The 57,671-nt window shown below is 38.0% G+C and carries 48 protein-coding genes and 1 pseudogene; 35 read left to right on the forward strand and 14 right to left on the reverse strand.

Features of this window, described 5'->3' with window-relative positions:
- Positions 1-184: 184 nt before the first annotated feature.
- Positions 185-289 (forward strand): hypothetical protein, encoded by a 105-nt coding sequence (locus BLS89_RS10845; RefSeq protein ID WP_245688771.1) that lies wholly within the window; start codon positions 185-187, stop codon positions 287-289.
- Between the two features lie 748 nt (positions 290-1,037).
- On the opposite strand, the gene BLS89_RS00010 is transcribed toward BLS89_RS10845, so the two are convergent.
- From BLS89_RS00010 to BLS89_RS00045, 8 genes are all read right to left on the reverse strand, one after another.
- Positions 1,038-2,747, reverse strand: a complete 1,710-nt coding sequence (locus tag BLS89_RS00010; protein WP_092735465.1) for a BatD family protein — start codon at positions 2,745-2,747, stop codon at positions 1,038-1,040.
- Complete coding sequence (locus BLS89_RS00015; RefSeq protein WP_092735466.1) at positions 2,747-3,496, reverse strand: tetratricopeptide repeat protein; 750 nt, start codon at positions 3,494-3,496, stop codon at positions 2,747-2,749. Before BLS89_RS00015 ends, BLS89_RS00010 begins: the two co-directional genes overlap by 1 nt.
- 22 nt (positions 3,497-3,518) lie before the next feature.
- Positions 3,519-4,523 carry a vWA domain-containing protein gene (locus tag BLS89_RS00020; protein WP_092735467.1) on the reverse strand — a complete coding sequence of 335 codons (1,005 nt, stop codon included), beginning with the start codon at positions 4,521-4,523 and terminating at the stop codon, positions 3,519-3,521.
- Positions 4,524-4,538: 15 nt separating this feature from the next.
- Positions 4,539-5,531, reverse strand: coding sequence for a VWA domain-containing protein (locus BLS89_RS00025; RefSeq protein ID WP_092735468.1), 993 nt, complete (start codon positions 5,529-5,531; stop codon positions 4,539-4,541).
- Complete coding sequence (locus BLS89_RS00030; RefSeq protein WP_092735729.1) at positions 5,524-6,435, reverse strand: BatD family protein; 912 nt, start codon at positions 6,433-6,435, stop codon at positions 5,524-5,526. The genes BLS89_RS00025 and BLS89_RS00030 overlap by 8 nt, the downstream gene beginning before the upstream one ends.
- A gap of 19 nt (positions 6,436-6,454) precedes the next feature.
- Positions 6,455-7,318, reverse strand: a complete 864-nt coding sequence (locus tag BLS89_RS00035) for a DUF58 domain-containing protein (protein ID WP_092735469.1) — start codon at positions 7,316-7,318, stop codon at positions 6,455-6,457.
- Between the two features lie 11 nt (positions 7,319-7,329).
- Positions 7,330-8,334, reverse strand: a complete 1,005-nt coding sequence (locus BLS89_RS00040; RefSeq protein WP_092735470.1) for an AAA family ATPase — start codon at positions 8,332-8,334, stop codon at positions 7,330-7,332.
- A 238-nt stretch (positions 8,335-8,572) separates the two neighbouring features.
- Positions 8,573-9,352: a hypothetical protein gene (locus BLS89_RS00045; RefSeq protein WP_092735471.1), complete on the reverse strand. Its 780-nt coding sequence runs from the start codon at positions 9,350-9,352 to the stop codon at positions 8,573-8,575.
- A 175-nt stretch (positions 9,353-9,527) separates the two neighbouring features.
- On the opposite strand from BLS89_RS00045, the gene BLS89_RS00050 reads away from it, so the two are divergent.
- The 7 genes from BLS89_RS00050 (at position 9,528) to BLS89_RS00080 (ending at position 16,456) form a co-directional block, all read left to right on the forward strand.
- The gene (locus BLS89_RS00050) at positions 9,528-9,896 is read left to right on the forward strand and encodes a helix-turn-helix domain-containing protein (RefSeq protein WP_092735472.1); all 369 of its coding nucleotides are present in this window, start codon (positions 9,528-9,530) and stop codon (positions 9,894-9,896) included.
- Between the two features lie 105 nt (positions 9,897-10,001).
- Positions 10,002-10,478: a DinB family protein gene (locus BLS89_RS00055; protein ID WP_092735730.1), complete on the forward strand. Its 477-nt coding sequence runs from the start codon at positions 10,002-10,004 to the stop codon at positions 10,476-10,478.
- Between the two features lie 6 nt (positions 10,479-10,484).
- A complete protein-coding gene (gene rlmB / locus BLS89_RS00060; RefSeq protein ID WP_092735473.1) occupies positions 10,485-11,273 on the forward strand; it encodes a 23S rRNA (guanosine(2251)-2'-O)-methyltransferase RlmB in 789 nt (262 codons plus the stop codon).
- Positions 11,274-11,321: 48 nt separating this feature from the next.
- The gene (locus tag BLS89_RS00065; RefSeq protein ID WP_092735474.1) at positions 11,322-12,362 is read left to right on the forward strand and encodes a DUF6263 family protein; all 1,041 of its coding nucleotides are present in this window, start codon (positions 11,322-11,324) and stop codon (positions 12,360-12,362) included.
- A gap of 54 nt (positions 12,363-12,416) precedes the next feature.
- Positions 12,417-12,641 carry a hypothetical protein gene (locus BLS89_RS00070; RefSeq protein WP_092735475.1) on the forward strand — a complete coding sequence of 75 codons (225 nt, stop codon included), beginning with the start codon at positions 12,417-12,419 and terminating at the stop codon, positions 12,639-12,641.
- On the forward strand, positions 12,634-15,162 hold the full coding sequence (locus BLS89_RS00075; RefSeq protein ID WP_092735476.1) for a glycosyltransferase family protein: 2,529 nt from the start codon (positions 12,634-12,636) through the stop codon (positions 15,160-15,162). The genes BLS89_RS00070 and BLS89_RS00075 overlap by 8 nt, the downstream gene beginning before the upstream one ends.
- Positions 15,149-16,456: a glycosyltransferase family protein gene (locus BLS89_RS00080; RefSeq protein ID WP_092735477.1), complete on the forward strand. Its 1,308-nt coding sequence runs from the start codon at positions 15,149-15,151 to the stop codon at positions 16,454-16,456. Before BLS89_RS00075 ends, BLS89_RS00080 begins: the two co-directional genes overlap by 14 nt.
- A gap of 20 nt (positions 16,457-16,476) precedes the next feature.
- Here the strand turns inward: BLS89_RS00080 and BLS89_RS00085 are convergent, their stop codons facing one another.
- Together BLS89_RS00085 and BLS89_RS00090 are read right to left on the reverse strand one after the other, a co-directional pair.
- Positions 16,477-17,196: a lysophospholipid acyltransferase family protein gene (locus BLS89_RS00085; protein WP_092735478.1), complete on the reverse strand. Its 720-nt coding sequence runs from the start codon at positions 17,194-17,196 to the stop codon at positions 16,477-16,479.
- A 23-nt stretch (positions 17,197-17,219) separates the two neighbouring features.
- Entirely contained in the window at positions 17,220-17,678 is a 459-nt protein-coding gene (locus BLS89_RS00090) for a GtrA family protein (protein WP_092735479.1), read from the reverse strand.
- Between the two features lie 325 nt (positions 17,679-18,003).
- Between BLS89_RS00090 and lon the strand changes: the two genes are divergently transcribed.
- From lon to mgtE, 3 genes are all read left to right on the forward strand, one after another.
- Positions 18,004-20,406, forward strand: a complete 2,403-nt coding sequence (gene lon / locus BLS89_RS00095) for an endopeptidase La (RefSeq protein WP_092735480.1) — start codon at positions 18,004-18,006, stop codon at positions 20,404-20,406.
- Positions 20,407-20,560: 154 nt separating this feature from the next.
- Positions 20,561-21,127, forward strand: coding sequence for a pyruvate decarboxylase (locus BLS89_RS00100; RefSeq protein WP_092735481.1), 567 nt, complete (start codon positions 20,561-20,563; stop codon positions 21,125-21,127).
- 134 nt (positions 21,128-21,261) lie between these two features.
- A complete protein-coding gene (gene mgtE / locus BLS89_RS00105) occupies positions 21,262-22,578 on the forward strand; it encodes a magnesium transporter (RefSeq protein WP_394330502.1) in 1,317 nt (438 codons plus the stop codon).
- A 30-nt stretch (positions 22,579-22,608) separates the two neighbouring features.
- On the opposite strand, the gene mutY is transcribed toward mgtE, so the two are convergent.
- Positions 22,609-23,637, reverse strand: a complete 1,029-nt coding sequence (gene mutY, locus BLS89_RS00110) for an A/G-specific adenine glycosylase (RefSeq protein ID WP_092735482.1) — start codon at positions 23,635-23,637, stop codon at positions 22,609-22,611.
- 46 nt (positions 23,638-23,683) lie between these two features.
- On the opposite strand from mutY, the gene BLS89_RS00115 reads away from it, so the two are divergent.
- The 3 genes from BLS89_RS00115 to BLS89_RS00125 all read left to right on the forward strand — a co-directional run bounded on the left by BLS89_RS00115 (position 23,684) and on the right by BLS89_RS00125 (position 26,525).
- The gene (locus BLS89_RS00115) at positions 23,684-23,977 is read left to right on the forward strand and encodes an HU family DNA-binding protein (RefSeq protein ID WP_092735483.1); all 294 of its coding nucleotides are present in this window, start codon (positions 23,684-23,686) and stop codon (positions 23,975-23,977) included.
- Positions 23,978-24,204: 227 nt separating this feature from the next.
- Complete coding sequence (locus BLS89_RS00120) at positions 24,205-25,764, forward strand: Rne/Rng family ribonuclease (protein ID WP_092735484.1); 1,560 nt, start codon at positions 24,205-24,207, stop codon at positions 25,762-25,764.
- A 53-nt stretch (positions 25,765-25,817) separates the two neighbouring features.
- Positions 25,818-26,525 (forward strand): YggS family pyridoxal phosphate-dependent enzyme, encoded by a 708-nt coding sequence (locus BLS89_RS00125; protein WP_092735485.1) that lies wholly within the window; start codon positions 25,818-25,820, stop codon positions 26,523-26,525.
- Positions 26,526-26,580: 55 nt separating this feature from the next.
- Here the strand turns inward: BLS89_RS00125 and BLS89_RS10510 are convergent, their stop codons facing one another.
- Positions 26,581-26,754: a hypothetical protein gene (locus BLS89_RS10510; protein WP_176763195.1), complete on the reverse strand. Its 174-nt coding sequence runs from the start codon at positions 26,752-26,754 to the stop codon at positions 26,581-26,583.
- Positions 26,755-27,430: 676 nt separating this feature from the next.
- On the opposite strand from BLS89_RS10510, the gene BLS89_RS00130 reads away from it, so the two are divergent.
- From BLS89_RS00130 to BLS89_RS00175, 11 genes and pseudogenes are all read left to right on the forward strand, one after another.
- Positions 27,431-27,985, forward strand: a complete 555-nt coding sequence (locus BLS89_RS00130; protein ID WP_143017695.1) for a hypothetical protein — start codon at positions 27,431-27,433, stop codon at positions 27,983-27,985.
- A 376-nt stretch (positions 27,986-28,361) separates the two neighbouring features.
- Positions 28,362-28,826, forward strand: a complete 465-nt coding sequence (locus tag BLS89_RS00135) for a hypothetical protein (RefSeq protein ID WP_092735487.1) — start codon at positions 28,362-28,364, stop codon at positions 28,824-28,826.
- On the forward strand, positions 28,823-29,965 hold the full coding sequence (locus tag BLS89_RS00140) for an efflux RND transporter periplasmic adaptor subunit (protein ID WP_092735488.1): 1,143 nt from the start codon (positions 28,823-28,825) through the stop codon (positions 29,963-29,965). The genes BLS89_RS00135 and BLS89_RS00140 overlap by 4 nt, the downstream gene beginning before the upstream one ends.
- Entirely contained in the window at positions 29,965-33,114 is a 3,150-nt protein-coding gene (locus BLS89_RS00145; RefSeq protein ID WP_092735489.1) for an efflux RND transporter permease subunit, read from the forward strand. The genes BLS89_RS00140 and BLS89_RS00145 overlap by 1 nt, the downstream gene beginning before the upstream one ends.
- A 10-nt stretch (positions 33,115-33,124) precedes the next feature.
- Positions 33,125-34,537 carry an efflux transporter outer membrane subunit gene (locus BLS89_RS00150; RefSeq protein WP_092735732.1) on the forward strand — a complete coding sequence of 471 codons (1,413 nt, stop codon included), beginning with the start codon at positions 33,125-33,127 and terminating at the stop codon, positions 34,535-34,537.
- A gap of 467 nt (positions 34,538-35,004) precedes the next feature.
- Positions 35,005-35,118: pseudogene (locus BLS89_RS11300) on the forward strand (IS1595-like element ISIse1 family transposase); the annotation flags it as partial.
- A gap of 38 nt (positions 35,119-35,156) precedes the next feature.
- Positions 35,157-35,501 (forward strand): hypothetical protein, encoded by a 345-nt coding sequence (locus BLS89_RS00155; RefSeq protein WP_092735490.1) that lies wholly within the window; start codon positions 35,157-35,159, stop codon positions 35,499-35,501.
- A gap of 216 nt (positions 35,502-35,717) precedes the next feature.
- Complete coding sequence (locus BLS89_RS00160) at positions 35,718-35,930, forward strand: DUF1444 domain-containing protein (RefSeq protein WP_143017696.1); 213 nt, start codon at positions 35,718-35,720, stop codon at positions 35,928-35,930.
- Positions 35,931-36,008: 78 nt separating this feature from the next.
- Positions 36,009-40,676 (forward strand): DNA polymerase III subunit alpha, encoded by a 4,668-nt coding sequence (gene dnaE / locus BLS89_RS00165; RefSeq protein ID WP_092735492.1) that lies wholly within the window; start codon positions 36,009-36,011, stop codon positions 40,674-40,676.
- 134 nt (positions 40,677-40,810) lie between these two features.
- A complete protein-coding gene (locus BLS89_RS00170; RefSeq protein WP_092735493.1) occupies positions 40,811-42,286 on the forward strand; it encodes an MFS transporter in 1,476 nt (491 codons plus the stop codon).
- Positions 42,267-43,349, forward strand: coding sequence for a DUF3810 domain-containing protein (locus BLS89_RS00175; protein WP_245688722.1), 1,083 nt, complete (start codon positions 42,267-42,269; stop codon positions 43,347-43,349). The genes BLS89_RS00170 and BLS89_RS00175 overlap by 20 nt, the downstream gene beginning before the upstream one ends.
- Before the next feature lie 73 nt (positions 43,350-43,422).
- On the opposite strand, the gene BLS89_RS00180 is transcribed toward BLS89_RS00175, so the two are convergent.
- Complete coding sequence (locus tag BLS89_RS00180; RefSeq protein WP_092735495.1) at positions 43,423-43,686, reverse strand: hypothetical protein; 264 nt, start codon at positions 43,684-43,686, stop codon at positions 43,423-43,425.
- 191 nt (positions 43,687-43,877) lie between these two features.
- Here BLS89_RS00180 and fumC point away from each other — a divergent pair, with 191 nt between their 5' ends.
- From fumC to BLS89_RS00215, 7 genes are all read left to right on the forward strand, one after another.
- Positions 43,878-45,269 carry a class II fumarate hydratase gene (gene fumC, locus BLS89_RS00185; protein WP_092735496.1) on the forward strand — a complete coding sequence of 464 codons (1,392 nt, stop codon included), beginning with the start codon at positions 43,878-43,880 and terminating at the stop codon, positions 45,267-45,269.
- Between the two features lie 734 nt (positions 45,270-46,003).
- On the forward strand, positions 46,004-46,684 hold the full coding sequence (locus tag BLS89_RS00190) for a carbonic anhydrase (protein ID WP_092735497.1): 681 nt from the start codon (positions 46,004-46,006) through the stop codon (positions 46,682-46,684).
- A gap of 13 nt (positions 46,685-46,697) precedes the next feature.
- Positions 46,698-47,015 (forward strand): hypothetical protein, encoded by a 318-nt coding sequence (locus tag BLS89_RS00195; RefSeq protein WP_092735498.1) that lies wholly within the window; start codon positions 46,698-46,700, stop codon positions 47,013-47,015.
- Positions 47,016-47,073: 58 nt separating this feature from the next.
- Positions 47,074-48,678, forward strand: coding sequence for a SulP family inorganic anion transporter (locus BLS89_RS00200; protein WP_092735499.1), 1,605 nt, complete (start codon positions 47,074-47,076; stop codon positions 48,676-48,678).
- Between the two features lie 111 nt (positions 48,679-48,789).
- Positions 48,790-49,749 carry a KpsF/GutQ family sugar-phosphate isomerase gene (locus BLS89_RS00205; protein ID WP_092735500.1) on the forward strand — a complete coding sequence of 320 codons (960 nt, stop codon included), beginning with the start codon at positions 48,790-48,792 and terminating at the stop codon, positions 49,747-49,749.
- Between the two features lie 8 nt (positions 49,750-49,757).
- A complete protein-coding gene (tatC, locus tag BLS89_RS00210) occupies positions 49,758-50,600 on the forward strand; it encodes a twin-arginine translocase subunit TatC (protein ID WP_092735501.1) in 843 nt (280 codons plus the stop codon).
- An 83-nt stretch (positions 50,601-50,683) separates the two neighbouring features.
- Positions 50,684-52,312, forward strand: coding sequence for a M1 family metallopeptidase (locus BLS89_RS00215; protein ID WP_092735502.1), 1,629 nt, complete (start codon positions 50,684-50,686; stop codon positions 52,310-52,312).
- Between the two features lie 5 nt (positions 52,313-52,317).
- Here BLS89_RS00215 and BLS89_RS00220 read toward each other — a convergent pair whose 3' ends face one another.
- Complete coding sequence (locus BLS89_RS00220) at positions 52,318-52,905, reverse strand: bifunctional nuclease family protein (RefSeq protein ID WP_092735503.1); 588 nt, start codon at positions 52,903-52,905, stop codon at positions 52,318-52,320.
- Between the two features lie 180 nt (positions 52,906-53,085).
- Here BLS89_RS00220 and BLS89_RS00225 point away from each other — a divergent pair, with 180 nt between their 5' ends.
- The 3 genes from BLS89_RS00225 (at position 53,086) to BLS89_RS00235 (ending at position 57,583) form a co-directional block, all read left to right on the forward strand.
- Positions 53,086-55,212, forward strand: a complete 2,127-nt coding sequence (locus BLS89_RS00225) for a peptidylprolyl isomerase (protein ID WP_092735504.1) — start codon at positions 53,086-53,088, stop codon at positions 55,210-55,212.
- Between the two features lie 98 nt (positions 55,213-55,310).
- Positions 55,311-56,249, forward strand: coding sequence for an MlaD family protein (locus BLS89_RS00230; RefSeq protein WP_092735505.1), 939 nt, complete (start codon positions 55,311-55,313; stop codon positions 56,247-56,249).
- Between the two features lie 11 nt (positions 56,250-56,260).
- Positions 56,261-57,583, forward strand: coding sequence for a 4Fe-4S dicluster domain-containing protein (locus BLS89_RS00235; protein ID WP_092735506.1), 1,323 nt, complete (start codon positions 56,261-56,263; stop codon positions 57,581-57,583).
- The last annotated feature ends 88 nt before the right edge of the window (positions 57,584-57,671 follow it).

The raw sequence follows: 57,671 nt of genomic DNA on the forward strand, positions 1-57,671 counted from the left end.
AACGAGACATAAAAACAGCTCAAAAACTTCGTGAAAAATTGAAGAAATTGGGCGTGAGTTTTGATGAGATTTGTACGGACAATTGAGAGGCTTTTGTTTCTGTTTTTCAAGGAAGTAGGTATAAAATTGGTAAAAAAAAAACACCACCAATATTGAGGGAAACAATACTCTTTTAAGGCATCGAATACGTCGAGCGGTTCGGAAAACTTTCTGTTTTTCAAAAAAGTTAGAAAACCATATCAAAGCCTTTGAAATCATCTTTTTCTACATCAATTTTGGATGGATTTGAATATCATACTTTGGGAAGCACGACCCCTCAAAAAATACAGAAAATGTCTTGGTTTTTATTAAAATATTATACTTAATTCGATTTTCAGGATCGATATTAATTGTATAAGGTAAAATTTAAATCGTCTAATATCTCTGCTTATATCGATATTTCAGAAAATAGTTTACTCAATTTTTCTACGAGGATTTTGGTACACAATAGGAGGCTCTATTTATATTAACACACCCTGTCACGGGTTATTATTATAGATCTGACGGAAATCTAGGGTTAATATAAATACGACATCCGAAAAATGAATATCAAAACGGTAGTTTCTCATCAAGTCTATTTTAAAATGTTTAAAAAATTAGGATTTTTAACTTTCGAAGAGGTTCAATGAACTCATTCTATACTGCTTACCAATGAGATTGAGCTTATTATTGATTTACCTCCTAAGAAGATTAATCTATAATGATCTCTTCAAAGACAAAAAATCCATTTGGACTCTATTATATGTATTAAGTTAGAGAAACTTATTTTTATTTCGGGAAATCATTAGGTACCATAAAATTTTTACTCAATAAAATTTAGACAAGTTTTTATAAAGTAATTGAGGGGGATTTCCATGAGTTTGTAAAGTTGCTTAAATTTAAAAATTATTATAAAAAAACACGGATACAAATATGTTTAATAGGTATAACGAAACAGCTGAATTAAGTGACCCTGTCATTACTTGGGAGTAAAAGATATTTAAGGGGACGGCTTAACTTTATTGCTCAATGTTTTTTATATCTACACGATTTAGATTAGAGAATATATTGATAATATCAAAGTATAGTCCGTTTAGGATATCTTCATCGTGGTGAGGGGCGTATTTCTCAAATTTTATTTTGTAGTTTATTTTCTCAAAATCTTCTGCCGTATTGTTTCCGAACTCTTGATATAGATAATCTTTTACGGATTTGTATCGGGGTTTAGCCGATTGCTCTATATGGCTCAGCATTGCACTGTATTCCGAAAAGAAAGCATTTGTATCTTTTTGGTTTAGAGCCTCTCTCATTCTATTGTAATAGGGGTCTAAATTTATTTTTTCGACATCGCTATTTTTTGCTTTTAATGATGGAGATGTTTTATTTGTTTTTCTTCTCTTTTTGAAAAAGAAAAATAAGATGACGCCTAATGCGGAGAAAGATAGAATGACGATATACCAAAGGTTAATGAAAGGGGGATTGTCTTTTAGCTTAGGCGGGTTTTTGGTAATATCTTTATTGTTTTGATTGATAAAGCGGGTGATTTGCTCTGTAGTAGATTTTGAAAGCTGTTTAGTGGTATCTCCTATGGAAATAGGTGGTACGGAAAGAGAGTCGTATGCCCATTTTTTTATATTGAAGAAATAGAAAGGTTTTAGAGCTATCTTTAGCGTCTTGTTTTCATTAGGGATAATGACAAAATCTTTACTGATTTTACCTTTCAGACCGTTATTATCAACCGTGAAATTTTTGGTGGTTTTGGACGGGTATGCTTTGAAGTTTTCTTTATCGGCAATAATTTCCGGTAGTTTTATTTCACTTAAATTTCCCTCGCCGCTCAGGGTAAGCCTGATAGTAATGGGTTTGTTGTCTTTAATAGAAGTTACCTTTCCTAATTTTTCTAAGTGCAGTTGGAATGTTCCTGCAGCATTAGAAATTTTTTGTTGAAAATTTTCTTTTGGCAGAGGTTTTACATTTAGGGATATGTTGTCCGAAAATAGTTTTTTGTAGGATTGCCTTTCCTCTGCGGGTAGATCTACGGATATTTTTGGGATAGAGAGGAGGCCGGATTGGTTGGGATAGATTAAGTAAGTCCCTAAAACCGTAGAGGCAGTTTGGTTGTAATCCACTTGTTCAATATCCCCATTGCCGGAATTGACTTTGCAAAAATAAAATTGAGCGTTGTGCGGGAGATTGATTTTTTTTATTTTCCGAAAATTGTCTATATTCTTGGAGTAGGCTTTCAGTACAGCCAATACAGGCTGGTGTTCGTAGGTTAAATCTTTGGCAAGCTGCAGTTTTAGAGTAAGGTCGCTGTCGCCATAGTTTTGGTTTTTTGCCGTACTACTGCTTACAGAAATATAGAACGGCTCTGTCTTATACATTTTGCCGCTTATTTTTACCAGTACGCTTCCGATTTTTGTTTTCCCTGTTTGTTTAGGGCTTAGTAGGGCTTGATAAATAATTTGATTGATTTTCACATTTTTGGTAGGATCTACAATGATATTTCGTGTAGAGCCGTCGCCTATCATTTCAAATTTGGATAAATCCGGTAGTTTTATCGGAGATTCTTGCTCGTATTGGTTGCCTTCAATTTCCAAAATTACTGTAAGCGTCACTTCGCCATTCAGGCTCACCTCTTTAGAATCGGTATTGGCATAAAGGCTTATCTGTGCATTGCAAATGACAGTATAGAACAGAAATAATATAAAAGAGATTTTGGTATTCATTACCAATCCTTAGCATTGCTTTGTGGTGAGACAAAGGTACTTTTGTTTAATATTCTTTTTGCAGTTTCTTTTTCTTTTTCTTGGATGCTTTTCATTATTTGATTTTGTATATATTTAGGCATGTTTTCGCCGTCGTTTGGTTGGTTTTGGCTTTCGTTTTTTCCGTTTCCTTTACCTTGGTTTTGTTCATTTTGTCCGCCATTTTGCGGTGTAGGTTTATTCCCTTGGTTGTTAGGCTGTGCATTATTTTTATTGCCTTGTTGGGAATCTTGGTCGTTATTGTTACTGTTTTGTGGTCCGTTTTTCTTTTTGTTTTTTTTCTTTTGTTGATGTACGGCTATTCTGTAATTTTTCTGTATCGATTCGTTGTATGGTAAATTCATCAATGCTTTTTTGTAAAGTTTTGCCGCTTTTTCGGGATTGTTGAGCCGCATTTCGGTATTTCCCATATTATATAGTGCGGCAACTTTGTCATCATTGTTTTGGGCTAAGTCATAGGCTCTGCCGTATTCGGCTTTGGCTTGGTCGTACATTTTCCTTTTGTAGAGGGAGTTTCCTAAGTTGTAATGAGAGCCAAAATTGTTTTTCTTTTTTGCGGCTTCCATAAAGTAAGACGAGGCGTTATCATAATTTTTACTATTGAAATTTTGATTGCCTCTGTACATCAAAACATTATAGCTCTCCTGTCCTCGGGCAGTCATTAGCCCGAAGATGAAAAATAAAATGCAGAGAGAGTAAGCTTTGTACATATTTCGTTGCAAAATTAGTAGTTTAAATGTTAAAATCTCGTTTAGGATTCGTTAAATAAATAATAAAAAAAACAAGCAGAGCAACGGCTAAAAAATATTGATAATAATGAATGCCTGTCTCGGAGTCTACATAGTTGTCCGTACCGCTGTTTATCTGGTTGATTTGCTGGACAATCTTAGAGGCGGCTTCATCTGTATTTCCGTCTATGTATGCACCGTTGGTTTCAGAGGATATCTCTTTCAGGGCAGTCTCTTCTCTTCTAGAGTTTACGACATCTCCGTTGTTATCGGTTTTGTAGCCCATCAGCTGCCCATAGACATATATCGGGATGGGAGCTCCTTCTGGCGTGCCTACACCCACAGAGATTATTTTGATATTATTATCAAGGGCTGCTTTTATGGCTTGTTCCGTATGGCCTTCGTTGTCTTCTCCGTCACTTATTAGTACAATGTTTCTGACATTTTTTCCTATACTTTGAAATTTATCTGCCGCTGTATTCATCATTTTCAGAAAATCGGTTCCTTGGTGCGGCATTATGGAGGTTTCTATTCCGGCTATATAGGTTTCTATTGCAGAGAAATCGGTGGTGAGTGGCATAATGGACTCTGCGTTTCCTGCAAAAACTACTAATCCCACTCTGCTGTTGGGTAGTTTTTTCATAACATCCACCACTATTTTTTTAGCTTTTGTAAGTCTGTTGGGGGCAATGTCTTGAGCGTTCATAGAGTTGGAAACATCTAATGCGAAAATCACATTGCTCATTTTTTGTTGTACCTTTATATGCTTTCTTCCGCCTATCAGATCTATCATTGCAAATATTAGGAACAGTAGTCCCAGCAAATAGAGTGCAGGTAGTGCTTTGGTATAGGAGCTTGGCTTCTCAAACAAGACACTTCTGAATCTTTGTTCGGCGAATAGGTCTCTGCATTGTTTTTTCCATTTGAGGTAAGACCATAGTAATGCCCCTGTGAGTGGCAGCAGCAGTATGAGTAATATATACCAATAGTTTCCTAAATACCAATTCATTTCTTTGTCTTAAATTTAATTGAAACTTCTGAAAAATCTCCATCTTAGCAGGGCGTCTATAATTATTGCTACGAGAGCTATCCATAGAAATAGCCTGAAATACTCTTCGTAATTATATAGTTTTGAGTTTTTTATATCCGATTTTTCTAAATTATTGATTTCTTTATAGATATTAGCCAAATCTTCGTTTGAGGTAGCTCTAAAATATTTGCCCCCTGTTATTTGAGCAATGTCTTTTAGGGTAAATTCATCTATCTTAACGGGTTCTTGTGTGAAAATCAAGTCTCCGAAAATATCCTGCTGAGTGGGCATTAGTGCATATCCATTACTTCCTATCCCTATGGTGTAAACCTTTATGCCGTTGTTTTTTGCGATTTCTGCCGCCACTTGTGGTGGGAGGGCGTTTTGTATGGTATTTACGCCGTCTGTCATTAGAATAATGATTTTGCTTTTCGCTCTTGAGTTTTTGAGATGCTCTACGGCTACGGCAAGTCCTTCGCCAATGTTGGTTCCACCTTCTAAATCATCAGGATTAAAGGATTTTAATTCGTCTTCTACGACTTTGTGGTCGGAAGTCAGCGGGGCTTTCAGGAAGGCTTCTCCTGCGTATTCTACAAGTCCGATGCGGTCGCTGGGGCGGTGTTCTATGAAGTCTTCGCCTATTTTTTTGAGGGCAGTAAGTCTATCGGGATTGAGGTCCTTTGCGAGCATACTTAGAGAGACATCAATGGACATAATAATATCTATGCCTTTGGTTTCGTCGTTCTCCTCAGATATAGAAAAAGTTCTCGGTCTTGCCATGGCGATAATCAGTGCAGATAGGATAATGTACTTGGAGAGTTTTAGGATAAATAAAACAAGCCGGTAGTCCCCTGTGGTTTTCATTCTCTTCACAGAGGGTACCAATATGCCTTTTGCTTCTTTTTTGCTCTGGTCTCTCCAAAATAGGAGGATAAAGAGTAAAAATAGCAACAAAAACCAAGGGCTGTAAAATTCAAAATTAAACATCGTTTCTTAGTTTGTCAAATTCTATATCTCTGTACGAACGCTTTACAAATCCCGTAATGTCTTTGTAATCTTTTTCTGCATCGGATTTATCGGGGATTGTTTTCGCAAATTTCACTTGGTCTCCTCGTAGAAATACTTCTTCTACTATTTTTTCATTTTCGGAGGAGATTTTATCTTCTTTTTTCATTAAATCAATCAAATCATCGGTCAGTAGCACATCTGCCGGAATATGATACTGTGAGGTAAGAAATCCCCGTGTGATATCGATAAGCTCTACATAGAAACTGCGATAATCTTCTTTCTCTATATATTTTTTGGCTTTTAGTTTTTCCAAAGCTTTTATCGTTTGGTTGGCAGGGGATTTTTTCTCTGCAGATTTTTTTCTTCCGTACTTAATAAAACCATATGCCAAAATGATAAAGCAGATGATAATGATGGCGATGAGCACATAGAGCTTATACAGCTGCCAATAGTCTCGCAATCCCAAATCCACCTGCTTGTTGTTCATAATGTCGTTAATTTTCTCTCCGTCTTTCACAGAATTTCCTACTTCTATGGTGTAAGGAATGGTCTTCTGGGTTTGGCTGCCTATTTTGAAATCTAAGGCTGGTAAATTAAAGGTTCCTTCTTCGTAGATTGTAAAATCTATTACACGGGTGTATTGCTCTTTATCTCTTGATATTTTATCTTTTATAATGTGGAAGTGATAGGGTAGAAGTTTGGCTTTATCGGCGGAGATGGCTTCGTTGTCGTTCAGGCCGCTTACGGTTATTTTCAGCGTATTGGGTTCGCCTATATTTATTTTGGTTTTCAGTAATCCGGAAGAGAGTATCTGCCCAAAACTCAAAGTCCCGAGACACAGCAAGTATAGAGATAGAATAAGTTTTACAAAACTTTTTTTCATTTTGACGGTAGGTTTTACATTATGCATTCCGAAAATAGTGGTATAATGCCGCGGCGTAGTCCCCTGCGGTACTGATATTGATAAAACTTGCCGAGCTTTTGTCGAACAACTGCGTGATATGCTTTTGTTTTTCTTTTTGAGCTTCGGCATATTCATAGCGGAACCTTGCACTGGAAGTATTTACCCATACTTTTTCTCCTGTTTCGGTATCTTTGAAGAAGGCATAGCCCACATCCGGTATTTCGTTGTCTTTGTCATCATAAACCCTTACCCCCAAGAGCTGATGTTTTTTTGCTACAATTCTTAAATTCTTATCCTCAATCTCATCGTTAAAATCGGAAAACAAGAATAAAAAAGATTTTTTCTTAAAAACATTCATTACATAGTCAAGGGCTGAGTCTATATTGGTTTCCGTAGGAATGTATTTTTCGGATAGTATCTGGCTGAGAATGGAGAGCAGGTGCTTTCTTCCTTTTTGGGGCGGTACTACTTTGTATACTTTATCTGCAAATAAAATCAGCCCTACTTTATCATTATTTCCTATTGCCGAGAAGCCTATGCTGGCACACATCTCTGTGATAAATTCTTTTTTTAGGACTTTTTGCGTGCCATAGTCCATAGAGGCAGATATATCTACTAATAGGATAATGGTAAGCTCTCGTTCTTCTTCCATTACTTTCACGAAAGGGTCTCTGAAACGGGCTGTTTTGTTCCAATCAATTCTGCGGACATCATCTCCAAACTGATATTGACGAACTTCGGAGAAGGTCATACCCTGCCCCTTGAAAGCACTATGGTATTGCCCCATAAGAGAGGCTTCCGTCTTCTTCCGAGTGCGGATTTCTATTTGTTTTACTTTTTTTATAATATCCTTTACCTGCATTTTGGTGGAATTTAGGGGGCTTGTATGCGGGCTAAAATACGCTCTACGATGTGGTCTGCGTCTACATTTTCGGCTTCTGCCTCAAAGCTCAATCCTATTCTGTGTCTTAGGACATCTTTGGCTATGGATTTTACATCTTCCGGAATTACAAAAGCACGGTTCTTTAAGAAAGCATAGACTCTGGATGCGATGGCAAGGTTGATAGAAGCCCTTGGAGAAGCACCGTAGCTGATATAGTTTTTCAGTTCTGCCAGTCCGTAGTCTTGGGGAAAGCGGGTGGCAAAGACCATATCCAGAATGTATTTTTCTATCTTTTCGTCGAGGTAGATTTTACTGATGAGGTTTTTTGCTTCTACGATGTTTTCAAGAGTTACTACCGGTGATATTTTAGGTGTGTGAGCGGTGGATACCATACGCATCACTTGCCTTTCTTCCTCATATTTAGGGTAATCTATTTTACATTTCAGCATAAAACGGTCGGACTGTGCTTCGGGTAACAGATAAGTTCCCTCTTGGTCTATGGGGTTTTGTGTTGCCATTACCAAGAAAGGTTTTGGTAGTTTTAGGGTTTCATCGCCTATGGTTACCTGTCTTTCCTGCATTACTTCCAATAGTGCAGATTGTACTTTGGCAGGGGCGCGGTTTATCTCATCTGCCAATACGAAATTGGCGAATACAGGGCCTTTTTTGATAGAAAAATCATTTTCTTTGATATTGTAAATCATCGTTCCCACCACATCTGCAGGTAAGAGATCCGGCGTAAACTGTATTCTGGAAAATTTCCCGTCTACTGCCTCGGCGAGAGTTTTTATCGCGAGGGTCTTTGCCAGTCCCGGAACTCCTTCCAGTAATATGTGTCCGTTACCCAAAAGCCCTATCAATAGGCGGTCTAGCATATATGCCTGTCCTATGATAGCTTTGTTGATTTCCTCCTTCAATAGTTTGAAATAATAATTCTGAGCCTGTATCTGCTCATTTAGGATTTTAATTTCTTCTGCTTGATGCAATTCTGCCATAACTTTACTTTGTAAAATAATGTGTAAAATTCCGATAAATAAATAAGAATGCCGATATAATTTTTGTGAAAAAAAAGTTAAATTTTGTTAAGGTTGTTTTTGAGGAGTTGTTGCTCTCGTCGGTATTAGAGGCTTGGGGGGAAGAGTAATAAGTGGGGGCAGTCACATAGAAGATATCCCATATTACAAAAAAAGCCGGATAAAAATATCCGGCGCATATTAATAAAAAAAATATTAATTAATGTTCTGTAAGTTTTTCCATGAACAATGTAACCATAGCAGGAGAACGAAGACTAGAAAACCTAGAGTTTGATTGTTCTGGGCCAATATTAGTATTTACAACACAAGATACGCGGTAGAGCTCTCGGCTGTTGACTAAAGAGATATAAATGGATGCAAAATCCATATTATAAACATTAGGGTTTTGATCTGCATCAAACTGAATCCATTGTCCAACAGTAGCGGGGAATTTTCTAAATTGTCCTCCCCAAACACCTCCACCTTTTCCCTGTTTGGACATGTTTACAATTACATTATCATAAGATGTACTATTGTTGTCAAGATCTTCAGCACTTAATAGTTTAAATGATAATAATGATGCTCCTCCAGTCGGATCGGTACCATCAAATCTAACGGCTATTTTTCCTAATGTTACGACAGAGTTTTGTGGAGTGTTATTATTGATAGGAGTATTACTTGTCGCGTATTGTATGGTTCTTACTTTCGGAGGGGTGAATAGCGGTAGCTCATTGATAACTCCTACCACTCCGCGGTCGTCCACAACAACGGTTTTGGTGGCAGTAAAGGTTTGGTCTTTATTTACAGATTTTGTGCCGTCCGCTTTTGTGGATATTGCATTAGTCTGCCCGTTTGAAGGCAGGGTTTGAATTCTTGTAGTACCCTTTATATCTAATGATTCTGTTGGTGTATCTGTATTTACGCCAACGGACTGTGCTATTCCACTAAAGGAAATAAGTACTGCGACAGTACAGCTTAGTTTGATAAAAGTTTTCTTCATATCTATGAATTTAATTAAAAAATAAAAACTTTAATAGTTTAATATGATAGATATTATTGAAGTAGCTATTTGCTTTTACTTTAAGTTTTGAACCGGCAAAATTATTCAGATTTTATATTTTTTATTATTATAGTTGTATATTTGTATGCAAATAATGTATAAATAAATGTAATGTGTGAATAGTGTGGGTTTTAATATTAGAAAGATTAGAGAGAAGAGAGGTTTTTCTCAAGATTATGTAGCTCAAGAGCTAAATATAAGCCAAGCTTCTTATGCAAGATTAGAAAACGAAAATACAAAAATAACAGTAGACAGACTTTACAAAATTGCTGAGATATTGGAAGTAGATATATCTGATTTTTTTAATGGAAGTAAGCTGAAGATTAATACTCAAAATAATTATGAAGGATCTTATGGTAATGGATATATACAAAATTTGTATGTTGATAATAAAGAGATAGTAAAGAAGTTAATTGAATCTTATGAAACAATTATAAAAGAAAAAGATGAACAAATTAAATTATTGAAAGAAAAACTTCTATAAATATTACTTTTTCGTAGAGGATAGAATTTATTTAGAGTCAAATTGGGAAGTTGTTTTTTGCGGATATCGTTTTTTTCTATACATTTGGACCTTAAAATCATTGAAATGAATTATCATTTTATTGCGCATCGGCAAGTAAGACAAAACCTATGTGATGTGTTGGATTCGCTGTCTTTAGATGAACTGACTACTATCCCAGACGGCTTTAATAATAATATCTATTGGAATATTGCACATTGTATGGCTACGCAGCAGTTGCTAGCGTATTACCTTAGCGATAATTCTTTTAGGATAGACGTATATTGGATCAATCAATATAAAAAAGGAACATTACCTAAGTTGGATGTAGATGCTTCTGAAATAGAAACTTTAAGATTCTTGCTTAAAGAAACTTCCAAAGTTCTTGAAAAAGATTATTACGACGGTCTTTTTGAGGATTACAAACCTTATGTTACGAGTTTCGGCTTAGAGCTGAAATCTATCCAAGATGCAATTGTATTTAATAATATGCACGAAAGCCTACATTATGGCTATGTTTTAGCACAAAAGAGAGCATTGGCTGGTCAAAAAAAACTTTGGTGAAGAGCTATGAATAACAGAAAAAATACACCGTACCGCCATCCCGAAAAGGATAAAAAAGAAGATTTTATCTTTGGGCTTCGTCCTGTAATGGAAGCTGTAGAGGCAGGAAAAACAATTGATAAGATTTTTGTGCAAAACGGGCTTCAGGGCAATATCTATACAGAGCTGAAAGCATTGCTCTCCCGACACGGCATAAAACCAAACTATGTTCCAGTGGAAAAACTTAATCGGTTTACTCGAAAGAATCATCAGGGAGTAGTGGCTTTCATTTCAGAAGTGCCTTTTTATAAGATTGAGGATCTTCTGCCACAGCTTTTTGAGAAAGGAAAAACGCCATTTCTCTTAATGCTCGATCATCTTACAGATGTGCGGAATTTTGGTGCAATATGTCGTACGGCAGAGTGTACGGGAGTAGATGCTGTTATTGTTCCGGAGAAAGGCTCGGCATCTGTCAATTCCGATGCGATAAAGACTTCGGCAGGAGCGATTTACAATATAAAAATTTGTAAGGAGAAAAATTTGGTCCATACGGTGGATTTTCTTCAGCAGTCCGGTGTGATGGTTTATTCTGCTACTGAAAAAGCAGAGAAACTTATCTATGATGCAGATTTTCGTGTGCCTTGTGTTTTGGTGATGGGGAATGAAGAAAAGGGCGTGTCCAAAGAAGTCTTGCACCATTGTGATGAGAAAATCAAATTGCCGATTTCGGGAAAAACACAGTCGCTGAATGTGTCTGTAGCTTGTGGAGCAATTCTATACGAGGGGGTTAGGCAAAAACAAAATCAATCCTCGTAAAAAAGAGGTATCTTTGCCTTTGATATTAACAGATAAAATTTTAGTTGAATGATAAAAAGAATTTTCGCTGTCGGAGCTGTAGCTTTGGCTTTGGCGGCTTGTAGTAAAAAGAATGATAAAAAAGACAGCTCTGCAGCAGGTGCCAAAGGTGTATCGGGTGCTGTAGCGGCTTCGGAAGAAAATACTCAAGAGTTGCCAAAACTTGCGATTACAGATTCTGCCGGAGTTTATAAACTGTCTTACCACTTAGAAGAGGGAAAAACTTATCCCTTTACCACTGTTCAGAAAGATGTAACGACCATTAAAGACCCTACGGGAAAAAGTGTGAGTGGTACGCAGGAGATAAAAGATGAGATGAGTTTTAAGGTTAATGATTTCAAGGACGGCGTTTACAGCATCACGGTTAATCTTATCGGAAAGTCTGTGAAAAGTACTTCAAACGGACAGCAGGTAGTCATTGACACAAAAGGAAACGAGCCTAAGGAAGAGCAGTTCAAAGCAATGTGGATACTTAATAAGGCACTGTCCGGAAACCAACTTGAAATGAAACTGGGGGAAAACGGAGAAATACGGTCTATTACAGGGTTTGATGCGGTTTATAGCAAGGTAGATAAGGCGATGGCGGCAGTTATAAAGGATGCCAAGCAGAGGGCTCAGTTTTTGACAAATTTCAAACAAGGGTTTGGCGAGGCGATCTTGAAAGAGCAATACAGCAAAAGCTTGAATATACTACCGAAAAAAGGCGTGAAAATAGGAGAGCAGTGGAGCGAATCTGAAAATATCTCTCAAGACGGAAAAATTAAATTGACTACAACATACCAACTCGATAAAGTAGAGGGAGGCGAAGCGGTAATTTCCGTATCAGGAGGTATCCCTAAAAAATCTAATTCCGAAAAAAACGGAGAAATGACCCACTCTATGTCTGTAGAGGGTACGCAGAAAGGAAGTCTGCATATAGATGCACAAACAGGCTGGATGAAAACCTCTACCCAAACAATGAATACGACTCAGACAGAGAGTATATCTAACGGTAAAGAAACCCAAACAATGACAAAAGTGAACAACTCTACCGTTACCATAAATCCTTAAAACAAAAATAGGGCAGGGGTGATGGATCTCTGCCCATATTATATTTTTTAAGATATGAAATTCATTATCGAAACCATACTTGCCGTCGTTATTATTTTTTTTGTGTGGAATATTCTGAAGCGAGTATTTTTTAATGTGTTTTATAGTAATTTTCCACAGAATGATAATCGTAAGAATAATCCGAATAATACCTTTGGAAATAAAAAGCCCAAGAAGAAGGTAAATTGGGACGCGGAAACCATAGATTACGAAGAAATAAAAGACGATAAAAATGCTTAAAAATAATAAAAATCTGATATTTGTACTGGGGAGTTTGTTGCTTTTCGTTGTATTGGCAATGTTTTATGCCAATCCCGTTATATCGGGAAAAGAGCTTATACAGCCGGATATCGTTCACTACCGCGGCGGTGCAGAGGAGCTGGTCCAGTACCGCAATACCCACCACAAGGAAACCTATTGGAGTGACTCTATGTTTGGCGGAATGCCTACATATCAGATAGGGGCGTTATTCCGTGGCGATGTCATCAAACGGATAGATAATATCCTCAATTTTTTGCCAAGACCTGCCAACTATTTTTTTCTACTGTTCGCAGGGTTTTTCTTATTGGGATATGTAGTGGTCAGGCGTTGGGCCTATGCACTTTTAGGTGCTGTTTTCTTTGGGTTGTCCACTTATTTTTATATCATCATTGCGGCAGGGCATAATTCTAAGGTTCACGCGATTGCGTATTTTGCACCTCTTCTTGCGGGTATTCTTTTGGTTTATATGAGGAGGCAGTATATACTCGGCTTTATCATTACCACACTGTTTATGGGGCTGGAGATAGAAGCCAATCATATTCAGATGACTTATTATCTGTTTATGGCATTGGGCTTTTTATTTTTGTCCGAGCTTATCCGAACGATTAAACAAAAAGAAGGCTGGAAGCATTTCGGAATATCATCCGGTGTTTTGGCACTTGCTTTTATTTTAGGAATTGGAATGAATAGCCAAAGACTTATGGCAAACACCCAATATGTGAAAGAAACCACACGGGGAAAACAAATCCTTAGCAATAATAAAAAGACTTCTGAAAAATCGGGCTTAGATAAAGAGAGTATCACAATGTGGAGTTATGGTAAGCTGGAAACGCTTAATCTGTTTATCCCAAGACTAATGGGCGGAGGAAGCCAAGAGCCCGGTAGTGAGGATATGGTACAGCATGTGCGAGAACTGATACAAGAGAATGCCACCTCACAAGAAGAGGTTAATAATATATTCAGAGGATTAAGTTCTATGACCTACTGGGGCGATCAGCCGGGGACTTCGGGGCCTGCTTATCAGGGAGCAGTGGTGTGTTTCCTTGCTGTTTTAGGTTTTTTCTTTGCAAGAAAAAAAAACCGTTATTGGGTGTTGGGGGCATCTGTATTGTCTGTTCTTTTGGCTTGGGGAAGCAATTTTATGCCGCTTACGGATTTCTTTATAGATTATATTCCGCTTTACAACAAATTCCGAGCACCGTCATCTATCTTGGTTGTTGTAGAATTATTATTTCCTTTCATTGCAATGGTGGGGCTTTACCAATTTTTTACCGATAAAGAATTTTCTATTAAGTATAAAAAAAAAACACTTCTGTCTGTAACGGGCGTAGTGGTGGGACTTACACTCATTCTTATTCTTGTGGGGAAATCTCTTTTAGGGTTTCATACCGATGCAGAAAAAACTTATCTTCCGCCTTATTTGTTGAATTATTTACAGGATGCACGATACGATATGTTTCGTGCAGATGCCTTCAAGGCGATAGTGTATGTGCTGATTACTGCGGGGGTTCTTTGGTTGAGCTTAAAACAAAAACTCAGTCAAAATGGGGTGCTCCTTATCATTGGGTTGGTTAGTCTATTTGATTTGTGGTCTGTGAACAAACGCTATCTTAATGATAGTAATTTCGTGGATAAGGCCTTTGCGAAATCACCGTTCTTGACGGAGGACAGTGATTATCTTACAGATAATGCAGAGGATAATGACTATATACAGGGGCTTGTTTCTCAGGTTAATGTCAATAAGACCTTAGAAATGTTATCGGAAAAAGATAAGGGACATTATCGTATCTTTAACAATGTTTTAGGAGCTTTCAGCGAGACCAATACTTCTTACTACAAATCTTCCATAGGGGGGTATAGTGCGGCTAAACTAAGACGCTACGATGACTTAATCAACACCTACTTTATGGCACAAGACACCGTAAAGATGCCGAGAATCCTCAATATGCTCAATACAAAATATTTTGTAGTGGGAAGTTTGGACAGCCCTCAAGCTGTTCCTAATCCGGAAGCTAATGGTAATGCCTGGATGGTATCGGATATCAAGTTTGTAGATACTCCTAACGAAGAGATAAAGAGTATCGGAGAGGTGGATAATAAAAGGACAGCGGTGGTAAATGTCAAAGATAAAGAATATTTCACAGGGAAACCAATTGCCAAAGATTCTACGGCGTATGTAGATTTAGAGGATTATCAGCCTAACCAATTGTCGTTCAAAACAAAGTCTAAAACACCACAGCTTGCTGTTATTTCGGAGATATATTATCCTTATGGCTGGAAAATGTTTTTAGATGGGAAGGAAGTCCCTTATATAAAGGCAGACTATTTGCTGAGAGCAGTCTATGTGCCGGCAGGAGAGCATCAGCTGAAAATGATTTTTGAGCCAAGCGTGATTACTCGTGGTAAATGGTTTTCTTATACGGCGTTTGGTTTGTTTGTTTTTTTGAGTGTTTGTGGGATTGTATTTTTGATGATAAAGAAAAAGCATCGTGAAGCCTAAGATCATTCTTATCGTTACCTATTACTGGCCGCCTGCGGGAGGGCCGGGAGTGCAGAGATGGCTCAAGTTTGTAAAATATCTTCCGCAGTTTGGTTGGAAGCCTGTGGTCTTTATCCCTGAAAATCCCAACTATCCGTTAGAAGACAAGTCTTTGTGTAAAGATGTTTCTAAGGATTTAACTATTATAAAAAATAAAATTTGGGAGCCTTACAAGATTGCAGAAAAATTAAATAAAAGAAATAAAAAATTCAAAGCAGGACAGTTTGATATAGGGCAAAACCAAAGTTGGAAGTCTAAGCTTTCTATTTGGATGAGAGGAAATTTTTTTATACCGGATGCGCGTGTCTTTTGGGTCAAACCCTCTGTGCGGGTTATCAGGGAATATCTTCGGGAGAATGCCATAGATGCTTTGGTTACTACAGGGCCGCCGCACTCTGTACATCTTATAGGCTTGGCACTAAAAAAAGAATTTCCAAACTTAAAATGGATAGCAGACTTCCGAGATCCTTGGACAGAAATATCTTATTATCAGTATTTGAAACTTACGAAATGGGCGGATAGAAAGCATCGCAGATTGGAGCATAAGGTCTTTTCAGAGGCAGATATCACGCTTGCGACGAGCTATACGGATGCCGACAAATTCAAAGCAAAAGGAGCTAATGCAGTATGTATCACCAATGGTTTTGATGAGGCAGAAATGTTTGCATGGAGTGCTTCTATAAATGAAAAATTTTGTTTGAGCTATATCGGAGTTCTGGAGCAGCTTCGGAATCCTGAAGTGCTGTGGGAAACACTAAGCGAGATTATCAAAGAAAATCCGGATTTTCAGAAAGATTTTCAATTGAAGTTTGCAGGGCGGGTAGATGATACAATTTTGGATAAATTAAGCCAAAGCAACCTTAAAGAGAATATCTTAAACTTAGGCTATATAAGCCATAATGAAGCTCTTGTGGAAATGAAAAAATCGGCAGTGCTGTTGCTGACTAATTTCCCACAGCTGAGCTCGAAGGGCATTATCCCCGGAAAATTGTTTGAGTATTTAGCGACGGGCAAGACGATACTTTCCTTCGGCCCGAAAGATGCCGATGTACAAAGGATATTGGAGGAAACCCACGCTGGAAAACATTTTGGCTATAACGAAAAAACAGAGCTGAAAGCCTTTCTTATAAAGGCGTACGGGAAATGGAAGAATAACGAGCATACTTTGCTTTCCAAAAATACGATGCAGTTTTCAAGGCTGAATTTAACGAAAAGATTATCCGAAGTGCTATCTGGGTTGCTTAACAAAAATTAGAGAATTGTTAAACGTTTTTTTTATTCATTTATAAGTGTTTGCTTCATTTTGTTGTAGGCGGTTTCTTTCATTTCGGAGAGCGTGCCTTTCGGTTCTAAGATGTCTTCTAAAAATACCTTTACACATCCCGGATATCCTTTTTTATTATCGAAAGGGAACATTTCTTTTAGCCCTATAAAAGTGAATGCCACGATGGGCAGCCCGTGTATAGTGGCCATATTGAAAGCACCGTCTTTGAAGTTGTCCAAAATTACCGAAGTGTCGTCGGGTACGCCCCCTTCCGGATAGATAACTACATTCTGCCCTTTTTTCATTCTTTCGGCACATCTTTGATAAACGCTGGCACGGCTTCGGGCGTCTTTTCTATCTACAAGTACTGCCACGCGTTTATAAATATTTCTGAAAAAAGGAATTCTGTCCAATTCTTTTTTGCCAACAAAAAATATAGGATGGTGAGGTAGTAGTATGACAATCAGCATAATGTCTAATACCGAGGTATGGTTGGCAATGAAAATATATTGGCGATTTCGCTCTATCTTTTTTGAAGTATGACTAATGAATTTGTATCTCATTCCTATTCCGTAGAATAGCACGATACACCACAGTCTCACGAAAAAATAGCAGTATTTGTAATGTTTACGCTTAAATGACAAAATATAGGCAGGAATACCGAAAACAACGGTAAATACTACCGCTAAAATCAAAAAACATAAACGCCACAGATAGACTAAAATAAACATCTTATATCAGGATTAAAATAGGTTTAACCATTGAATATCAGTTTTTTCTTTACAAAATAATTGATAAAAGACACAATGGCTATTGCTGAAATTTTACTTATTACGGCATTGCTCAGTGTGAATAGCTCAAGATTTACATTATGTGTAAATATGTATAGATAAAAGAGCTGAAAAAGCAACAAACTAAGAAATGTAGCCGCGAAAGAGGTTCCCATAAAATAGGTAAATTCTCTTTTTTTGGAATGCTTGCCACGCTCAAAAACAAAGTTGATACTCAGGATATAATTAAACAAAATCCCGCAGCAAGTAGAGCATATGTTACTAAATGGGTAGTGTATGCCCAAAAAATCTAATTCCATTGGGAATATTTTTGGAATGATGACACTGAAAATCTTAAAACTACCGATTTCCACTACGGCACTTAGCCCTCCCGCTATTATGAAAAATAGGACTTGCTTTTTGCTTTTTATAAAATGTTTCATGGATTTTGCAAAATTAAATTTTAATATCAAATATCCACAAAAAAAAGTAGAAAAAATATTGTCTGTTGATGACTTGATTGTTTTTCAATCTGTCGATACTTTCTCCTTCGGGTTTTTCTATAGCTCTGTTTTCAGCAAAGTTAAATAGTAAAATCAATGTTCGATTTCAGTCTGTTTGGCAGAATGATGATATTGGCATAAGAATTGGGCATATTATGGTTGTTGCTTTTTAACGGTAGAGAAAGGGATAAATTTAGGTTAATGCTAAGATATCTAATATCTCTTTGTGACAAAATGTCATTTTTTAATTTAGAAAAACAATACAATGATAAAAATTGAAGATATAAACTTTGATGAGCTTTTAGATGGAGATTTTGGTGTCATCACCGAAACGGTTAAAGATATGGAGGATAATGAAAACCAAAAGTTGTTTCCTATTTTACCGGTACGGAATATGGTGATGTTTCCGGATATTATTACGCAGATTACAGCGGGAAGGAAAAAATCCATAAAACTACTGAAAGATGCCCATCAGAATGGAGATGTTATAGGGGTGCTTTGTCAGAAAGAGTATAGGAAACAAGTACCGGAGGAGAAGGATTTGTACAGGATAGGTGTCTTGGGGAAAATCGTTAAAATTATAAATCTTCCTGATGGTAATATTACGGCTATTGTAAAGGGGTTAACGCGTTTTGAGCTAAAAGAAGTAAAGGAAAAAGAGCCTTATCTCTTGGCTGAAATAAAGAGATTGCAGGACTCTAAGCCTCGTGACTTGAAACTCTTTGAAGCCATTGTGGGGAATATAAAGAGCCTTGCCCTTAGGATGATAGAGCTGGATAGACAGCAGGTATCCGGCGGAGCGAACTTTGCTATCAGAAATATGGATAATGATACGGAGTTGCTTAATTTCGTATGTTCTAATACATTTTTTCCTATTCCCGAGAAACAAAAGTTACTGGAAATAAAATCTTTGCTGAGTAGAGCGAAGAAGTGTTTTGAAATGCTGAATATTGATGTTCAGAAATTAGAGCTTAGAAATAAAATCCATGAAAAAACAGGTAGAGAATTAGATAAAAATCAAAAAGAGTATTTTCTTAATCAACAAATAAAGGCGATCCAAGAGGAGTTGGGAGGTGGATTTGAAAATGATATTGAGGAACTGAGAAAGAAAGCCCGAAATATAAAATGGAGTAAGGAAGTAGAAGCTTATTTTGAAAAGGAACTTCGCCGATTGGAAAGGCATAATCCCAACTCGCCGGATTACAATGTACAAAGAAATTACTTGGATTTTTTCACAGATTTACCTTGGGAGCTTTATTCTGTAGGTTCTTTTAATCTTCTAAAAGCAGAAAAAGTTCTAAACAGAGACCATTTCGGGCTAAAAGATGTAAAAGAGCGGATATTGGAGCATATTGCAGTACTGAAACTGAAAAACAATATGAAATCCCCTATACTTTGCCTTGTAGGGCCGCCGGGAGTGGGTAAAACTTCTTTGGGAAAATCCATAGCCGATGCTTTGGGGAGAAAGTATGTTCGTTTGTCCCTTGGAGGACTTCACGACGAGAGCGAAATCAGAGGGCATAGAAAAACCTACATAGGGGCTATGGCAGGGCGTATTTTACAATCTATAAAAAAAGTGGGAACTTCTAACCCTGTCATTGTCTTAGATGAGATAGATAAAATATCCCAAAGTATGCACGGAGACCCTTCTTCGGCATTGCTGGAAGTATTAGACCCTGAGCAGAATAGTGCATTCTACGATAACTTTTTGGAGATGGGGTACGATTTGTCCAAGGTGATGTTTATTGCTACGGCGAATACCCTTAATACCATCCAGACACCGCTTTTGGATAGAATGGAAGTGGTGAGATTGTCGGGATATACATTAGAAGAAAAAGTGGAGATTGCAAAACGCCATTTGCTGAAAAAGCAGATTGCCGAAAATGGATTGGAGCCATCACAGCTGAAAATGGGTGCTAAAGAAATTAAACATATTATAGAGGCTCATACGAGGGAGAGTGGAGTAAGGAATTTAGAGAAAAATATTGCTAAGATTTGCCGCTGGGCTGCTCTTCAGATTACTATGAACAAAGAGTACAGTCCATCTGTGTCTATAAGCAAAATAGATGAGATACTTGGGGTGCCTATCAAGAAAAATTTTGCAGAGTTGATGGATGTTCCGGGGGTTGTTACAGGATTGGCGTGGACGAGTGTAGGAGGAGATATTTTGTTCATAGAAAGTATTTTATCTTTTGGAAAAGGGAATCTTAGTTTAACGGGGAACTTGGGAAATATTATGAAAGAATCCGCAAGAATTTCTTTGGAATATATTAAGGCTAAGCACGAAGACCTTGGCATAGACAAAGACTTATTGGAAAAGAACAATATACATATCCATGTACCGGAGGGTGCAACGCCCAAAGATGGACCATCAGCGGGAATTACGATGTTTACCTCTATGGTATCCAGCTATACCAATAAAAAGGTAAAACCTTATGTGGCAATGACCGGAGAAATTACCCTGAGAGGAAAAGTATTGCCGGTAGGTGGAATTAAAGAGAAACTTTTAGCAGCGGTAAGAGCTGATATCAAGGAGGTTATTCTCTGTGAAGACAATAGAAAAGATGTAATGGATATAGAAGGGGAGTACCTCAAAAACCTTAAAATCCATTACATAAAATCTATGAAAGAAGTTCTTCCGTTAGCTATTGAAAATTGGAATTCCTAATTTAGATTTATTATTCAAAATAAGTTGCCTTGTAGTTTTTAATTTGAAAGCTACAAGGCTTTTTTTTGTATAACTTTTATTGATTTTTTTCTAAAAAATGAGATGTAAGTAATTGAAAACTGAAAAAATCCATAACTTTGCACCAAACAAATGAATGAAAAAAAATATACTTTTTATCGGATTGGTTGCTTTATCGGTAGCGAGTTGTGCCGCGTTGGGCAACAAGCTGAAATATTTGAATAAAGCCGCTCATATAAAGAAGGTTACTAAGGCTGTGTTTTTTAATCCGGATGTTTTTCCGGATATACCGGAGATTCATCGTCCTACGGATATGGCTTTTTCTTCTGCAGCATCTAATTTTGCCAAAGAAAACACTAGAATACAAGTAGTGAATATCAATACTACAATGTCTTTTGACAGTATAGATGTGAATTATATAAAGGAAATATGCCAGAATAATGATGCACAGGTAGTACTGGTTCCCAAAGTAAAATATTTCAAAGTAGGGATAGGGAAGTATGTTTTTTCTAATCAGGTAGTTGTAAGTGTTAAGTTGTATAATGCTAACGGCGACTTTGTCATAGAAACCTCCTATGATACTTATAAAGGTAATGCAAGACTGCTCGGTACTGCCGAAAATTCTGTAAAAATAGGTACAGAAGGTGCTTTGAGAAAAATGTTAAAAGAAATAAAACACCATAAGCTCAATACGCCGTATTAGTATTTTGGCTGATATATTACTCTACTTTGAGTAAAATAAAATTGAAGAGACGGTGTACTTTTGATTATTTTTAATCACGCTCTTAGTTTTTGGATATTTTGTCTTATTTTTGTGACATTAAAAAAGTAATAGTTGTGGCAGAAAATGTAGTGTTCAATCCGGCTGATGTGGCAGAAATGCTAAGCGAACTTCCTTCCAAAGAAAGATTAATGACTTTTCTGAAACTTCCCAAAAATCAAAAGACGGAAGTTTTTGCACATATGGATAGTGATTTCCAAGAGGAGACTATTCGTAGTATAGGAAACCACGAGGTAGCAGAACTGCTGAATGCAATGACGCCGGACGACCGTACGCAGCTATTGGAGGATTTTCCGGATGAACTGATAAAATATTCCATTAACCTACTGAAACCCGAAGAAAGGAAAGTTGCTATGGAGCTTTTGGGGTATCCGCCGGACTCTATTGCTAGACTAATGACGCCCTACTATATACAGGTAAAAAAATATTGGACCGTAAAGCATTGTCTCCAGCACATCAAAAAAATAGGGAGAAAAGTAGAGACGATGAACTTTCTCTATGTAGTGGACGAACATCAAAAATTGATAGACGATATCACGATAGGGACACTCTTGCTGGCGGATGAGGAACAAAAAATATCAGAGATCTGTGACAATCACTTCGTGGCGATTCCTACTATGACCCCCAAAGAAGACGCCGTGGAGTATTTTGAGAAATATGACCGTTCTGCACTGCCTATCGTTACGGAGACCGGTGTTTTGGTAGGGATTGTAACTATAGATGATATTGTAGATCAGATAGAACAGCAGAATACAGAGGATATTCAGAAATTCGGGGGGCTGGAAGCATTAGATTTACCTTATACCCAGACAAGCTGGACAGAGATGATTAAGAAAAGAGCAACTTGGCTTATCATTCTCTTTGTTTCAGAGATGCTTACGGCCTCGGCAATGGGCTATTACGATAGAGAAATCCAGAAAGCAGTGGTACTAGCTCTTTTTGTCCCGTTGATTATTTCGTCGGGAGGGAACTCTGGTTCTCAGGCGGCTACTCTGATTATTCGTGCAATGGCACTTAGAGAGGTTACATTAAAAGATTGGTGGTATGTGATGAGGAAAGAGATTGTTTCTGGTTTTTTCTTAGGTGCCATTCTCGGAGTGATAGGGTTTGTGAGAATAATGATTTGGCAAAAAACAGGGTTGTTTAATTATGGAGAGCATTGGGTTTTGGTATCTTTAAGCGTAGCTTGTTCGCTTATTCTCATTGTAATGTGGGGGGCTCTTAGTGGCTCTATGATTCCTTTTGTGCTTAAAGCTTTCAATCTTGACCCAGCGACCTCTTCAGCCCCTTTTGTAGCTACTTTGGTAGATGTTACGGGTTTGGTTATTTACTTTACCATAGCAGGAATGTTTTTGTCTGGCACGCTTTTATAGGAATAATTATTATTAAGGATAATAAAAAAATTACTTGAAAAATTGCTCATAGAAATTTTGCAGAGGTTTTGGGAAGGAATGTAGGTGGGCTTTAGCGGTATCCATTATAATATAGTTTTTTGCAGCTTTAAGGAATATTTCTGCTTTATTTGGTTTGATGATTTTGATGGTGATTTCTAAGTTTTTATGAGTAAGTTTGTGCTTAATGCGTTGCTCGTTGGTTTGATAGGATAATAACTCCTGATCTATTTTTGTAGGGAATTCAAAGAGTTTTTTCCAGATAGAAGTTTTGTCCCGTTGCTGTACCAAAAATTGATTATCGTAAAAAATGAAAAAATAAGTAAGAGATAAATTTTGTATTTTGATTTTCTTTGTTTTCACGGGGAACGATAGAGAGGTACCGGTACTGAAAGCCAAACAATGTTCGGCGATGGGGCAAACCTCGCAAGACGGATTTTTGGGCTTGCATATCTCTGAACCGATATCCATTATCCCTTGATTGAAATCCCCACAATTGTTTTGGGGCATAGTCATCAAAGCCAAGTTTGAAAAATATTCAAAAGCCTTAGAGTTTGAAATATCAAAATCATCTGCAAAAACTCTTGAAAATACCCGATAGAAGTTGCCATCTACAGCCGGCTTTTTCTCATTAAAGCAAATACTACTAACGGCAGCGGCGGTATATTTACCCACGCCTTTTAGTGCTAAAATTTCTTTATAAGATGAGGGAAATATCCCTCCGAAATTGTTCATAATTTGTTGGGCAGCTTTATGTAGGTTGATAGCTCTGGAGTAATAACCTAATCCTTTCCAGTAGAGTAAAACCTCGTCTGTATGGGCTTTGGCTAAAGTTTTTATGTCTGGAAATCTCTCTGTAAATCTAAGATAATGTTCCCAGCCTTGCCGTACTTGAGTTTGTTGTAAAATAATCTCGGAAATCCAAATAAAGTAAGGATTTTTAGTATTCCGCCAAGGGAGTTTACGCCCGTTTAGTTTGTACCAACGGATTATTTTTATGCCAATGATTAGAAAATCAATATTTTGTTTGTTATCTTTCAAAAATTAGTTATATATTTGCAGTCCAAAAATAAAAACAAAATACAAAATGACAAAAGCAGAATTGGTAAATACCATATCAAGTAAACTTGGGACAGAGAAAAATGAGACTCAGCAGATTATTGAGGCTTTTATGCAAGAAATCAGGCTGTCTATGTGCAATGGCGATAATGTCTATTTAAGAGGTTTTGGCTCGTTTATTATCAAAACTCGTGCAGCCAAAACAGGTAGGAATATTTCTAAAAATACAGCTATAGAAATTCCTGCTCACAATATTCCAGCTTTCAAACCATCTAAGTCATTTACAGAGAAGGTAAAAGTGAAAGTTCCGGTAAAGGACTAATTAATTGATTATTAACGAATAAAAAGTATAACTATGCCTAGCGGAAAAAAAAGAAAAAGACACAAGGTGGCAACCCACAAAAGAAAGAAAAGAAGAAGACTTAACAGACACAAGAAAAAGAAGTAATCTTTTCTCTCTGTTATTACATAAAGAATATAGTTGATGTTTTTATTTTTGAAAAAAAGCATCAGCTATATTTTTGTTTAAGTTAATATAATTTTAGAAATATGAAGAAAGAACTTTTAATATCCCACGAAGATGGTGCTTCTAAAATTGCATTAATTGAAGACGGAAGGTTATTTGAACTTCACGAAGAAGTAGATGAAAATGATTTAGCTGTAGGAGATATATTTTTAGGCAAGATAAAAAAATTAGCACCCAATCTAAATGCCGCTTTTGTAAGTATAGGGCGGGGAAAAGATGCTTTTTTGCACTACCAAGATATGGGGCCTCAGTTTTTGACTTATCAAAAACTTCTCAAAGAAATTCTGACTAAAAAGAAAACGGAATCTAGCCTGAAAAATTACCCTATTGAAAAAACTATAGATAAAAATGGTGCAGTAGAAAAGGTACTTTCGAAGGGGGATACGGTATTGTTACAGATAACAAAAGAGCCAATATCTACCAAGGGACCGAGAATCTCTACGCAGCTATCCCTCACAGGGCGTTTTCTCGTACTCATTCCATTTGACCAAAAGGTTTCTATATCAAAAAAAATAAAAGATACTAAAGAGAAAGAAAGACTCAGAACTTTAATAGAAAGCATTAAACCCGAAGGTTTCGGAGCAATCATCAGAACTGTAGCCGAGGGCAAGAAGGTAGCAGAGCTACACAATGATATGAACCAGCTGGTGAAAAAATGGGAGACTTGTTTTCAGAACATCAGAGAGAATAAAATACCGTCAAAAATCCTAAGTGAGGAGGATAAGGCATCTGCCATACTTAGAGATAACTTTAATGCAGATTTTGTCAGCATTATTTGCGATGATGAGGCTATGGTGAGAGATATGGAGCATTACTTGGAAGTAATAGCACCGGAGAGAAAAAATATCGTCCAGTTTTACGACCACCATACACCACTGTTGGAATATTACAACGTAGAGAAACAGCTGAAACAGAGTTTTGGCAAGCATGTCAATATTCCGAGTTCCAAAGGTGCTTATCTCGTGATAGAGCATACAGAGGCACTCCATGTGATAGATGTGAATTCCGGAAACAATATCTCTGCCGGAGGGCACGCAGATAAAGCTCACGCTCTCAATGTCAATAAAATGGCAGCTACGGAAATAGCCCGCCAGCTGAGATTGCGAGATATGGGAGGCATCATCGTGGTAGATTTTATAGATATGAGTGATGCGGCTCATCGTAGAGAACTCTACGAGCATCTACGCAGTGAAATGAGTAGAGATAAAGCCCGCCATAAAATTTTACCACCAAGTAAATTTGGTCTTATACAAATTACAAGACAACGCGTAAGACCGGCAAAAGTAATAGAAACGAAAGAGGAAAATCCTAATAAAGATGGAGAGATTTTAGCTCCTATCGTGATTGTGGAAAGAATGACAGAGGTACTCCGTACCTTGATGCAAAAAGAACACGGAAAATTGTACTTGCATGTACACCCCTTTGTAGAGGCATATCTCACCAAAGGACTGATGAGCATACAGACCAAATGGTATCTTAAATATAAAAAATGGGTAACCATAGTGCCAAGGGATTCGTTCAAATACCTTGAATACAAAGTATATAACGCAAAAAAAGAAGAACTTGTAAGTTTTTCAAATTAATCTCAAATAAATTCGTCTTATATTTAGGCGAATTTTTTTTATTAAAAAACAAAATGAACAACTTTGAATATATAAAACAAAATATAGCCGAAATCAATAAGAGAATTACTTTGGCTTGTGAAAAATCTGCAAGGCGTGCAGAGGAAATAAAACTTTTGTTGGTCACCAAGACCGTATCGCCGGATAAGATAAGCTATGCCATAGGCTGTGGCTATCCGCTGATAGGGGAGAACAAGGTGCAGGAGGTAAGGGATAAGTATGCCGCTTTAGAGAAAATTCCGCACGAAACCCATTTTATAGGGCATTTACAGACCAATAAAATCAAGGATTTACTCCGTTACAATGTTTCTTTCATTCAGTCTTTGGACAGGATAGATTTAGCCCAAAAACTTCAGTCTCGTTTGGAAACGGATAATCGGAGTATGAATGTTTTGGTGCAAGTGAATACCTCTTTGGAAGAGAGCAAATTCGGGATAGGGCCGGAAAAGGCTTTGGGTTTTGTGAAAGAAGTTTCAAAACTTAAAAATATAAAAGTAAAAGGACTGATGACCATAGGCAAACTCACCGATAACGAGGACGAGGTAAGAGCATGTTTCAGGCTTTTGAAAAATCTTAAAAATGAAATCGTGGCAGAGGGGATAGAGGGGGTCTGTATGGACGAGCTTTCTATGGGAATGAGTGGTGATTTGGAAATCGCTGTAGAAGAAGGGGCCACGATGATCCGCGTAGGTTCGGCGATTTTTGGGGAAAGACAATATTGATAATGATTTTACTTTCATCTATGGTGGGTTAATAGATGGGGGATAGAAAATGGTTTTACGCTTTTGTTAATACGGTATTATCTAAGAAAAAATCCAAACTATCGAAGGCTAAATCGCCATCAGAGAAGTGGCAGATGTATTTTTCAACCTTGCGGATGTCAAAGACTTTTGCCGGTAAGTTCTGCTGTTTGTCCCAATGCGGTGGTGAATCCAAAAACCATGAATCCAACTTTGTGCGGATTGAAACGGAATAAATGATTTTGATACAAAAGTAACGCAGAAATCTCCGATATGGTCTCACACCTCAGCATTGCCGCTTACATTGAAAAAAACTTGTTTAATACCGCTGCTTTCCGCCCAAATGTAGAGCAGAAGTTTTTTATGCATTTGTCTATGTATTTAATGAGAATACGCCCTGAATTATCTTGAAAAAGATTGTAAGTATGAAAATTTCGAAACGCTTTAAGTACATAGCAGCATACGGATTTTTACAAATCATTTTTTTTTGTTGCTATTTTCGTGGATGAGCAATTGGTTTGACACGGAAAACCTAATGCAAAGAACAGATATTGAAGTATATCATCGCCCTTTGTGGTAAGAGCCGGTCTATTACGGTACTATGGAGTTATATATTTTGGCGAGTGTTTTGGTGTTATGCAAATTGTACAAAAAGAATAGGCGCTTTTTATTATGCATTCATTTTCTTTGGAGTATTCTTGTGCTGTTAATGTGATGGGTGGGTAAGAATGGGTAAATCAATCATTGGAAGTTACAAAAAGTATTATTTATCAGTAAAATTATAAATTATTTTGTTTGTAACAAAAAAAAACATATCTTTGTTCATAATTCAAAGTGTTGTGTTAAATACTTGCTTAAAAACGGGAATTAACTTAAAATCTAATAAAATGAAAAAAATCTTTTTGGGCTTATTAGCAGCCACAGTACTATGGTCTTGTAACTTTTTAAATAAAGGTTATCAAGATTCGGAGTCTTTCAAAGAACTCAAAGAAGAACTAATCAAAAAATTCGGTAAAGATGCTTACTATACCAGTTTTACTATTGCTAATGATAAAAACGCAACTATTGTGTCGGTAACAGAAACAGATAATCCGTCCTCTCTAAAAATGGCTGAATGGATGAAATTGAATGGAGTATGGAAACAAAATGCGGATGTTACTTTGGAGGTTTCGGAAGGAAGCAAAGCCGAAGATTTTATGTTCCAACTTGATAAGACAATGAATATGGAGCTTTTGGGTAAATTGGTTGATGAAGCCAAGCAAAAAGTAATATCCGAAAAGAACATAAAGGAGGTTAATGTGAAAATGGTTTCTTTTAGTGCACCTGATGACGGAGACTTTAGCCATGCTCAATATTATATTATAATAGAACCCAAACAAGGGGGGACTGATTTCAAATTTTCGTATAATTTAGATGGAACATTGGCTAAATTTGATTATTAAAAATCACTGCCGTCAATAGAAGCGGTTCGCCATAAAGAACTGTAAAAAAATACAATAAAGCCCTCTCGCTTGTTTTTAAAATAACTCTAACTACAAAGCTGAGAGGGTTTTTCTTTTCTATCTGTTTTGCACAAGTTTTTTACCATTTTTCTGCCATCTGCGGTCCGGCTCAAATTTTTATACTGTTCTTTTTAATACCGACACTTTTCGCCAAAATATAGGCGTCAGTCACCCGAAGCAGCAGAAGTTTTAATAGATTTTATAGTGTTTTACGATATTTTTTGTTTCTAAAAAAGCTCTAAGGTAAAGTGAAAAATATTTTGTTCGTTTTGTTCAGAACTTTTTGTTATTTTTGCACGCAGAAATTAAATGAATAATGAATTTACCTTTTGAAATAGATGAACAATTGTACAGTCGTATGGTTGGATTTTACTGTAAAGTATTTGGTCTTCCTCCTTTGGCATCAAAGATTTATGCATTATTGGTGTTTGATTTTGAGAGAAAAGGGTTGTCCTTCGATGATATGGTCTGTGGGTTAAGTGCTAGTAAAAGCTCTGTTTCTACCAGCCTGAATATACTTATATCAAATAAATTTATACGCGATATCAATAAAATCGATGAGCGGAAAAGATATTTTGTCATTAATGAAAATTTTCTTGAAATCAGATTTCAGGAAATCCTCGATAGAATAAAAGAAGAGGAAATTTTAGCTACGGCTTTGATAGATTTTCAAAAGAAAAATAATTATAAAACCAAACATAAATGCAGTATTTACATAGAAATGTTAAGTAAAAATAAGCAGAATATAGAACAATCACTTAAAAAATTATCTCAAGAATGAAAAATATCATTATCATAACTGCAGCAAGCGTAGCGTTATTATCTTGCAACAACAAAGAGCAGAAACAAGATGCGCCCCCTGCCACTTTTCCGGTAGTGGAAGTGGCGGCGAGAGACCTCACGGGATATACCGCCTATCCTGCCTCTATTCGGGGGATTGTTAATAATGATGTAAGGGCAAAGATTCAGGGCTATATCACTCAGGTTTTGGTGGACGAAGGGCAGCGCGTAACGAAAGGGCAGCCGCTGTTCCGGCTGGAAACCAATGTATTGACCGAGAATGCCGATGCTGCCAAAGCGTCCGTAGCAGCCGCCAGAGCCTCTGTGCAAACGGCGCAGGTGGAGGTTAATAAATTAAAACCCCTTGTGGAAAAAGGCATCATCAGTAAGGTGTCTTTGCAAACCGCCGAGGCAAACCTTGCTATGGCAAAAGCCCAGCTGCAACAGGCACAGGCGAATTACAAAGGAATGCAGGCGAATGTGGATTATTCCGTAGTGCGTGCCCCTATTTCGGGGGTTGTGGGAAGCCTGCCCTTGAAAGCCGGAAGCCTCGTGGGACCTTCAGACCAAACGCCGCTGACGACCATTTCCGACACGAAAAATGTTTATGCCTATTTCGGAATGAACGAAAAAGAATATTTTGACTTTTTGGAAAAAAGCCCTGGTGTCGCTTTATCCGAGAAAATAAAAAACCTGCCTATGGTAGATTTGCAGCTTGCCAACGGGCAGATTTACCCCGAAAAAGGAAAAATAGAAACCGTAACAGGGCAGATTAATTCCGGTACGGGAACCATTCAGTTTCGTGCGGGATTTGCCAATCCGCAGAATCTTTTGAGCAACGGCAACAGCGGAAATATCCGCATTCCACAATATTACGACAATGTATTGGTAGTACCGGAAAGCGCTACATTCGAGCAGCAGGGAATTGTCTATGTGTACAAAGTGGCGGACGGTAAAACGCAGAGCACCGTAATTACCGTGAAAGCCAGAATAGGCAATATGGCAATCGTGGAAAGTGGCCTGAAAGCGGGCGATATGGTGGTTGCCACAGGTACCAACTCGCTGAGAAACGATACTAAAATCGTTCCCAAAAAAGTTCAAATCGATAGCTTAACTCAATCCATTAAACCGATTTTCTAATGATTAAAAACTTCATAAACAGCCCCGTCCTCTCTACCGTAATATCCATTGTTATCGTTATTTTGGGGCTTTTAGGGCTGAGGTTGCTGCCCGTTACGCAGTACCCCGACATTGCACCGCCTACAGTAAATGTGACGGCAAACTATACCGGCGCCAATGCGGAAGTGGTGATGAAAAGCGTGGTTATTCCCCTCGAAGAGCAAATCAACGGTGTGGAAGGTATGGACTATATCACTTCCTCTGCCACCAATGACGGTTCGGCGCAGATACAAGTATTTTTCAAGCAGGGCATAGACCCCGATGTGGCGGCAGTAAATGTGCAAAACCGCGTTTCCAGAGCTACGCCGCTGTTGCCCAGCGAGGTTACGCGTTCGGGCGTGGTTACCCAAAAGCAGCAGTCCAACTTCTTGATGTTTTTGACCTTTTATTCCACAGACAAAAACATTAACGATGTTTACCTTTCCAACTATCTGAACATTAACATTGTACCCGGCATCAAAAGGATTTACGGCGTGGGCGATGCCAATATTTTCGGGGGTAAAAACTATGCGATGCGTATTTGGCTGAAGCCCGAAAAATTACAGGCTTACGGCTTAACGCCTGCCGAAGTGAACGCCGCCATCAACGAGCAGAGCTTGGAAGCCGCCACGGGTTCCGTGGGGCAAAACGACGGCAAGTCCTTTGAATACATTATCAAATACATAGGGAAATACAACGATGTGAGCCAGTACGAAAACATAGTGCTGAAATCTCTGTCCAACGGTCAGGATTTATTGTTGAAAGATGTGGCGAAAATACAGTTGGATGCCATTTCCTACAACGGTCTGGCACAGGCGGGCGACTATCAGGCGGTGAGTATGGGGATTAACCAAACCCCGGGTTCCAACGCCCAAGATATCATCAACAACATTAAAACTTATCTGAAAAACGCGGAAAAAGATTTGCCGCAAGGCGTAAAATACAGCATCAACTTTGACTCTAACGAGTTTTTGGATGCTTCCATCAGCAAGGTAGAAAGCACGCTTTTCGAGGCGTTTATCCTCGTGTTCATCGTGGTGTATTTCTTCTTACAAGATTTTCGCTCTACGCTTATCCCTGCCATTGCCGTACCGGTGTCTATTGTGGGAACTTTCTTTTTCCTCAATCTTTTTGGGTATTCCCTCAACTTGCTCACGCTGTTCGCTTTGGTGCTGGCGATTGGGATTGTGGTGGACGATGCCATCGTGGTGGTGGAAGCCGTGCACGCCAAAATGGAAACGGGCATATCAGATGCTAAGAAGGCAACGATTAAGGCGATGGACGAAATTACAACCGCCATTATTTCCATTACTTTGGTGATGGCTGCGGTGTTTATCCCCGTAACCTTTATCACAGGGCCTACGGGCGTATTTTACCAGCAGTTTGGGATTACGCTGATTGTCGCTATTTTGATTTCGGCGGTGAATGCCCTTACGCTGAGCCCTGTTTTGTGTTCACTCTTGCTCAAAAATGCCCATTACGACGATGCCGGAGACGAGAAGAAAACTTTTATCGGACTATTTTTCCATAATTTCAACATTGCCTTCAAAAGAATGACCGAAAGGTATGGCAAGGCGTTTGTCTTCCTCATCCGCCACAAATGGGTAACTGCCGTTATTCTGCTGGGTTCGGTTGCTGTGTTGTATTTTGCGAACAACAATATGAAAAAAGGCTTTGTGCCGTCTGAAGACCGAGGAGTGGTGTTTGCCGATTTGCAATTGCCGCCGGGTGCCTCTATGGAAAGGACTTTTGCCGCAATGAAGGTTTGGCAGAAAGCCGCCGAGAAACTTCCGGGAGTGGAGAGTGTTACCATTATTACGGGCAGGGGATTTATTTCCGGCTCGGGGAGCAACAACGGAATGGCGTTCCTTAAACTAAAACCATTCGACGAAAGAACGTCCGATGAAAGCTCTGCCGGCATTATCGGGAAATTATTCGGAATAGCCGCCTCTATGCCCGAGCTTAGAGATGCCAAAGCGATTTTCTTTGAACCGTCCTCTGTGCCGGGCTACGGAATGAGTTCGGGTTTTGATGCCGTATTCTTGGACAAAAGCGGCGGCAGCTATGCCAATCTGGACAAAGCGGTGCAGGATTTCCTCGGAAAATTGTCTTCCCGCCCCGAAATTCAATATGCGCAGACTTCTTTCAATACCCAATATCCGCAGTACCAGCTGTCCATAGATGTGCCTCTGGCAAAGCGAATGGGCGTTTCGGTAAGCAATATTCTAAGTACGCTGCAAGGCTATATCGGAGGCGTGTATGCGGCGGATTTTACCAAGTACGGAAAACAGTTCAGGGTAATGGTTCAGGCTTTGCCTTCGGACCGTTCTTCGATTGAAAGTGTCAGCAGACTTTATGTAAAAACCGCCAACGGCGATATGACGCCTGTTTCGCAATTCATTAAATTGGAAAAAGCCTATGGACCGCAGTCGGTAACGCGATACAACTTGTTCAATTCCGTAAGGATAAGCGGTGCCAATTCAGCCGCATATAGTACGGGCGATGCCATAGCGGCGGTGCAGCAGGCGGCAAATACTTCTCTGGGGGAAAATTATGCCGTAGAGTTTACGGGGCTTTCCAAAGAGGAATTGTCTTCCGGCTCGCAAACCGTGCTGATTTTTGCCTTAAGTCTGATATTTGTGTATTTCATTCTCTGTGCCCAATACGAGAGCTATATCCTGCCGCTGTCGGTGATTTTATCGCTTCCGGTAGGGGTAATGGGGGCTTATCTGGGTCAATGGCTTTTCGGATTGGAAAATAATATTTATTTCCAAATTGCTCTGATAATGCTTGTGGGCTTGCTCGCCAAAAATGCCATCTTGATTGTGGAATTTGCCATCCAGCGGAGACGGCACGGCGAAACGATTGTAATGAGTGCTATCAATGCCGCCAAAGCAAGGCTTAGACCTATCTTGATGACTTCTTTTGCCTTTATCTTCGGATTGCTGCCGCTGGTATTTGCTTCGGGCATCGGTGCTGTGGGCAACCGCTCTATCGCTACGGGTGCGGCTTCGGGATTGTTCGTGGGAACTTTCTTGGGCTTGTTGGTCATTCCGATTTTGTACGTTGTTTTTCAGGTATTGCAAGAGAAAATCATTCCCTTTAAACCCCAAAACGAATCCGCTGAATAATATCAAAATTATGAAAAAAACGCATATAAAATTATTTTTAGGATACGCTATTCTCGTATTTTTCTTATCGTCTTGCATGATAATGCAGCAAAAATACGAAAGACCGAAAGACCTCATTCCCGAACGCCTTTACAGAACGGATATGCTGCCGAAAGACAGCGTAAGCACGGCATCTGTTTCGTGGAAAGAAATATTTACAGACCCTGTGCTTCAGGGCTATATCTCAAAAGCCCTTGAAAACAACCTCGATATCCGTATGGCGGTGCAAAATATCGCTGTGGCAGAGGCTTATCTCAAACAAGCTAAAGCGGCATATCTGCCTACGATGATGGTGTCGTCGGGCTATACTTTTAGTACCTCCTCTGTCAATACGCAGATGGGGCAGATTTTTGGAGAACGCCGTTTTATCAACCAGCTCGACATTACGGCGAGTGTCGGCTGGGAAGCGGATATCTGGGGTAAAATCACGGCACAGAAGAAAGCCCAATACGCGTCGTATTTGGGAACGGTAGCGGCACATCAGGCGGTAAAAAGCACTTTGGTGACCTCTATCGCTACGGCATACTACCAACTTCTTGCGTTTGACGAGCAGAAAAAAATCATAGAGGAAACGATTGTCATCCGCCAAAAAAACCTCGAAACAACCAAAGCCTTGAAAGATGCCGGCACACTGACAGAAGTCGCCGTACAGCAAAGCCAGGCATTGGTGTATAATGCCCAAGCCTTGCTGATAAATTTGGACATACAGATGACGCAGCTGGAAAATTTCATAACCCTGCTAATGGGTGAGCCGTCGCACAAAATAGAGCGAAGCACGCTGGCACAGCAACAGCTGAACCTCAATCCCGATTTGGGATACCCTGTAAGTCTTCTGGACAACCGCCCCGATGTGAAACAGGCAGAATATGCACTGATGAACGCTTTTGAACTATCCAACGTCGCTAAAGCAGATTTCTATCCGTCTTTGAGGCTGACGGATAGCGGAGGTTTGCAGTCTGTGGATATAGACCATCTTTTCAGCGTAAAATCGCTCTTTGCTAATGTGGTGGCAGGACTGGCACAGCCTATCCTCAACAAAAGACAAATGCGAACAAACTATGAAATAAGTTTGGCAAACAAGGAAAAGGCATATTTGCAGTTCCGAAAAACCGTTTTGACGGCAGGAAAGGAAGTTTCCGATGCTCTGAAATCATATACCGAACAAGATCAATTCATTCATTATAAAGAGCAAGAATTGGAAGCCTATGCCAAAGCGGCGGAATATTCCAAAGAGCTGATGACCTACGGAATGGCAAACTACCTCGATGTGCTGAATGCAGATGTCAGCAGCCTGAACGCCAAAATGAACATCGCCAATGCCCAATACAACAAACTCGAAGCAGGTGTACAACTGTACAAAGCCTTAGGCGGCGGCTGGAGGTAACGGTGTTGTTTTTTGAATGTGTAAAATAAAGCCTTGACAATGTGTGTCGGGGCTTTTTTTATAAAAAATACAAAACATATCTCGATACATTTAAAATCACTATATTTTTACATAAGCCGATTTCAGGGGGGATTCGGATAAAAAAGCAGATTGAGCATCTATTGCAATGCATTTAATCATGGATTATGATATAATTGATTTTTTAGAGGAATGAGCTTTTAGCCAAGCTTCTATTTAGACTTTTGGGATGTGTTTACGTTTTATCAAAATAGTTTAATAAAGCAAAAGACATTATGCTGTGCAAAATCAGGACATAAGGTGGGACAAAATTTTTGATAAAATCAGAGGATACATTGCAAAATAAAGAGAAATAAATTCACTTTTGGGAAAAGCGGAAATTGAGCTTGATGAAAGCTATTTTGGAACCAAGCGAGTGAATGGAAAAAGAGAAATAAAATGTGATTATTATTCATGAGCATAAGTTTTATTACTATTTAAAAGAATATGAATTTAGGTACAACAATAGGGATAAAAATTTGTATCTTTGTCTATGTAAATCAATACAAAATAATCTCCCTTAAATATTTTAAATCATATATTTACTATAAATGAAAAGTCAATGAAATTGGATGAACAAACATTTGGAGTCGTTTATTTTGAGATGGTTCAAAAGAAAATCCCTCAAGCAGAATTGTTATTCCACTCAGGTTTGGAGATGGAAATTAGTTTGAATGACGATTTTCAAATCAAGCAATTTTTACATAATGTTTATTCAGAGTATCAAAGTTCTCCAGAGGAACTGACTGAAATTCTGGAAAAATATTCCAATGCTCTTGAGGATTATTCGATTCAAAACAATTCGATAAGTGTTGAAAATATCATCCCTGCTATTCGAGGTATTAACTATTTGCAAGAAAATATAAAATTAAATCCAGATTTTAAGGAAGAGGCCTTATTTGAATAAATAAATGATGTCTTATTTGTTTTTTATATGGTTAATTTACCAAATGCGATCAAATTTTTATATAAATCTGATTTCGAAGACTTAGGCATTTCGATAGATGAGTTGAGAGAAAAATCTCTTGAGAATCTGCTTAATCTTGAAAATATCTAAAGAGATGGGGATGAAGGTCTTTATCAGTTAATATTTGATGGAAATTTTGAATCAAGTTTGATATTATTGGATATTTGGAGTAAGGAACATTTTGATGTAAAAGGAGATATTGTAGTAGGAATTCCTGCCAGAGATGTTTTATTGGTTACGGGTTCTGAGGATACAGAGAACTTGGTAAAAATGAGAAAAATAGCAGCTGATATTTTTGAAACAGGAGCTCATATTATTACCGACAGTTTATTCGTGTTTAGGAGCGGAATATTTCAGATATTGGAATAAGGTTGTAGGGAAGTAAAAACGATATCTCCCTCTGATATCAATTTTTTTACTTAAATTTACCATCAAAATTTTAGCAGTATGTACCTCATTTTTGATACCGAAACGACAGGAGTCCCCATTAATTCTAATGCACCAGTCTCAGATTCAGAGAATTGGCCGAGGATGGTGCAGATTTCTTGGCAGCTTCACAATGAGGAAGGTAATCTTATTGAAAATCAGGATTATATCATTAAGCCCGAAGGCTATGATATCCCCTACAATGCGGTTCGCATACATGGGATAACGACGGAGATGGCAAACAAAGAAGGGCGAGATTTAGCAGAGGTACTTGCGGAATTTTCTGAAGTGCTAAAAAAGACTAAAGTCTGCGTAGGACATAATATCAATTTTGATTATAATATCGTAGGAGCGGAGTTTTATCGTAAAAATATTTCGGATACATTAGCAGAAATTCCTGTGGTGGATACTATGGTTACGGGAACGGATTACTGCAAGCTCAGCGGAGGCAAGAATGGCAGATATAAAAGTCCGAAGCTAGGTGAGCTTTACGAAAAACTATTTGGGACAACCTTTGATGAAGCTCACAACTCTGCTGCCGATGTCAATGCCACAGCTCAAGCGTTTTTTGAAATGATGCGTATTGGCATCATTCCTGCAGAAGATTTGAAACTGACGGAGGAGCAGTTAGTGCATTTCCAAAATTTACATACCGATCCTATCAAGCCTTTTGCTATAGTAATTAGACGGCAGGTAGAGAATTTTAACAAGCAGAAAGGAAAAACGCATTTCCGAGATTTTAGGGAGATAGAATTAGGGGATTATTTTAATTTTCATAATCACAGTGTATTTTCTTCATTACAAGCGACTTCGTCTATTTCGGATTTGATCAATAAGGCTAAAACTAATCGTTTTCCGGCAGTAGGAATGGTGGATTTGGGGAATATGATGGGAGCTTTCAAGTTTATTGCCGAAGTAGATAAATACAATACCGGAGTAGATAAGGAACTGAAAGATTATGAAGAAAGAAAGAAAAAAGCAGAGGAGGAAGGTATAGAATTTGGCGAACCTGTACCTCAGTTGCAAAAGCTAATGCCGATTCTCGGCTGTGAATTTTATATTTCCGATAGACCGGAGCAAAAGCAATTTACGAAAGAAGACCCTGACAGAAGAACGAATATGGTTCTTTTGGCTAAGAATATTAAAGGCTACCGAAATCTTGCCAAATTATCGAGTTTGGGGTATGTCAATGGTTTTTACTTCGGAGTGCCGAGGGTTTCCCGAGAGATGATTTCAAGGTACAAAGAAGGCGTAATCGCAATGAGCTCGGGCGTATTGGGGGATATACCAGATACAATACTTAACCTCGGAGAGAAAAAAGGAGAGGAGGTTTTCAAATGGTGGAAAGATGAGTTCGGAGAAGATTTTTATGTTCAGATTCAAAATCACCACTTGCAGGAGGAAGAGTATTTAAACGAAGTATTGCTGTCTTTTGCCGATAAGTACGATGTGAAAATCATTGCCCAAAACGAAACATTTTATACCAATAAAGATGACTCCAAAATACAAGATATACTCTATTGCATAAAGGATGGAGAGAAAGTTTCAACTCCTGTGGGAAAGGGTTTTGGTAAAAGAAGAGGGTTACAGACAAAGGAGTTTTATATTAAAGATAAAGAAGAGCTCAAGGAAGCGTTTAAGCAATATCCGGATGCCTTTGAGGCTTATACCGAATTGCTTTCTAAGTTTGAGGCTTATAAATTGAAAAGAGATGTACTTCTGCCTAAGTTTGATATTCCGGAGCAGTTCCAAAGCGAGGAAGATAAGCTGGATGGTGGTAAAAGGGGAGAGAATGCCTATCTGCGTCATCTCACCTATGAAGGTGCTGCGGTACGCTATGATGAAATCACAGACGAGATAAGGGAGCGTTTGGATTTTGAATTGGATATTATTGCCAAAACGGGATATCCAGGCTATTTCCTCATTGTTCAAGATTTTTGCAACGAAGCTCGGAAAATGGGTGTTTGGGTAGGTCCCGGACGTGGTTCTGCAGCGGGTTCTGCGGTAGCGTTTTGTATTGGGATTACCAATGTAGATCCTATCAAGTATGACTTACTTTTTGAGCGTTTTCTCAATCCAGAGAGGATATCAATGCCCGATATAGATATTGACTTTGATGATGAGGGAAGGGACAAAATTATCAAATGGGTAATAGAGAAATATGGTAAAAGTAATGTGGCTCAGATTATTACCTACTCTATACTTGGGGGGAAATCTGCGATAAAAGATGCAGGGCGGGTTCTGGATGTGCCGATTCCTGAGACCAATAATATTGCAAAATTAGTCCCTTCTACGCCAGGAATGAATATTGCTAAGGCTTTATCCAAGTACGATAAATTGAAAGATGAAGAAAAGGAACTCGTAGATGAGATGAAATCTATTTTGAGTAATCCCCAAGACGGACGCTTTGAGGTATTGGATTCTGCGAAAAAAATGGAGGGCTGTATCAGAAACACAGGGATACACGCTTGTGGTGTTATTATCACGCCGGAAGATATTTCTAATCTCGTGCCTATCACTATTGCGGCTAAGGATGCCAATATTTTGGTATCTCAATTTGACAATTCTGTGGCAGAGAGTGCGGGATTGCTGAAAATGGACTTTTTAGGACTTCGTACTTTGACGATTATCAAAGATGCGCTTAAACTTATCAAAGAACGCCACGGCATTGACATTAACCCTGATGAAATTCCACTGGACGATGCCAAGACTTACCAATTATTCAAGGAAGGGAGAACGATAGGGATATTCCAGTACGAAAGTGTTGGTATGCAGAAATATATGCGTGAGCTGAAACCGACGGTCTTTGCAGATCTTATTGCAATGAACGCACTCTACCGCCCGGGACCTATTAAATATATACCGAACTTTATCAAGCGTAAGCATGGCTTAGAGGAAATCGTTTACGACTTGCCCGAAACAGAAGAGTACCTGAAGGAAACTTATGGTATTACCGTGTATCAGGAGCAGGTAATGCTGTTGTCCCAAAAGTTGGCAAATTTTACGAAAGGGCAGGCAGATACATTGAGGAAAGCTATGGGTAAAAAGCAAATCAATGTGCTGAACGATATGTACCCTAAATTCATAGAAGGCGGTAAGAAAAATAACTTAGACGAGGAGAAGCTCAATAAAATTTGGAACGACTGGAAAGCCTTTGCAGAATATGCTTTCAATAAATCACACTCTACTTGCTATGCATTGGTGGCTTATCAGACGGCGTACCTGAAAGCAAACTACCCCGCAGAGTATATGGCGAGTGTGATGAGTAATAACATTAACAATACCAAGCAGATTACTATGTTTATGGAAGACTGCCAATCTATGGGAGTAGATGTTTTGGGACCGGATGTCAATGAAAGTCAGTACAAATTTTCCGTAAACGATAAAGGACAAATTCGTTTTGGACTTGGCGCAATAAAGGGTATAGGAGAAGGACCGAGTGAAACCATTAACGAAGAAAGGAAAAAAGGAAAATTCAAAGATGTTTATGATTTTTTCGAGCGGGCACACAGCGGACAGATTAATAAAAGGGTAGTGGAGAGTCTTGTGGTGGCTGGGGCTTTTGATGAATTGGATACCTATCATAGGGCGCAGTATTTTGCCGTTGATACTGCGGGGAGAACTAATATAGAAAATCTATTAAAGTACGGACAAAACTATCAAGCAGGAAAAAGCGATATAGAAAACTCTCTTTTTGCAGATTTTGCAGAAGATATCCAGATAGAAAAACCTAAAATATTACCTTGCGAAGAGTGGATCAATATGCATAAACTCAATAAGGAAAAGGAGATTATCGGGTTTTATATTTCTGCTCATCCATTAGATGAATTTCGTTATCAGTTTCAATATTTACAGGGGCTGATGAGCGAAGAGACCGTATTGAAAAAAACGGCGGTGGAAAATCAAGAGGAATTAGAAGAAACGAAAGTCCTCGATAATGATGAAAATATAGCAGATGAGGATATTCCCGATATAGAATTGGAAATAAGCGAAGACTCTGCCGGTGGAATCATAGAGCAGGAACAAAAAAATGTGGAAGCAAGAGGAAAATTCCAATTCCTTAATTTAGATGAAATAGATGATTTCAAAGCCAAAGTATTGGCAGATATTCCTAAAGAATTATTCAATAAAGAGGACAAAGAGCTGTATAGGAAGATAAAAAAACTAAATGCCAATGCGCGTGAATACACCGTAGCAGGGATTATTACAGACTATGTCGTAAAGGATAGTACTAAAAATCCGGGAGATAAAATAGCTTTTGTAACCTTAGAGGACTATCTGGGCTCGTATTCTTTCAGGCTGGGTGATAATGATTATATGAAGTTTAGGGAGTATATGGGGCTTCAGCGTTTCGTGGTGTTCAAGATAAAGTATTCATTCAGTGCTAGAAATGAGCAAGTTTATGTGAATATTTCTGAGGTATTGAATCTAAAAGATGTATTTGATAAATATGCTAAATCTATTTCTATAATTATGGAAGCGAGGGGGATAGAACGGAAAGACATCGATTTTATAAAGAAAATTATCAAAAACTACGAGGGTGAGTCTGCACTTAAGATATACCTCAAGGCTGAAAATCCTACCGAGAAAAACTTAGAACTTATGTCTAAAAACAACAGTATACTTATCAATAATGATTTAATAAAAGAAATGAAAGAATCAGAACAATATGAATTTTTCTTGTCTTAAAAGTGTGGTAAATGTTTGTTAATCAAATGCATGCAGGGTTTGTTTTTGTGTAAAAATAAACTTTTTTGAAATGCTTAAAAAGAATGTAAGTTTTTGCTATTTTTGTTCAGTTTAATAAAAGTAAAAATCATCAAATGAATAATGCTACACAACAAATCCAGACCAAGTGGTCTCAGTTTGTTTCTCTTATTATCGTATTTTTCTTTTGGGGCTTTGTAGCCTCCGGGAATGCGATTCTCATTCCTGTCTTTAAGAAAAGTTTTACTCTGACACAGTTTCAGGCACAGTTGGTAGAGTGGGCGTTTTATTTGGCTTACTTTATCGGTTCGGTTATTTTTTTCGTTATATCGTTGTTCAGCGATATTTTACAGAAATTCGGGTATAAAAAGACATTAGCCATAGGGCTTGTATTTTCGGCATTAGGAGCATTTCTCTTTGTTCCGGCAGCGAGTTTTCATAGCTTTTGGGTATTTCTTACGGCATTGTTCATTGTGGGGCTAGGCTTCTCGGTACAGCAGATTGTGGCAAATCCACTTGCGATAAAGATGGGTAGTCCGGAGACTGGTGCCCACCGTCTTACGATGGCTGGAGGAATAAATTCATTGGGGACGACTTTAGGTCCTATTTTATTAGGTTTGGCATTATTTGGAAGGGTTTCCGGAGAAGCAGGAGAGCTTAATCTAAACGATGTTAAAATGCCGTTTATCATCTTGGGTGTAGCATTTATTGTAGTAGCGGTTTTTCTAATGCTTTCCAAAATAGAAGACCCTGCAAAAGAAGAAGAGCTAAAATCTACCGACGGAGATAAGTTCAGTATTTTCAAATACCCACAGCTGGTGCTGGGTATGCTTGCGATATTCATCTATGTGGGAACAGAGGTTACCATAGTGAGTAATCTGCCTGCGTTGCTCAAAACGCCTGAATTTGGTAATGTGGCAGAGCATTACATAGCCCCGTTTGTATCCTTGTATTGGGGGAGTTTGATGATTGGGAGATGGAACGGGAGTATCAATGTCTTCAATATTTCCGATCAGCAAAATATGATACTGAAATTTACAGTTCCATTTGTTGCTTTTGCGATTATTTTAGGAGCAAACTATTTTAGTGGGAATGATATTTCGTCTCTTTACATTTATCCTATTTGGATTTTAGCATTTATTGTAATGAGTTTGATAGGTGGCAAAAATGCAGGCAAGACGCTTATGCTGTTTGGTATTTCAGGAGTGGTAATGATGCTTTGCGGATTATTCTTTCCGGATAAAATGATTGCCAAATACTTCTTTATTTCGGGAGGATTGTTTTGTTCTATAATGTGGCCGTCTATCTTTGACCTTGCGATTGCCGGACTTGGCAAGAATACGGGGAAAGGTTCTTCGTTCCTTATTATGATGATTTTGGGAGGAGGGGTGCTTCCGCTGATACAAGGGAAAATTTGTGATTTGGATTTGCAGCATCCTGATGGGATAATGGGAATTAGTTTTACTCACTTCTCTTATATAATTCCTTTGTTGTGCTTTATATACTTAGGATTCTATGGTTTCATTACCCCTAAACTTCTCAAGAAACAAGGGGTGGTATTATCTCACGAAGATGGTACAAGCACACATTAGATATATCGTAAAGACTAAGAGATTTTGGGCAAGTTTATTACTTGTCCAATTTCTTTTATTTCTAATATTATCCAAGTCTAAGTGGGTGGTTTTTGGTTTTGAGCTTTTTTTCAAATGGAGAAAGCCCATTCAGCAATTGTTTTTTTATTGGATGCCTTTTTCTGTGGGAGATTTGGGCTATCTTGTTTTAGGGCTAATGTTAGCTTATTTCCTTATTAAAATTATCCATAAAAAGACCCGCTCTAAATTTTCACTACGGCTTTTGATATTTCTGAATGTGTTTTATTTTTTGTATCAAATAGTCTGGGGGATGTTGTATTTTCAAGCTCCTATTATAGAGAAGCTTTCGGCGTCACCGCTTACTACAAACGAAAAAAAAGTTTTGACGGAAAAATATTTGAATCTCTGTTTGAAAGACCGTCTTTTGGTAAAGGAAAATAAAAATGGAGTTTTTGATATTGAAGACATTAAACCAGTACAAGAGGAAATTATTCGGCAGCAGAAAATTCTTCCTAAATTTATAAATAATAAGACTCCTTCGCAACTTGTGGATTTCAAACCGAGTTTTTATTCTTTTGTGATGAATTATACGGGGATTTTGGGGTATTATAATCCTTTTACAGCCGAAGCACAATACAACCCTAATATGCCGGAGATGCAGCTGCCATTTACATTAGCTCACGAAAGTGCCCATCAGATAGGCTATGCACGAGAGGAAGAAGCCAATTTCATAGGATATCTCATAGGGAAAGATTCCGAAAACATATCTCTTAGATACAGCACGGAATATTTTGTTCTCAAAAGCCTTTTGAATGACTTGTATTATGATGATAAAGATTTTGTGGATTCTGTGTTCAGCCGGTATAGTAAGGGAATGAAAAGAGACGAAGCCTATGAAAAAGATTTTTACAAATCTCATCAAGGCATAGTGGCTGATTTCTTTGCGGAAGCTAATGATTTATTTCTCAAATCCAACCGGCAGGACGGCAGCATCAGCTATTCTTACTTTGTAGATTTACTGATTCGCTATGAACAGATCAATAAAAAAGATCCGAAAAAATAAATTAACGGATCTAAAAAACACAAATGATGAAAAAAATATCTATTATTAGTAACAAATTGTTTCAATCACATATTTAGTGATGATGGGCGTGTTGTCCTCTTTCGCTCTCTGGTCTTTGGTAGATTACTTCTACATCATCTCTTTCGTTTAATCTTTTGTATCTTACCTGCTCGGGATCAAACGGTTTACTTTTTCCAAAGTATTCCCAAAGACCCTCTGTGAGCCAAAGCGGAACAATAAATGTAGCGAACATCATAATACACCAAAAACCTACCATCATCATGGTAAAGAAATATACAGTCCATAGGAACTGGTAAAATGGCCAAAATTCTGACATGACTTTACTTTTTAATATGTTACAAAATTAAGATAAATTTTAATTTCTCCAAAGCAATAAAGTATAAAATTGTTATTTATAAGCATTATAAATTAAGGGATGTCTTTTGTGAGAAATAGAGTGGTCATCTCGCTAATATTTCTTAACTTTGAAGTGCTAAAATTTAATTCAACATTAAAATTTAATAAACAATGGATTATCGTATTGAAAAAGACACGATGGGCGAAGTGAAAGTTCCTGCAGATAAATTCTGGGGAGCACAGACAGAACGCTCGAGAAACAATTTCAAAATTGGACCGGAAGCCTCTATGCCCCACGAAATCATAGAAGCGTTTGCTTACTTGAAAAAAGCGGCTGCTTATGCCAACTCTGATTTGGGCGTGCTTCCTGCAGAAAAAAGAGATATGATCGCAAAAGTATGCGAGGAAATTCTATCGGGTAAGCTGGATGACCAGTTTCCGCTTGTGATTTGGCAAACGGGTTCCGGTACGCAGTCTAATATGAATGTGAATGAAGTCATTTCTAATCGTGCCCATGTGAATAATGGTGGTAAATTGGGCGAAAAGTCCGAAATTCACCCTAATGATGATGTGAATAAATCTCAAAGTTCTAACGATACTTATCCTACTGCGATGCACATTGCAGCGTACAAAAAAGTGGTAGAAGTAACGATTCCTGCGGTAGAAAAACTTAGAGATACTTTGAAAGAAAAAGCCGAGAAGTTCAAAGATGTGGTAAAAATAGGTAGAACACACCTTATGGATGCTACGCCGCTTACCCTTGGACAAGAATTTTCCGGCTATGTAGCTCAGCTGGATTTTGGCATAAAAGCACTTAAAAACACATTGCCGCACCTTTCTCAGTTGGCATTAGGCGGAACGGCGGTAGGTACAGGACTCAACACCCCTAAAGGCTATGATGTGAAAGTAGCAGAGTATATTGCAAAATTCACAGGAATGCCGTTCGTGACAGCAGAGAATAAATTTGAAGCACTTGCTGCACACGATGCTATCGTAGAAACACATGGTGCCCTCAAACAGCTTGCGGTATCTTTGTATAAAATAGCTCAAGATATTCGTTTAATGGCATCCGGTCCGCGTTCCGGCATCGGAGAAATTTTTATTCCTGAAAACGAACCTGGTTCTTCTATAATGCCTGGTAAAGTAAATCCTACGCAGAATGAAGCGATGACGATGGTTTGTGCTCAGGTTTTAGGAAACGATACGACGATTTCTTTTGCCGGCACTCAAGGAAACTATGAACTGAATGTTTTCAAACCGGTAATGGCTTATAATTTCCTTCAGTCTGCACAACTTATAGCAGATGCTTGTATCTCGTTTAATGACCATTGTGCTGTAGGGATAGAGCCTAATAATGATAGGATTAAAGAATTGGTAGATAAATCTTTAATGCTGGTAACAGCCCTTAATACGCATATCGGCTACGAAAATGCAGCTAAAATCGCTAAAACCGCACATAAAAACGGGACAACATTAAGAGAGGAAGCCATCAACTTAGGGCTGCTTACCGCAGAGCAATTTGATGAGTGGGTGAGACCTGAAAAAATGGTTAACTCTTTATAAAGTAAGATTAAACTCAATATAGCGGATTGCCAATCTCAATTAGAAGGTTGGCAATTTTTCTTCTTATTGAGTTTTTCTTCAAAATGATATTGAAAATACAAGGGTTGATAAACTTTGAAATAGATTCTATGATAATTGTCTATATTTCTGAATTGTCAATGTTAAAAAATAAGTTGAATAACCTAAAATCAAATATAAAAATCGACATATGAAATAGAAGGTTTGTTTATTCTTTATAAGGCAAAAATACAAAATCACTGGCACAAACTGTGATAGATATGCTGCTGCCCTACAAAGACTCAGTAAAGTCCATTACCTGTGATAATGGTGTTGAGATTGTTCATTGTCAAAAGATTATAAAAAAGTTGCAGTTTGAATTTTATTTTACACATCCGTATAGTTCTTGGGAAAGGGGATTGAGTGAATACAGCAATAAATGAGTCAGACAATGCATCCCGAAATCATCAGAATTTAGTACTTTTGATGATGAATATATCAAAAAAGTTCAATTATAAAATTAACCGAAGACCAAGGAAAAACTTAAACTTTAGAACTCCTAAAGATCTCTTTTATCAATGCGTCATATTGGTTGGTTGAATGTGCTATATATTATAAAATTTGTTAAAAATAACAGTGGTTTAATTTAAATTACGATATTTGCAAAAGTCTTGTTTCTGGATAAGACCAATCGGGAATTCTACAGACGATAATACTAATTTTAAATTTTATACATTATGAGTAATTCGTATGAAGTAATTTTCGAAAACAACAAGAAGTGGGTAGAGCAGAACTTGAGAAGAGATGCAGATTTCTTTAAAAATCTAGCTAAAAATCAAACTCCGGAATTTCTCTACATCGGCTGTTCAGACAGTAGAGCTAGTGCGGAGGAGTTGATGGGGCTGAAACCCGGAGAGGTATTTGTACACAGAAATATTGCTAATGTGGTTAATACGCTTGATATGAGTGCAACAGCTGTGATACAATATGCCGTAGAGCATTTGAAAGTGAAGCATATCATTGTTTGCGGACACTACAATTGCGGCGGGGTAAAATCGGCAATGACAGCTCAGGATTATAGATTACTCAATCCTTGGCTTAGAACGATTAGAGATGTGTATCGTCTTCATCAGGTTGAGCTAGACGCTATTGAAGATGAGGGCAAACGCTACGACCGCCTTGTAGAGCTTAATGTACAAGAGCAGTGTATCAATGTCATCAAAATGGCATGTGTGCAGGAACGCTATATCATAGAGGAGTTTCCCATCGTACACGGCTGGGTTTTTGATCTAAGAACCGGTAGGTTAATTGATTTGGAAATTGATTTTGAAAATATTTTAAAAGATATTCAAAAAATCTATGACCTTACCGATTCTGACTGGATGATGAGAAGAAGGAAAAAATCTTCTGATCTCTGAAAAAACATTTAGTATGAAATTGAAAAGTATTTTAGTATTGATTATCTTTTTAAACTTTATAGCTTTACCTAGTATTGCTAAGGTTTTTCATTGGGATATTCCGGTACTGAATACTGGCGTTTCTGAAGAAGAAAACTCTTCTTCTGTTTCTTTCTCGTTTTCGGAAAAAGTACTGCCCGAGATGGTGAGTGTCAAAGACTTGTTCAGTGTTCTTGAACTTTCTTTACCTAAGTTTATTTTCTATAAAGAGGCTGCTCATCTGTCTCCGATACTTTCTATTACTTCGCCTCCTCCGGAGTTTTATATTACTCATATTATTTTTTCTTTTTAGACTTTTTTAGAAAGTCTGGAATGCCTTTATTATTATCTTATTTTTTATAAATTTTAAAATGAAAAAAACATCTTTTATAAAAGAGGTTAAAGAAAATTTACCCTCTGGTCTTGTCGTATTTTTGGTTGCACTTCCGTTGTGCTTAGGTATTGCATTGGCATCAGGAGCACCTCCGCTTTCTGGTGTTATTTCGGGTATTGTAGGAGGGATTGTGATAGGTATTTTGAGTAATTCTCATATTTCTGTTTCGGGACCTGCAGCGGGATTGGCTGCTATAGTATTGGCTGCTATTACAGAGTTGGGATCTTTTGAATTGTTTTTGTGTGCAGGGATTATTGCCGGAGTCATTCAGCTTGTTTTGGGCTTTCTTAGATCGGGAAGTATCTCAAACTATTTTCCCAATAATGTTATTGAAGGAATGCTGGCAGGGATAGGTATTATTATATTTCTTAAACAAATACCTCATGCTTTGGGCTATGATAAAGATTATGAGGGGAATTTGTCATTATTTGAAACAGGATATAATATTGAGTCCGTGATCAACTATATTCAGAATTTACCAACGACTATCCATTTAGGAGCCATTATTATTACATTAGTCTCAATTGTAATATTGTTGCTGTGGGAACGAGTGGAGCCTCTTAAAAGACTTAAAATGCTGCCCGGAGCATTAGTGGCTGTATTGTCTGGTATTTTAATCAATGAAATGTTCGTGAGGATGGGAAGCTCTTTGGCAATACAATCGGAGCATCTCGTGAAATTGCCTATCCCTAAGTCTTTTGAAGATTTGAGGGGTATGGTTGTTACACCGGATTTTGCAGGATTTGCCAATTCAAAGATATGGATTTTGGGTGTTACGATTGCTATCGTAGCGTCTATTGAAACGCTGCTTTGTATAGAGGCAGCGGATAGGCTGGATATCCATAGGCGTATTACGGATACGAACTTAGAGCTAAGAGTACAAGGGATTGGGAATATTGTCAGTGCATTTATAGGAGGGCTGCCTATGACATCGGTTGTTGTTCGTTCTTCTGCGAATGCTAATGCCGGAGCAACTTCCAAATTGTCGACTGTTATACATGGTATATTATTATTGGTTTGCGTTGTTACCATACCTATGCTACTGAATAAAATTCCTTTAGCGACATTAGCTGCGGTATTGTTATTGGTAGGGTATAAATTGGCAGAGCCTTCTAAGTTTAAGCATTTTTGGGAAAAAGGGAAGTATCAGTTTATTCCGTTTGTCGTTACCGCATTTGCTGTTGTAGCTACGGATTTATTAAAAGGAGTAGGTGTAGGTTTGGCTATTTCTATTTTCTATATTCTTCAAGGGAATATGAAACGAGCTTACTACTACAGTAGAGAAGAATTAGGCGAAGCAGATGAGATTACCATAAAGCTTTCAGAAGAAGTATCTTTTCTAAACAAAGCTGCAATAAAGAAGACACTCAAAAATATAACACCTAATTCTAAAGTGATTATAGATGCTCGTAATACAGCATATATTACTGTAGATGTGGTAGAGCTAATACAAGATTTTACCAACGTAAGAGCGAAAGAGGATAATATTACCGTAGAGCTTCTAGGCTTTAAGACCTCTTACCAAGAATATGCAGAGGACCAACACTCTCATATTTCAATAGATCATAAAAAAGCAATGTAACAGAAAAACTGCCTCGTATAGTAAGCGAGGCAGTTTTTTTATGATTTTCAAAATTTTAATCCATAGAATTATCTTATCTTTGCTTTGACTTAGAAACAATCTTAAACAAAAATGAATAAAAACCAGCTTCTTAATATTGCAAAGACAGCCATTGATACAGAGATTTCAGAGTTGGAGCATCTCAAAAACCGTATAGATGATTCTTTCTTAAAGGCTTTAGACATTATTCGGGCAGCCAAAGGAAAACTCATTGTAACGGGAATAGGAAAATCTGCTCATATAGCTAATAAAATGGTGGCAACCTTTAATTCTACAGGTACGCCTTCTCAGTTTTTACACGCTGCGGAGGCTATACACGGTGATTTGGGAATGATACAGAGAGAGGATGTCGTCTTATGCATTTCTAATTCCGGAAACTCTCCGGAGATTGTGAGCCTTGCTCCATACCTTAGAGAATATTCTTCGGCCCTTATAGCGATGACAGGGAATGCGAAATCTAAACTGGCAGAAAATGCAGATTTGGTATTGGATACTCGTGTGGAAAAAGAGGCGTGTCCAAACCAACTTGCACCTACCAGCTCCACTACCGTCCAGATGGTACTTGGAGATGCTATGGCGGTGGCACTTATGGAGATGAATGGCTTTAGAGATAGAGATTTTGCAAGGTTTCATCCTGGTGGTAGTTTGGGGAAAAACCTTATGGCAAGAGTAGAACAATTCTTATCTTCCCAAAAACCACAAGTTTCAGAAAATGCGAAAATCAGAGAAATTATCATTTCGGTGAGTGCGTCTAAACACGGCGTAACGGTAGTAACGGATAATGACGAGATAAAGGGCATCATCACCGATGGAGATTTGCGTAGAATGCTGATGAAAGAGGCAGATGTGTCGATGGTGGCAGCAAAGGATATTATGAGCAGCAATCCTAAATGTATCGATAAAAACGCATTGGCAAAAGAAGCTATGCTTATACTGAAAGAAAATAATATCGGACAGCTGGTAGTAACAGATGCCGGAAAATACTACGGGATCATAGATTTACACAAACTTTTAGATGAAGGAATAAATTAAAAAATAAAATGCCAGAGACAGAAGACAAAGAAATGTCCTTTATTGGACATATAGGAGAGCTTAGAGCTCATTTAGTGAGGTCTATTATTGCTATTGTGATAGTGGCGTTTGTCATAGGGTTTAATATCAACTGGGTGATGGACGCCATAGTCTTTGGACCTACCCGTCCGGATTTTGTTACATTTCGGCTGGTGAATGCTTTATCTCAATACTTTGTGGGATCTGACGCTGTTAATATGCCTAAGGAGTTCCCTATTCAGGTGCGGGAGATGTTTGGGCAGTTTAATATGATGATGGCTGTATCTATTGTAGGCGGGATAATTTTGGCATTCCCTTATATCGTTTGGGAGATCTGGAAATTCATTAGCCCTGCACTTAGAGAAAATGAAAGAAAAAATTCATTGTTTATTATTAATGGTACTTGGGTATTGTTTGTTTTAGGGGCTCTTTCAGGGTATTATTTGGTAATGCCTTTTGTGATTAATTTTGGTTACTTTTTCAGTATATCGTCTGTTGTGAGGGTGGATATAGATTTGGTTAATTATATATCGCTTTTGTTGCAGGTGGTGGTGGGGATGGCATTGATATTCCTTTTTCCGATGGTTATTTACATTCTTACTTCTTTGGGATTGGTGACTCCTAAATTCCTCAGGAAATACCGCAGGCATTCTGTTGTATTGATATTGGTGGTTGCCGCAGCCATTACCCCTGCCGATATTATCAGTATGATTGCTGCAGCACTGCCATTGCTTTTGCTTTATGAAGTTTGTATCATTATGTCGTCGGTTGTTTATAAGAAAATGCAAAAATCATTGAAGGTAAATACACCTGATAAAAACCATCAAAAATAAGCGTTTTTAGTCAGTAGTGTTTTTATGCAAAATATTATTATATCTGAAAAAAATTATATCTGAAAAAAAGATTGGTTTTTACTATGAGGAGTGTTTTGATTCTATTTTTGATAATGCCTTTTTGGGGGGTGGCTCAGCATTTTACTAAGCAGGATACCCTGAGGGGCTCGGATACAGCATTCCGAAACTTTTGGGATGTCAAGAAATATGAGCTAACAGTAGAGCCAGATGCAGTGACTAAAAGCGTAAAAGGGCATAACAAGATTTTTTTTGAAATTACCAAGGATGTAGAAAATCCTACTTTTCAGATAGACCTTAGGCAGCCTATGGCTTATCATAATTTCAAAGCTAAATTCAAATATACAGAAGTAAAACGAGACGGCGATTTTATATTCATTAAAACCAAACAACATTTTCGGAAAGGGCAGTATCTGAGTATGGAAATGGATTACGACGGCTGCCCTCAGATTGCCGAAAATACCCCTTGGGACGGTGGTTGGGTGTTTGCAAAAGATGGTAAAGGACGCCCATGGATGAGTGTGGCTCAGGAGGACAAAGGGCTTAGCCTCTGGTTGCCGTGCAAAGATATATGGCGTGACGAGCCGGAGAACGGAATAACAATGACGGTGATTACCCCAAAAGATATGGTGGGGATTGGGAACGGTCGTCTGATTTCCACGAAGTCCTTGGGCAACAAAAAACACTACAAATGGCGTGTGATAAATCCTATTAACGATTATTCTATCGTGCCAAGTGTAGGGTATTATGCCCATTTTTCAGATGTATTCAATGGAGAAAAAGGAAAACTTAATCTTGATTATTGGGTGCTGGACTACAATTTAGAAAAAGCCCGAAAGCAATTCAAGCAGGTCAATTCTATGCTGGAAGCCTTTGAATATTGGTTTGGAGCGTATCCTTTTTACGAAGATTCTTATAAAGTGGTAGATGAACCTTATCTCGGAATGGAGCATCAGAGCAATATCGCCTATGGCAATGGCTACCAAAACGGCTATGCGGGCAAAGACTGGTCCGATAGCGGCGTGGGGCTCAAGTGGGATTTCATCATCGTCCACGAGTCTGGGCACGAATGGTTTGCGAATAATATCACAGCTAAAGACCGTGCAGATATGTGGATTCACGAGAGTTTTACCTGTTACAGCGAAACCCTTTTTACGCAGTATGTTTTTGGCAAGGCAGAGGCAGAAAAGTACATTATAGGCATCCGAAAAAATATCCAAAACGATAAACCTATTATCGGGCATTATGGAGTGGACAACGAAGGGAGTGGTGATATGTATTGGAAAGGAGCAAGTATGGTGCATACCATCAGAACGGTTATTAATGACGATAATAAATTTAGAACCATCCTAAGAGGGTTAAACAAAACATTTTATCATAAAACAGTAACTTCCGATGAGGTAGAAAGTTATATCAATGAGCATTCGGGGATAGATTTTAGCACAGTGTTTAGGCAGTATCTTACCACGACAAAAGTTCCTATTTTAGAATACCAACAAAACAGCAATGTATTAAGATACCGATGGCGAGATGTAGTGAAAGGATTTGACTTGCCATTAAGGATCAATGACGGTGCAGAGGTTATTATTCCGGCAGAGCAATGGCAAGAGACCACCCTCAAATCATCGACACCGGTAAACTTTGATATCAACTACTATGTACATTATCAAAAATTAGATTCAATTCTTAGGTAAGGAGCTTAAAAAGGTATTTCGTCGCTCCTTCTATCTATCTCTAATTTTAGACGATGGGCGGTATCAAAGTCTTCTTTTTCCACCGCTTCTGCTAATTGTCTTTCCAGTTCTGCTAAAGAAAATTGAGGCTCTCTGTGGTTATCTTCTTCGTGTTCAGGCGTATTAGGGGTTGCAAAATCCAGAAGAATTCCAGCACTTTCCAGCACTTCAGAAGTGGTATATATAGGGACTTTAAAGCGGACAGCAAGTGCTATGGCATCAGAGGTGCGAGCATCTAAAACAAGTGCCTCTTCGGTTGTTTTGTTTCTGAAATTGATATTAGAGAAGAATACTCCGTCTATTATTTTGTAAATCAAAACAGACTCTATCTGAAACTCTGCAGCAGAGATAAAAGAGGCAAATAAATCGTGGGTAAGAGGTCTGTCGGGCTTCAAATCGTTTTCCAATCCCAAGGAAATAGCTTGAGCTTCGAAGCTACCGATGACTACCGGAAGCTTGATAGTAGAATTTTCTTCCTCTAAAAGCAAGGCGTAAGCACCATTCTGCGATTGGCTGTAGGTGATGCCCTTTACGATCAATTTTTTATAATTCATAGCATCTACAAAGATAAGAAAAATGTTTTATAATGTGGATGTTCAACTTAAAAATATTACCGAAAAAGAAATTTTTGATAAGTGATTTCTAAGATTATTCTGTGATAAAAAAAAATAAAAATTTTCATATTCTCGTGAAAATATGTATTTTCGCGAATTGATTTTAAATACTATAATTAAATGGCAGTTTTAAGTGAAATAAGAAAAAGACCATGGATTCTTATGGGCGTTATCGCTTTAGCTCTTCTTGCATTCTTGATTAACCCATCGAGTTTACAGAAAGCATTTGGCACAAATCCAAATATTTTAGGAAAGGTTAATGGCGATGAAATTACCAGAGACGAATTTAATCAGCAGCTTACAATGCTTCAAAATCAAGCTCAGAGTCAAGGGCAGCCTACTGCCGGTTTAGAAGAACAAGCGTGGCAAAGCCTTGTGCAGTCTAAACTTATCAAACAGCAATTTGATAAATTAGGGCTTAAAATGACGGATGATTTCTTTTGGAATCAGATTCAGTACGATCCTATGTTTGCCCAAAACCCTCAGTATTTTGACGCAAAAGGAAACTTCAAGGTTACAGAGCTTAAAAAACAAATAGAGCAGCTTAGAACAAGCGGCAAAGCCCAAGAGTACAACCAGTGGTTGAATATCAGAAAATCCATTGAATACAGGATAATGGCAAGGCAGGTATTGGGGAATGTCGTGGGTGCTATTACCACAAGCAAACCAGAGGCGAGTCTGTTGCTTAAAAATAGAGATCAAGTAGCAGATATTAGCTATGTGAAAATTGATTATGCTGCCTATGCCCAAAAACATCCGGTAAAAGTAACGACCAAAGATCTGGCAGACTTTATAAAAAAGCATCCTATAGCATTCAAAACAGAGGCTGCAAGAAACATAGCTGTTGCTTATTTTCCTGCCACACCAAGTGCTAATGATGATAGTCTTGCGCTTAAACAACTTAATCAATTATACAAAACTGACGAAGAAAACTTTACAAATACTAAAAATGACTCTTTGTTTGTGGAAATCAATTCTGAAGCACCTGTGAAATATCAATATGTTTCTATCCAAGATGTTCCGCAGGAAGCTCAGGAATTCGTTAAATCTGCAAGTGTAGGGCAATACTTCGGACCATATAAATCAGGAGAGAAATATTATGTAACTAAATTGGAAGGGAAAACAGAAGCTACGCTTCCAAAGCATATTTTAATCTCTTATGCAGGAACCGATGTGGCGAAGCAATACCCTTCTATCAAGAGAACTAAAGAACAAGCTAAAAAATTAGCAGATAGTATAGCTGCCGCAGTGAAAGCAGATCCTAATAAATTCAATGAATTTGTGGGGCTTTCCGCAGATGTTAATTCAGCCAGACAAGGCGGTCTTTTGCAGTGGGCTGTTGCCGGTCATAGCGGTATGGTAAAACCTTTTGCCGATTGGATAGACTCTAATCCTAAGGATGCAGTAGGTGTCGTGGAAACCCAGTTTGGTTACCATATTATCGTTAATCAAAACAAAATGCCTGTTTATAAAATTGCCAACTTGGCAAAAGACATTACAGCATCTAAAAATACTCAGGATAAAATATATGCAGATGCCAATAAATTTATCCAAAGTGTGCAAGGAAAAAGCTTTAATGATTTTTCTAATTTAGCTAAAAAAGGTAATTATATTTTCCTTAATCCAAAACAAGTTAATCGTTTTCAGGGAGCTATACCGGGATTAGGGACAGATAAAGACGATGCTGTTTTGGCTTGGGCGTTTGATAAGAAAACCAATAGAGGAGATACCAATATATTCACTACAAGCGATGGGGGGTATATCGTAGCGTATCTTAATGGTAAACAGGAGGCAGGGCTTTCTGATCCCGAAACAGTAAGAGATAGAATAGAAGATATTGTAAAAAATGAGATCATTGGAAAACAAATCAGTGAGCAGATAAAAAATGCAAAAGCAGGTTCATTAGAGAAGGTTGCATCGATGTTTGGTGTTACTGTTCAAGAAGGGCAAATCAATATACTGAATCCTTCTATAGGAAATGCGATGGAGCCTAAAGTTGCAGGTGCCGCATTTGGCATGGAAAAAGGACATTTGTCTATGCCGGTGGAAGGTAATACAGGGGTATTTGTTTTGGTAAGGAAAAATATTACTGAAAATAAACAGCCCGGAGATGTGGAACAAATCATACAGATGGTGAACCAACAAGGGGCACAGATGTTTAGCCAAAGCCTTATGAAGAGTTTAGAAAATAGTGCAGACATTAAAGATTACAGGATCGAAGTATTCAGTAATAAGGAACAAAACTAAATTTAGATTTGTTATAAATAGATAATAAGAGCGGCTAAATGGCCGCTTTTTTGATGTTGAAAATTAAAAATCTTATCTTTGCTGAATAAATAAACACAATGAAGTATTCTAAAGAATTAAAAGCAGGGCTTATCACTCTGTTAGCGATAGTAGGGTTTGGAGTTTTGTATCAATTTATGAAGGGGAAAAGTATTTTTACCACAGATGATGTCTATTATATAAAATATGATAATGTACAAGGGCTGGCTGTTTCAGATGCAGTCTCCATCAATGGTCTAAAAGTGGGGCAGGTAGACAAGATTATACCAATAACCAATAAAGATGGGCGTATTACCTTTGTCGCAAAAATATTGGTGGATAAAGAATTTAAATTTTCCAAAAATTCTATAGCACAGATATTTGAACCCGGACTGATGTCGGGGAAAGAAATTAAAATCAATTTGGTCTATGATAACACAGAAGCAAAATCCGGAGATACTTTATCTGGAAATTATCAGGTTTCTACGATTAACAGCTTGTCTTCACAAGTGAAACCGGTAAAAGATCAATTAACCAGTGTTTTAGCAAAATTGGATTCTACTTTGGCAAGTACCAATAAAATAGTAGATGAGCAAAATAGACAAGAGATTAGGCTGTTGCTCAGTAATCTTAATAAAACGGTTGAGTCTTACCGACAAACTTCGGTGAATGCCAATAATCTTTTGACGAAGAATGAACCAAAGATAGAAACAATGCTGGATAATGCCAATCAAGCTACGATGAGTGCAAAGGAAGCTTTGGATAAATACGGAAAAGTGGCAGAGAGCGTAGATGTACAGAAACTTAATCAGACGATTGATAATCTTAATCAGACCTCGTCTAAATTAAATCAAATCATTTCTCAAGTCAATTCCGGAGAGGGATCCTTAGGTAAATTGACAAAAGACGATCAACTTTATAACAACCTTAATAAAACTTCTGAAAATCTAAATTCATTAGTGAAAGATATAAAAGAAAACCCTAAACGCTATCTTAATATATCTGTTTTTGGTAAATAAAATCTAAGAGGATGCAATATATCGATAATATCATATTTGTTATTTGTATCGCTACCGGTTTTGGACTTTTTGCTAAAAGTTTGAAGGAAATATACCGCAATATAAAACTTGGAAGATCCGTCACTCGTTCGGATTATAAAAAGCAACGATGGAAAGTAATGGCAAAAATTGCATTGGGGCAGGGTAAGATGACGAAACGTCCCATAGCTGGAGTATTGCATATTATGGTTTATGCGGGGTTTATGATTATCAATCTTGAAATGATTGAAATCCTTGTAGATGGAATTTTTGGTACACACCGTTTTTTATCTATGATTCTTGGGCATACGCTCTACAACGGATTTACTGCGACATTAGAAGTGATGGCGCTTTTGGTAACCTTCTCGGTGGTTGTATTCTTTATCAGAAGGAATGCGATGCATATCCGAAGGTTTAATATGAAAGAGATGTTTGGTTGGCCCAAGCACGATGCCAATTGGATTCTTGTAATAGAATTTGTTTTAATGATGGCGTTCTTTACAATGAATGCCTCTGATTACCAGCTACAGCTAAGGCATATTCTGCCGGAGCATGGTTATTTCCCATTTAGCAGTCATTTAGGATTTTTCGGATATTTCGGGAATACGGCATTGGAGTTTATGGAGCGTGGAGCGTGGTGGCTGCATATTTTAGGGGTATTATTCTTTATGAATTACCTCTATTATTCCAAGCATTTACATATTATTCTTGCCTTTCCGAATACTTGGTATTCTAATCTTAATTCGAAAGGAGAGCTTGATAATTTGGAGTCTGTAACTAAGGAAATTAAACTGATGATGGATCCTAATGCAGACCCTTACACCACGTCGCCAGAGACAGAGGGCGGAGTACCTGCGAAATTCGGAGCGGAGGATATCTTTGATTTAGACCAAGTTCAGTTGCTGAATGCTTATACTTGTACAGAGTGTGGGAGATGTACCGTCTCTTGTCCGGCTAATATTACAGGGAAAAAATTGTCCCCAAGACGCATAATGATGGCAACAAGGGATAGAGTAGAGGATGTAGGGAGAAATATTAATAAAAACGGGAAATTTGTAGATGATAATAAAAAACTTTTAGACGACTATATTTCTCGTGAGGAACTTTGGGCTTGTACTACTTGTAATGCTTGTGTGGAGGCGTGTCCGGTGCTTATCAGCCCATTATCTATTATTATTGAGATGAGGCGGTTTCTGGTAATGGAACAGTCGGCAGCACCTCAGGAGCTCAACCTGATGATGACCAATGTGGAAAACAATGCGGCACCTTGGCAATATAATCAAGCGGACAGACTGAATTGGGCGAATGAAAATTAATAATAGTTCAAAAAAGCTATCTTAATTAAGTAAAGATAGCTTTTGTATTTCGGTGGGTATGTAAATTTAGTTAATAGGTTAGTTCAAT

The organism is Riemerella columbipharyngis (assembly GCF_900101995.1).
Lineage (GTDB): Bacteria > Bacteroidota > Bacteroidia > Flavobacteriales > Weeksellaceae > Riemerella > Riemerella columbipharyngis.

Bases quoted from the DNA above. Each gene is read 5' to 3' on its own strand.
- BLS89_RS00175 (WP_245688722.1), top strand. From the start codon at position 42,267: ATGGTACAAGCACACATTAGATATATCGTAAAGACTAAGAGATTTTGG.
- BLS89_RS00010 (WP_092735465.1), bottom strand. From the start codon at position 2,747: ATGAATACCAAAATCTCTTTTATATTATTTCTGTTCTATACTGTCATT.
- BLS89_RS00040 (WP_092735470.1), bottom strand. From the start codon at position 8,334: ATGGCAGAATTGCATCAAGCAGAAGAAATTAAAATCCTAAATGAGCAG.
- BLS89_RS00190 (WP_092735497.1), top strand. From the start codon at position 46,004: ATGAGTAATTCGTATGAAGTAATTTTCGAAAACAACAAGAAGTGGGTA.
- BLS89_RS00150 (WP_092735732.1), top strand. From the start codon at position 33,125: ATGAAAAAAACGCATATAAAATTATTTTTAGGATACGCTATTCTCGTA.
- BLS89_RS00090 (WP_092735479.1), bottom strand. From the start codon at position 17,678: ATGAAACATTTTATAAAAAGCAAAAAGCAAGTCCTATTTTTCATAATA.
- rlmB (WP_092735473.1), top strand. From the start codon at position 10,485: ATGAATAACAGAAAAAATACACCGTACCGCCATCCCGAAAAGGATAAA.
- tatC (WP_092735501.1), top strand. From the start codon at position 49,758: ATGCCAGAGACAGAAGACAAAGAAATGTCCTTTATTGGACATATAGGA.
- BLS89_RS00065 (WP_092735474.1), top strand. From the start codon at position 11,322: ATGATAAAAAGAATTTTCGCTGTCGGAGCTGTAGCTTTGGCTTTGGCG.
- BLS89_RS00130 (WP_143017695.1), top strand. From the start codon at position 27,431: ATGAAAAAAATCTTTTTGGGCTTATTAGCAGCCACAGTACTATGGTCT.
- BLS89_RS00115 (WP_092735483.1), top strand. From the start codon at position 23,684: ATGACAAAAGCAGAATTGGTAAATACCATATCAAGTAAACTTGGGACA.
- BLS89_RS00020 (WP_092735467.1), bottom strand. From the start codon at position 4,523: ATGAATTGGTATTTAGGAAACTATTGGTATATATTACTCATACTGCTG.
- BLS89_RS00215 (WP_092735502.1), top strand. From the start codon at position 50,684: ATGAGGAGTGTTTTGATTCTATTTTTGATAATGCCTTTTTGGGGGGTG.
- BLS89_RS00205 (WP_092735500.1), top strand. From the start codon at position 48,790: ATGAATAAAAACCAGCTTCTTAATATTGCAAAGACAGCCATTGATACA.
- BLS89_RS00230 (WP_092735505.1), top strand. From the start codon at position 55,311: ATGAAGTATTCTAAAGAATTAAAAGCAGGGCTTATCACTCTGTTAGCG.
- BLS89_RS00235 (WP_092735506.1), top strand. From the start codon at position 56,261: ATGCAATATATCGATAATATCATATTTGTTATTTGTATCGCTACCGGT.
- dnaE (WP_092735492.1), top strand. From the start codon at position 36,009: ATGTACCTCATTTTTGATACCGAAACGACAGGAGTCCCCATTAATTCT.
- BLS89_RS00070 (WP_092735475.1), top strand. From the start codon at position 12,417: ATGAAATTCATTATCGAAACCATACTTGCCGTCGTTATTATTTTTTTT.
- BLS89_RS00195 (WP_092735498.1), top strand. From the start codon at position 46,698: ATGAAATTGAAAAGTATTTTAGTATTGATTATCTTTTTAAACTTTATA.
- BLS89_RS00140 (WP_092735488.1), top strand. From the start codon at position 28,823: ATGAAAAATATCATTATCATAACTGCAGCAAGCGTAGCGTTATTATCT.
- BLS89_RS00200 (WP_092735499.1), top strand. From the start codon at position 47,074: ATGAAAAAAACATCTTTTATAAAAGAGGTTAAAGAAAATTTACCCTCT.
- BLS89_RS00135 (WP_092735487.1), top strand. From the start codon at position 28,362: ATGAATTTACCTTTTGAAATAGATGAACAATTGTACAGTCGTATGGTT.
- BLS89_RS00180 (WP_092735495.1), bottom strand. From the start codon at position 43,686: ATGTCAGAATTTTGGCCATTTTACCAGTTCCTATGGACTGTATATTTC.
- BLS89_RS00145 (WP_092735489.1), top strand. From the start codon at position 29,965: ATGATTAAAAACTTCATAAACAGCCCCGTCCTCTCTACCGTAATATCC.
- BLS89_RS00015 (WP_092735466.1), bottom strand. From the start codon at position 3,496: ATGTACAAAGCTTACTCTCTCTGCATTTTATTTTTCATCTTCGGGCTA.
- BLS89_RS00170 (WP_092735493.1), top strand. From the start codon at position 40,811: ATGAATAATGCTACACAACAAATCCAGACCAAGTGGTCTCAGTTTGTT.
- BLS89_RS00055 (WP_092735730.1), top strand. From the start codon at position 10,002: ATGAATTATCATTTTATTGCGCATCGGCAAGTAAGACAAAACCTATGT.
- BLS89_RS00225 (WP_092735504.1), top strand. From the start codon at position 53,086: ATGGCAGTTTTAAGTGAAATAAGAAAAAGACCATGGATTCTTATGGGC.
- BLS89_RS00085 (WP_092735478.1), bottom strand. From the start codon at position 17,196: ATGTTTATTTTAGTCTATCTGTGGCGTTTATGTTTTTTGATTTTAGCG.
- lon (WP_092735480.1), top strand. From the start codon at position 18,004: ATGATAAAAATTGAAGATATAAACTTTGATGAGCTTTTAGATGGAGAT.
- fumC (WP_092735496.1), top strand. From the start codon at position 43,878: ATGGATTATCGTATTGAAAAAGACACGATGGGCGAAGTGAAAGTTCCT.
- BLS89_RS00220 (WP_092735503.1), bottom strand. From the start codon at position 52,905: ATGAATTATAAAAAATTGATCGTAAAGGGCATCACCTACAGCCAATCG.
- BLS89_RS00155 (WP_092735490.1), top strand. From the start codon at position 35,157: ATGAAATTGGATGAACAAACATTTGGAGTCGTTTATTTTGAGATGGTT.
- BLS89_RS00100 (WP_092735481.1), top strand. From the start codon at position 20,561: ATGAAAAAAAATATACTTTTTATCGGATTGGTTGCTTTATCGGTAGCG.
- BLS89_RS00035 (WP_092735469.1), bottom strand. From the start codon at position 7,318: ATGCAGGTAAAGGATATTATAAAAAAAGTAAAACAAATAGAAATCCGC.
- BLS89_RS00045 (WP_092735471.1), bottom strand. From the start codon at position 9,352: ATGAAGAAAACTTTTATCAAACTAAGCTGTACTGTCGCAGTACTTATT.
- BLS89_RS00030 (WP_092735729.1), bottom strand. From the start codon at position 6,435: ATGAAAAAAAGTTTTGTAAAACTTATTCTATCTCTATACTTGCTGTGT.
- BLS89_RS00075 (WP_092735476.1), top strand. From the start codon at position 12,634: ATGCTTAAAAATAATAAAAATCTGATATTTGTACTGGGGAGTTTGTTG.
- BLS89_RS00025 (WP_092735468.1), bottom strand. From the start codon at position 5,531: ATGTTTAATTTTGAATTTTACAGCCCTTGGTTTTTGTTGCTATTTTTA.
- BLS89_RS00125 (WP_092735485.1), top strand. From the start codon at position 25,818: ATGAACAACTTTGAATATATAAAACAAAATATAGCCGAAATCAATAAG.
- BLS89_RS00120 (WP_092735484.1), top strand. From the start codon at position 24,205: ATGAAGAAAGAACTTTTAATATCCCACGAAGATGGTGCTTCTAAAATT.